The following is a 57,671-nucleotide window of genomic DNA, read 5'->3' as shown; positions in this document are numbered from 1 at the left end:
GCCTGTTGGACGACCTGCGCGCCGAACTGAGCCTTGTCGCCGCCCATTGCCTGCTCCCCGAAAACGCCGCGCTGACGCCTTCCGACGTGCCACTGGCCGGGCTGACTCAGGCCCGGCTGGATGCCTTGCCTTTGGCCGCGCGCGACGTGGAAGACCTGTATCCGCTGTCGCCCCTGCAACAGGGGCTGCTGTTCCATTCCCTGCAAGGCGATGCCGAATCGGCCTACGTCAATCAGATCGACGTGGTGCTTGAAGGACTCGACCCGCAACGCTTCCTGCAGGCCTGGGAAACCACCGTGCAACAGCACGCCACATTGCGCAGCGTGTTTCTCTGGCAGGCTGAACTCAGCGTGCCGCTGCAAGCGGTGCTGCGCCGTGGCCCGGCCGTGGCGCAACTGCATGACGCCCGCGGGCTCAGCCAGCAGGCGCTGGACGAGTGGGCCAACGCCGAACGCGTGCAAGGTTTCGACCTGGCGCGCTTGCCGCTGCAACGGGTGCAACTGTTACGCCTGGATGCCAACCGCTGCCGCATGATCTGGACCTTCCACCACATTCTTCTCGATGGCTGGAGCAGTGCGCGGCTGATCGGCGAGGTGCTGCAACATTACGCGGGCGAACGCCCATTGGCGCCGCGCAGTCAGTATCGCGACTACATCGCCTGGCTGGGTGCCCAGGATGGACTGGCGGCCCAAACCTACTGGCAAGCGCGCCTGGCGACGATGGAGGGCCCGACCCTGCTCGCCGAAAGCCTGCCAGGCCGGGATACCCAAGGGCTTGGCGACGCGATCGGGCATGGCGTGATCCGCAGCGGCCTGTCGGTTGCGGACAGCCAGCGCCTGCGCCAGTTCGCCCGCCGCCAACGCGTGACGCTCAACACCCTGGTGCAAGGCGCCTGGGTCCTGCTGCTGCAAACCTATACCGGGCAATCATCGGTAGCCTTTGGCGCGACAGTCGCGGGGCGCCCCAGCGCGCTGGACGACGCCGAAGCAGTGGTGGGCCTGTTCATCAACACCGTGCCGGTGATCGCCACTGGCGACGCGGGCCAGGTGGTGGGCGACTGGTTGCGTGAACTGCAAACCCAAAGCGCCGAGGCGGGTGAATTCGAACACACGCCGCTGGCCGATATCCAGCGGTGGGCGGGGGTGAGTGGACAAAGCCTGTTCGACAGCCTGCTGGTGTTCGAGAACTATCCGGTCGATCACGCCATGCGCCAGCGCAGCGGCGTACGTATCGAAGCGTCGAGCACGTTGGAAGCGACTCACTACCCGCTGTCGCTGGCAATCTTCGCCGGTGAAACGTTGGACATTACGTTCGGTTACCGCCGAGATGCGTTCGCCACCGCCCGCGTCGAGGCCCTGGCCGGGCATCTCAACAGTCTGTTGCTTGGCCTGATCGCCGATGCTCACCAGCCGTTGGCCGCGCTCAGTCTGCCGACTGCTACCGAACACACTCAACTCATGGCCTGGAGCGCGTCGGACTACGTGCCGCCGGCGTTCGCCAGCGTGCAGCAGCGTATTGCCGCCCACGCGGCGGCAGACCCGCAGCGCGTGGCCCTGATCTGTGCCGGCCAGACCCTCACCCGTGGCGAGCTGGAGCAACAGGCCAACCGCCTGGCCCACCTGTTGATTGCCCGTGGCGTCTGCGCCGAAACGCGCGTCGGCGTGGCCTTGCAACGTTCCAACCGGCTGTTGGTGGCGCTGCTGGCGGTGGCCAAGGCCGGTGCGGCATTCGTGCCATTGGCGTTGGACTACCCCCGCGAACGCCTCGGCTATGTGCTGCAAGACAGCGGCATGCGCCTGCTGATCACCGAGCAGATGGCCCTGGAGCGCCTGCCCGAAGCGCCGGGCCTGGCGTTGCTCGATCTCGACACGCTGGACCTGGACCGCTACAGCGACCAGGCCCCCGACGTCGAGGTGCACGCGCAAAACCTCGCGTACCTGATCTACACCTCAGGCTCCAGCGGCACCCCCAAAGGGGTGGCCGTGGCCCATGGCCCGCTGGCCATGCATTGCGACGCCACCGCGCCGTTGTATGACATGAGCGAGGAATCCCGTGAGTTCCACTTCATTTCCTTTGCCTTCGATGGCGCCCATGAGCGTTGGCTGACGGCGTTGACGTGCGGCGCCAGCCTGGTGCTGCGTGACGAAGAGCTGTGGTCCGCGGGGCGTACCTTGCAGGCATTGGCGGACCATCAGGTCACCAACGCGGGCTTCCCACCGGTCTACCTTGGCCAACTGGCTGTCGAGGCCCAGGCCCAAGGCAGTGCGCCGGCCTTGGATCTGTATTCCTTTGGCGGCGAAGCCATGCCGCAGGCCAGCTTCGAGCGCATCCGCCAGACCCTGGCGCCGCGTACCCTGATCAATGGCTACGGGCCGACTGAAACCGTGGTCACTCCACTGGTATGGAAAGTGCCGGCCAGCCAGGCCTGCCTGTCGGCTTATGCGCCAATCGGCCGTCCTGTTGGCGACCGCCGCGCCTACATACTCGACGCACGCCTGCAGCCGGTGCCGGCCGGGGTGAGCGGTGAGCTGTACCTGGGCGGCACGGGCCTGGCTCGTGAGTACCATGGCCGACCGGGGATGAGTGCCGAGCGTTTTGTGCCCGACCCCTACGGCGTGCCCGGTGCGCGCATGTACCGCACCGGCGACCGTGTGTTGTGGGGCAGCGAAGGGGTCATCGAATACGTCGGTCGCATCGATCAGCAGATCAAGATTCGCGGCTATCGCATCGAGCCCGGTGAGATCGAGGCGCGCATCCAGCAGCACCCTGAAGTCGAGACCTGCGTGGTGCTGGCCTTGCCGTCGCCGACCGGTCCGCGGCTGGTCGCCTATGCGGTGGCGACCCTCTCGGCGGATGAGCCGAGCCTGGAGTCGCGGGTCAAGCAGGCGCTGGCCGGGCAGTTGCCGGACTACATGATTCCGGCGCGGCTGGTGTGGTTGCCACGCTTGCCGGTCACCCCGAACGGCAAGCTCGACCGGGCCGCGCTGCCGACCCCGGACTGGCAGGTCCAGGACGGCGAGTTCATTGCGCCCAGCGGCAAGGTGGAAACCCTGCTGGCCGACCTCTGGCAACAGTTGCTGGGGCATTCGCAGGTCGGCGCGACCGACAACTTCTTCGAGCTGGGCGGCGACTCCATCGTCTCCCTGCAATTGGTAGGGCGTGCGCGTCAGGCCGGCGTGATGCTGACGCCCAAGGATGTATTCGAACAGCAGACGATCCGGGGGCTGGCCCAGGTGGCCAAGGTTCAGGAACATGTCGAGCAGGCACAAGGCCCGGTCACGGGGGCTGCCGCATTGACGCCGATCCAGGCCTGGTTCTTTGAAAGCCCGATCCATGCGCGTCAGCACTGGAACCAGTCGGTACTGTTGCAACCGCGAGAAGCCTTGGATGCGACGCTGCTGAGTCGTGCATTGCAGGCGTTGGTGGCGCATCACGACGCCTTGCGCCTGCGCTTTACCCAGGACGCCGACGGCCGCTGGCAGCAACACCACGTCGAGACGGCGTCGGTGCCGCTGGATCAGGTGCAGGTGACGGACGCGGCACAATTGACCAGTGCCTGTAGCCGCATTCAAGCCGGGCTGAACCTCAGTGAGGGGCCGTTGCTGCGTGGTCTGCTGCTCGAGAGTGCGCAGGGGCCGCGTTTGTTGCTGGCCGCGCATCACCTGGTGGTGGACGGTGTGTCCTGGCGCATTCTGCTGGAAGACCTGCAACGCGCCTATCGCCAGCTGCAGGCGGGCCAGCCACTGGATTTGGGTCACAAAACCACTGCGTTCCAGCGTTGGGGCGAAGTGCTCCAGGCGCAGGCTCCCGCGCGTGAGGTGGAGCTGGACTTCTGGCGTGCCACTCAGGCAACCGGCGTGACCAGCCTGCCCTTGATGGATGAACTGGGCAGCCGTCGCCGCGACCAGGTGCGTGAATGCCAGGTGCGCCTGGACGAGCCACTGACGCGCCAATTGCTGACCCAGGCGCCACAGGCCTATCGCAGCAGAGTCGATGAGCTGCTGCTCACCGCGCTGGCCCGTGTGGTCCTGCGTGCCACCGGTGGCGAAAGCCTGCTGGTCGGCCTGGAGGGCCATGGCCGTGAAGCCCCGGCCGACTTCAGCGATGTTGACCTCAGCCGCAGCGTGGGCTGGTTCACCAGCCTTTACCCGGTGCGCCTGCAAGCCGACCCGTCCGCGCCGGCCGGCGCGGCGATTCGGGGCATCAAGGAGCAACTGCGCCAGGTGCCGGATCAAGGTATGGGGTATGGGATCCTGCGCTACTTCGGTGAACCGCAGGTGCGTGCCGAACTGGCTGCGGGCGCGCAACCGTCGATCACGTTCAACTACCTTGGCCAGACCGACCGTGGCCTGGATGCACAGGGGTTGTTCGGCATCGCACCTGAGCGGGGCGGTGATGACCAGGCGGCCGATGCGCCGCTGGGCAACGAGCTGATCATCAATGCCCAGGTGCGCCAGGGCGAGCTGCACATGAACTGGCAGTACAGCGGCGCGCGGCTGGCGTCGGCCTGGGTCGAACAGTTGGCGCAGGCATGCCGTGCCGAGCTGCAAGGCTTGATCGAACATTGCCTGAGCCCGGACGCGCAACGCTTCACGCCCTCGGACTTTCCGTTGGCAGGGGTGGACCAAGGTACGCTGGAAGGCCTGCTGTTGCCCGCCGACACCGAGTTGCTTTATCCGCTGTCGCCGTTGCAGCAGGGCATGTTATTCCACGCCTTGCAGGCCCCGGACGAAAGCCACTACCTCAACCAGTTGAGCCTGGCCATCGACGGCCTCGATGCTCTGCGTTTCAAGCAGGCGTGGGACACTACCGTGGCGCGGCATGACGTGCTGCGCACCCGCTTCCTTTGGGAAGGGCTGAGCCAGCCGCTGCAAGCCGTGCTTCGCAGCGTGCCGTCGCCGGTGCGCCTGCTCGACTGGCGCGAGCGCGCGGACCGCGAAATCGCCGTCCAGACGCTGGCGGAGCAGGAGCGTAACGAGGGCTTCGACCTAGGCACCGCGCCCTTGCTTCGGGTGCTGTTGGTACGTCTGGGCGAGCAACGCTATCAGCTGATTTTGACCAGCCATCACCTGTTGCTCGACGGCTGGAGCTCGTCGCGACTGATCGCCGAGGTGTTGCAGCACTACCGGGGCACGCCGCCTGCCGAGGTGGCAGGGCGTTTCGTCGATTATGTGCAATGGCTGCAACAGCGTGATCTGGCGCAGCGTCAGGCGTTCTGGCGCGAGCGCCTGGTCGATCTGGATGAACCGACCTTGCTGGTCAACACCGTGACCGGTGTGGGCGAGGGGGTTGGTCACCGCCAGCACCATTGGCAATGCGATGCGGCAATGACCGCGCGGCTGAGCGCCATCGCCCGCCGCGAGCGCGTGACCCTGAACACCTTGGTGCAAGGCGCCTGGAGCCTGTTGTTGCAGCGCTACAGCGGGCAGGCCACGGTGGCCTTCGGCGCTACGGTGGCGGGCCGTCCGGCACAGTTGCCGGACTCCGAACGCACGCTGGGGCTGTTCATCAACACGTTGCCGGTGATTCAGACGCCACCCGCTCAGCAGCCGTTGGGCGAATGGCTGCGTCAGTTGCAAGCGTTCAACAGTGCGCTGCGCGAACATGAACATACGCCGTTGTTCGAGATTCAGGGCTGGGCCGGGCAGGGGGGACAAGCGCTGTTCGACACCTTGCTGGTCTTCGAAAACTACCCGGTGGAGCAGGCCCTTGGTGAAGCCAGTGGCTTGCGTTTCTGGCCCGTGCAGCGCCACGAAACCACGCACTACCCATTGACCCTGGTGATTCATGCCGGCGCGCAGTTGCAGATCGAATTCAGCTACCGCCAGGATGCCTTCGCCGCAGCCGATATAGCCCGTTTCAGCGAACACCTGGCTGGTTTGCTGGAGCAGTTCGAAGACAGCAGTCGTCCGTTGGCGAGCCTGACCTTGTTGAGCCCTGTCGAGGTGCGCCAGATCGATGCCTGGAACGCCACCGAAACCCGCTATGCGCAGTACCCGAGCCTGCCTGCGTTGATCGCCGAACAGGTATGTGCCACACCTGACGCTTTGGCGCTGGTGTACGGCCACACACGCCTGAGCTACGCCGAACTGGACGCCCGCGCCAATCAACTCGCGCGTTGGCTGCAAAGCCAGGGCGTGGGCCCGGATGTGCCGGTGGCGGTTTCGGCCGAGCGTTCGGTGGAACTGGTGGTGGCGTTGCTGGGTGTGATCAAGGCCGGTGGCGCGTATTTGCCGCTGGACCCAGAGCATCCGCGTGAGCGTTTGCAAGGCATGCTCGCCGACAGTGGCAGCCCGTTGCTGTTGACGCAAACCCACCTGCTGGACAAGTGGGCGGGCGATGCCGGCGTGCCGGTGCATGCCCTCGAAAGCTTGCCGCTGGCGACCCAGTTACGGACGGCGCCGAGGGTCGATATCGGCCCGGAAAACCTGGTGTACTGCCTGTACACCTCCGGTTCCACCGGCAAGCCCAAAGCCGTGGGTAACCGTCACGCCGGCTTGCTCAATCGTCTGCAATGGATGCAGGCCGAATATGGCCTGACGGCCAGCGACCGCGTGCTGCAAAAGACCCCGTACAGCTTCGACGTGTCGGTGTGGGAGTTCTTCTGGCCGCTGCTCAGTGGCGCGGCGTTGGTCATGGCACCGCCGGGTGCGCACCGGGATCCGCAGCTGCTGCGCGAGTTGATCGTCGAGCACGGCATCACCACGCTGCACTTCGTGCCGTCGATGCTCCAGGCCTTTGTCTCGGCCGGTGAATTGCCGGTTTGCACCTCGCTCAAACGCATCATTTGCAGCGGCGAAGCCTTGCCCGCCGAGTTGCAGCGCCAGGTCCTGGCGCAGACGGCCAGCGAGTTGCACAACCTCTACGGCCCGACCGAAGCGGCCATCGACGTCACGTCCTGGGCCTGCCGCGAGGATGGCAGCAGCGTGCCGATTGGCCGGCCGATTGCCAACACGCAAATCCATATTCTCGACGCCGACCTCAACCCCGTCCCGGTGGGCGTGGCGGGTGAGTTGTACATCGCCGGGGTCAACCTGGCGCGCGGTTACCAGGCGCGTCCGTCGCTGACCGCCGAACGCTTTGTCGCTAATCCGTACGGTGCGCCGGGTGCGCGCATGTACCGCAGCGGTGACCTGGCGCGCTGGCGTGCCGATGGTGCGATTGACTACCTCGGGCGCCTGGATCACCAGGTCAAGTTGCGCGGCCTGCGTATCGAGCTGGGCGAGATCGAAACCGTACTGGTGAACCATGAGGCGGTTCGCGAAGCGGTCGTGGTTGCCCAGGGCGACAAGCTGATCGGTTACTGGGTCGGTGAGGCCTGTGATGAAGCGGCGCTTAAATTTCACCTCGGCCAGCACGTTCCTGACTATATGGTGCCGTGGCGCCTGGTGCAGCTCGATGGCATGCCGCTGTCGGCCAACGGCAAGCTTGATCGCAAGCAACTGCCGCAACCCGAGGGGCAGGGCGCGCCGAGTGGGCATGTGCCACCGAGCAGCGAGGCTGAACGGGCCCTGGCGGCTATCTGGGCCGAAGTGTTGGGCCTGGATCAGGTTGGGGTCACCGACAGCTTCTTCGAGCTGGGTGGGCACTCGCTGAGCGTCATGCAAGTACGCGCCCAATTGCAGCAACGTCACGGCTGTCACCTGCCGATCAACGCCTTCTTCGATCACGTCACCGTGCAGAAGCTGGCCCAGCAACTGCCGAGCGATTTGTTCGCCGCGGCGGTCGAGCATCGTGAGCGCCTGGATGACATGGCGCGCTGGCTGGATGAATTCGAGGTTTGAGATGAGTATCGATCCGCACCAAATCGCTCGGCGTTTCGCCGAGCTGACACCTGAGCGGCGCCAGGCCTTCCTCGCCAAACTCGAGGAAAACGGTATCCGCTTCACCGATCTGCCCATGGTCGCGTTGCCGCGACCGGACGTTTCGCCGTTGTCCGCCGCCCAGCGCGGCCTGTGGATCGCCTGGCAGCGCGAGCCCGACAGCCCGGCCTACAACCTGGCGGGCGTGCTGCGCCTCGGTGGTGTGTTGGACGTCGACGCCCTGGAGCAGGCTTGCAATGATTTGCTCGCCCGCCACGAAGCGCTGCGCACCTCGTTTATTCAGGACGCCGACGGCGAGCCTCAGCAATACATCAATCCCGTGCGGTTTCAGGCACTGGCGTGCCTCGAACCGGACGAGCAGGCCTCGCAGCAGCGAGCCCGGACGCTGACCTGCGAGCCATTCGACCTGCTGGCCGGACCGGCAGTGCGCCTGGAGTTGCATCGCCTGGGCGCGCAGCAGCATCGGCTGGTTATCGTCCTGCACCACATCCTCGCCGATGGCTGGTCCATCGGCCTGATCATCGAAGACCTGGCCGCGGCCTACGCCGCGCGCTGCCAGGGGCAGGCGGTGCAATGGTCGCCGCTGGCCGTGCAATACGCCGATTACGCCGGTTGGCAGCAACGCTGGCTGGATGCTGGAGAGCAGGCCCGGCAACTCGATTATTGGCGAAAGCAACTCGGCGACGATCACACCCCCCTGGCGCTGCCGCTGGACCGCCCGCGCAGCGCGGTTCGCGACCCGCGTGGGGCGAGCGTGCGCGTGCAATTGTCGGTGGACACCAGCGAGCGCTTGCGCAACCTGGCCAAGGCCAACGGTGCGACCACCTTTATGGCCATGCTGGCGCTGCTCAACCTGTTGCTCGCTCGCCAGAGTGGTGCCGACAGGGTCTGCATCGGCTCGCCGCTGGCCAACCGCACCCGCGCCGAAACCCAGCGCGTGGTGGGCTATTTCACCACCCTGAGCGTGTTGAGCAACCGCATCGACGAGTCAGGCAGTTTTATCGAGCTGCTGAATCAGGTGCGCGGCACCTTGCTCGAGGCTCAGGAACATTCCCAACTGCCGTTCGACCAACTGGTGCAGGCCCTGGCGCCACCCCGTGAGGCGGGTACGCATCCGCTGTTTCAGGTCAAATGCACGGAGCAATCGGCCAGCCGCCCGCAGCGTTTCGCCGACCTGTCCATGAGCCTCGACGGGCTGGCGGCGGGCGAAGTGCATTTCGATCTGAGCGTGGATTTCACTGACCGTGCCGATGGCATCGAAGCACTGATCGCTTACGCCTGTGATCTGTTCGACGACGAGCGCATCGAGGGCCTGGCCGAGCGTCTGTGCGCACTGGCGGATACCGTCAGCCGGGCGCCGGGCCGACCGTTGCTGGAACTGGCCGTCGCACCCATAGACCGCGACGATGCCCCGGCAATCGCCGCCGAAGATGTGCTTGACGCCTGGCAACGCCAGCAGCGTCTCAACCCTGACGCCGCGGCCTTGACCTGCAACGGCGCGACCTTCACTCGCGCACACATCGACCACGCCGCCGATGCCCTTGGCCAACATCTGCTGGCCCGTGGCGTCGGTCCCGGTGCCAGAGTGGCGCTGCTGACCGGACGCACGCCGGAACTGGTGGTCGGCATCCTGGCGGTGCTCAAGTGTGGCGCTGCCTATGTGCCCATCGATTTGCGCTGGCCGGCCGAACGTCGTGCGGCCGTGTTGGCCGACAGCGGTGTGTGCCTGGCCCTGGGTGACAACCCCCAGGTGCCCGGCCTGGACTGGCTGGCGCTGGACCTGAACCTGCCGACGCCTTCGCTGCTGACGGCCTGGCCGGTGCAGGTGCCACAGTTGCCGGCCTATTTGATCTACACCTCGGGTTCCAGCGGCACGCCCAAGGCGGTGGTCGCCAGTCGCGGCAACCTGGCCGCGTATATCGCAGGGCTGGGCCAGCGTCTGCAATTGCCGGCGAACTGCAGTTTTGCCATGGTCTCGACGGTGGCCGCCGACCTCGGTCATACGGTGCTGTTCGCCGCCCTGAGCCAGGGTGGTGTGCTGCACCTGGCCGCCGATGAGCAGGCTTTCGACCCCGACGCCTTTGCCCAGTGGCAAGGCGAGCAGGGCGCCGATGTACTGAAGATCACTCCCAGTCATTTGCAGGCCTTGCTTAACGCCCGCGAACCGGCTCGAGTCCTGCCACGGCACACCTTGATCCTCGGCGGCGAAGCCACTGCCTGGCGGCTGCTTGATGAAATTCGCCAGCTTGCTCCGCACTTGCGCGTGTTCAACCACTACGGCCCCACCGAGACCACGGTGGGCGCGCTGTGCCAGGACGCCGCCAAGGCAGATCGCCTGCGCGCTCGCACGTTGCCCATCGGCACTGCGCTGGCGGGCGGCCAGGCCCGGGTCCTGGATGCTTATCTGAATCCGGCGGACCGCGGCGTAATGGGCGAGTTGTACCTGGGCGGCCCTGGTGTCACCCAAGGGTATTCGGGCCGACCGGGCTTGACCGCCGAACGCTACGTGCCGGACCCGTATGGCGCGCCCGGTGCGCGCCTGTATCGCAGCGGCGATCGCGTGCGCCGCCTCGACGATGGCAGCCTGGAGTATCTGGGCCGCAGCGATGATCAGGTGAAAATTCGTGGCTACCGGGTCGAGCCGGGTGAAGTCAGCACCGCGATTCGCCATCTGGCCGGGGTGCGCGACGCGGCGGTGATCGCCGTGCCCGGTGAAGACGGTGGCGACCAGTTGCAGGCTTATCTGGTGCTGGCGGCCGGGACTACGCTGGACACCGTGCGACAGTCCTTGGCGACCCAATTGCCGGACGCCTTGGTACCGTCCCACTGGACCGTGTTGGAGCAACTGCCCCTGACGGCCAATGGCAAGCTTGACCGTCGCGCCTTGCCGACGACGCCGACCCCCCAGCCTGTGAGGGAGGGCCCGCGCGGTCCGGTGGAACAGGCGCTGGCGCAGTTATGGAGCGACCTGCTGGGGCGTAGCGATATCGCGCGCGACGCATCGTTCGGCGAACTGGGCGGTGACTCGCTGCTCAGCCTCAAACTGCTCGCGCGCATCCGCAAGCAGGGCCTGCAAGGAGAGCGCAAGCTGACCCTCGCCGACTTGCTCAATGCGCCGAGCCTCGCCGCGTTGGCCGAACGCTTGGCTCCGCCGCCGGTGGCCGACCCGGAGGTGGTGTTTTTGTCGCGTTCGGGCGCCGGCGTGCCGCTGTTCTGCCTGCCGGGGCTGATCGTCAACAGCAGCGAATTCAAGCCGCTGGTGGACGCCCTGGGCGGCGAACGGCCGGTGTATGGCTTTGTCAGCCATGTCTATACCGAGCAACGCTGGCGTGGCTATGACTTACCCGCGCTGGCCGGTGAGTACGCTGACTACATTGCCCGCACCGTCAAGGGTGGACGCTGCGCCTTGCTCGGCTGGTCATCCGGGGGTGAGTTGGCCCTGGAGACCGCGCGCTTGCTGCAAGGGCGCGCCCATGTCGATTTCCTTGGCTTGGTGGATGTGTTCGAGTCGGTGCCATTCCATCCACAGCAACCGCTCGACAAGGCCGCGCGCGCCCAGGCGCAACCGCTGCTGGAAAGCTGGTTGGCCCGCTCGGCCATGGCCGCCCAATGGCGGGGGTTGTTCGCGCTGATGGACGACGCTGAGCGCGATGCCCTGGCCGGATATGTGCTGGCGTGCGACGGGCAATTGCCCTGCGACGGGCCGGATTTACTGTCTCGGGAGTTCGAGCAGTGGGCGTTGCTCGACAAGCGATTGAAAGCTGCCCGACAGGTGCATGCGCCACTGGCCATCGATGCGCATGTCTGGCAGGCCGACGACTCCCTGACCCGCAGCGAACGCCTGCGCGACTGGAGTGCCTTGGTCAACGTCGTCGAGCAGCGCTGCGTGGCGAACGCGCACCACCTGGACATTATCCGCCACCCGCAATTCATGGCAGAGCTGGCGCGGGCCTTGGCGGCCCTCGAAGCCGGCAAGCGAGCGGAGGGCGCTGGATTCGCCAAGGCCGCGAGCGTTTTCTGAAAACACCTTATCCGGCGGCCGGTCCTGATGTTCCGGCCCGCTCTCCCACCCTCTCTGGAAGGAATCGGTCACATGACCCAGCACCTCACCCCGACGGCTCCCCACGACCTGATTGGCATTGGCTTCGGCCCTTCCAACCTGGCCCTGGCCATTGCCTTGCAAGAGCGCGCGGAGCAGGGCGGCAAGGCCTTCGATGCGCTCTTCCTGGAGCGCCAGAGCGACTATAACTGGCACGGCAACACCCTGGTCGCCCAAAGCGAACTGCAGATTTCCTTCCTCAAGGACTTGGTGACCCTGCGCAATCCGTCCAGCCGTTTCTCGTTCGTCAACTACCTCAAGGTCCATGGTCGGTTGGTGGACTTCATTAACCTGGGCACGTTCTACCCGTGTCGCATGGAGTACAACGACTACCTGCGTTGGGTCGCTACGCAATTCGCCGAGCAGAGCCGTTATGGCGAGCAAGTGCTGCGCGTCGAGCCCGTGGTCGAAGTGAGCGGTCGGGTGCGGCACCTGAATGTCATCAGCCGGAACCTGCAAGGTCACGAAGTCAGCCGCCAGACCCGCTCGGTGATCGTCAGTACCGGTGGCACACCGAAGGTTCCCCAGGCGTTCGCCGGCTTCAAGGACGACCCACGGGTGTTCCACCATGGCCGTTACTTATCGGCCATGGCCACCCAACCGTGCACCCGTGGCGAGCCGATGCGTATCGCCGTGGTCGGTGCCGGCCAGAGCGCCGCCGAGGCGTTCATCGACCTCAATGACAGCTACCCGAACGTGCAGGTCGATATGATCCTGCGCGCCGGTGTGCTCAAGCCTGCTGACGACAGCCCGTTCGTCAACGAAATCTTTGGCCCCGATTACACCGATCTGGTGTTCAACCAGCCGGAAACCGAGCGCGAGCGGCTGATCCGCGAGTATCACAACACCAACTACTCGGTGGTGGACCTGAACCTGATCCAGCGCATCTACGGCATTCTCTATCGGCAGAAAGTCTCCGGCATCGATCGCCACGGTTTCCTCTGCCGGCGGACCATCGACAGCGCCAGTGAAGTGGATGGTCGCGTGCAATTGCAACTGCGCGAGCTGGACACTGGCGGCACCGAGACGCGGCGCTACGACGCGGTGATCCTGGCTACCGGCTACGAACGTCGTTCGCATCGCGAATTGCTTGCCCCACTCCACGACTATCTGGAAGATTTCCGGGTCGATCGCGATTATCAACTGCTGGCGCGCCCTGCACTGGAAGCACCGGTCTTTATCCAGGGGTTCAGCCAGCAGTCCCACGGCCTGAGCGACACGCTGTTGTCTGTCCTGCCGGCGCGCTCCGGGGAGATCGCCGCTGCCCTGGAAAAGCGACTGGAGGGCATTCAAGCGCCCCAATCGGCCCCTGAAACGCGCCGCGCGGTCGGTCGAAGCGTCTCGGCCTGATGGGCTGAATATTCACAGCCGATCGGGTATGCTGGGTAAATGATGTTGTTTCTCGTTTGTCAATTTCTATGAACAAGGGTGCCAGGGGCTGATGATCGACGTGCTTGCACCATTGTTTCGTGGTGATTTCGAGTCCTACCGTGACGTGTTGGTGCTGGCCGACGATCCTCGTCCGGCCATCCCTTACCAAAGGCTGTTGGCGCCCGACGCTTTTGACGACTTGCAAGGCCGCTTCGGCCAGCGCTACGACGGCAGCGACCGCCGTGCCTTGGTGTCGTTGTGGGCCAAGCACTACATCGTCAAACTGCTGCCACCCGTGATGGGGGCCACGTTGTTGTTGCGCTGGCGTCTGCCGCTGTCCCTGGCCGACACCGCCCTGATGCTGGATGAAGAGTTCCTGCCCCAGGCGTTTCGCCTGATAGGCAAAGGCGAGCCGTTCGCGGCCGAGGTAAGTGATCCGTTCGAGCTGTTCTCGGGCTTGCTGGACGATCACTTGCAGCCGCTGTTCCAGGCCATGGCCAGCCAGGTGAAGCTTTCGCCCAAGGTGCTGTGGAGCAATGCCGGCAACTATTTCGAAAACCTGCTCAACCTGATGGCCAAGGCCGGCATGCCCGCCGAACGCTTGGCGCCAGGCCGCCTTTTGCTGGAAACCAAGACCCGCCCCGACGGGCGCCGGAATCCGCTTTTCCAGCCTGTGCAGTATCTGCCCATCATCGATGAACAGGGTCAAGCCAGCCTGCGCCGCGAGCGCAAGGTCTGCTGCGTACGCTATCTGTTGCCTGAGCTTGAGCTATGCGGCAACTGTCCCCTTAAGGTCAAACCTTCCGGCAAGCTGGCGTGTGCCTGAGGGCTAAAGAGGCCGGACAAACCGCGACCGGGTCGAATCGTCAGTAGTGAAAACTGATCGCCGAGCCATCGCGCGGGTGCGGCATGACGCCCATGCTGATGCCATAGATGGACTCCAGCACTTCACTGTTCATCAAGTCCGCCGGTGGACCCTGGATCAGTAACCGGCCGCTGTGCAACGCCACCAGGTGATCGCAGTAACGTGCAGCCATGTTGATCTCGTGCAGTACCACGACCACGCCCAGGTCCAGCTTGTGGCTCAGCTCGCGGATCAATCCCAGTACCTCGACCTGATGCGCAATGTCCAACGCCGAGGTGGGCTCGTCGAGCAGCAGATAGCGGCTGTTCTGTGCCAGCAGCATGGCCAGCCAGACCCGCTGGCGTTCGCCACCGGAGAGGTTGTCCACCAGGCGGTCGGCATAGGCGGTGGTGTGAGTCAGTTCCAGGGCCTGTTCGACCTGCGCGTGATCCTCCTCGCTCAAACGCCCCAGGGCGCCATGCCACGGGTAGCGGCCAAAGCGCACCAGTTCGCGCACAGTGAGGCTGTCGGCGGCGGGCAGTTGTTGCGGCAAGTAGGCCACCTGCCGTGCGAAGTCGCGGTTTTTCCAGGCCGACAACGGCACGCCATCGAGCGTTACCGTTCCCCGGCTCGCGGCTTGCTGGCGGGCAAGCAACTTGAGGAGGGTCGATTTCCCGGAGCCGTTATGCCCGATCAAGCCGATGATCTGACCATGGGGCAGGGTCAGGTCCAGCGGGTGCAGGAGGGTGCGCTCGGGGATTTCGAAAGAGAGAGCCTGCAACTCGAACATTGGAAGTCCTAGGGTAAAAGACACTAATCTAGATCAAACAAGAAGCATTATCAAAGATTGTGTGGCGCGCGTGGCCGCGGATGGTGTGTCACACCAACCGACCTTTGCCCGTGCAGCGGTTTATGCGTGGGGCCAACGGGTGATATTCGGCGGTCGCCGGTTCGCTGGGCGACACCTATCCCTGCCACCTGCGCAGCTGACTTGCAACGCACCGACCCTCTCAGTCAGCAAAAAAGCTGAGCCACCGAAAGCAGGCAAATCACCTGGGCAAACAGCTGTGCTCGAATTGGATGTTTCATCGACGTGACCTCATTGACAACTGCTGGCTTCAGTGCCTTAGCCAATCTACCTACACGCGCCAGGCCACTCAAAAGTGAGGTGCCGTCCTGGCTCGCCAACAACACACGCAGTTGTTCTAGACAGTATAGGCGCTCAAGTGCATTCGTCATGGATCGCTCTGGCAAGCGCTTCTCAGAGCATCTGTCGACGCTTGCCGCACTTTTTTGCATTTTTTCGCTCTATTTCTGTCCCAGCCCCGCCAATTTCCTGTGTGGGCAGAAGCACAAGATCGGGTGCCGATGGATTGCACGTTTACTGTTTCAAAAAATCGTCGAGGGCAGCGGCCGTTATTGCTGGCTGCGGTGTTCGTGCTCTGCGCCAGCGGCTGCAGCCAGCAGCAGGGCCGGGATATCGCCAAGCAGTTCAGTAACGGCAAACCCGATGAGTTCTTTCAGACCAGCGTCGATCGCATGGCGACCCTGGGCATGCGCGATAATCTGCAAAGCCTGTATATGCTGATGAGCAAGCTCTACTTGCGTAACCCCAGCCAATGGCGGCAGTCCGGTTACCCGGACGCGGTGAGTGCCGAGCGCGAAATTCGCCAGGCCATCGAGCAGCGCCGAGCGCTGCCCGCCCTTGGCGACCGTCGCGACCTGGCGGCCTTGAGTTACTCCTTGAGCCCGGAGTTCAAGGGCGATCGGGTCGGTGCCTTTATCTACGCGATCGGCAGCATGTTGGTGACTGCCCATGGTGGGCGCACCGAGTTCTACATCACCGACTCGATCAACCCGCAGTTCGTCAGCAATGCTGCACGCAATATCGAGAAGGCCACCTGGCTGCTCGGCAAACGCCAGGACGCCAACGGTGTGCTGCTGTTGTTTTCCAATGAAATATCGGAGGAGGGCAGTAACCTCAGCTTTGCGGTGGAGTTCGGCAAGATTGTCGCGCGGCTCGACCTGTTGACGCAGATGCTCGATGAGCGCTATCGGCGTATCGGCCTCAACTATGCGCAGAGTTTGTTGTTGATGAATTTTTTGCCGGTGCAGTGAATGTGGTGTGATTGGTGCGGGGTTTCCCTTTTTATTGTAGGAAGCGGCCTATGTTGCGTTCCGATGCTTGAAACACCCCTGCGTCAGCAATAGCCTCGGACTTTTCCGAAAAAATGAGGCCCGACTTTGGGAAAGCGAAAAACGGTGTGGCCGACGGATCGCGAAATACGCCTGCGCTTTATCCTCTTCGCGGTGATCGACGCCGCAAGTGCCGAAGGCGTTGCTGCCGAATTGTTATTGCCTGCGCAGAAGCTGCTGCGTGATGCGCCAACCCAGGCGCAGTTGCTCGATACCCTTGGGACGATCCTGGCGACCGACGAAATGTACGGTTTCAGGTTCCCGCCGGGATCGGAAGCTGAAGAGCTGATGCAGACGCTGGAGCTGCCTGCCTGCAAAAATAGCTGAGGGTTGCGTGACTGTTCGTCGTCCTGTGCTTAAGTTGAAGGCAGCACGGTCGATGCAGTCAACATAACTCCCAGGGATGCGCATATGTTTAATCGACGCTTGAAGAAGGATCTACAAGACCAGGACGGCGAGCTGTTCCTGTTGCGTCAACTCGTTGCGCAGTGCGATCGCGGCAAGCTGTCGATCTGCCTGGATGCCGATTTTCGGATCACCACGATTAACGAGGCGTTCGCCCGGGTATTGGGGTATTCCCGCGAGCAACTGCAGGGTCGGCTGCTGGGTGAGGTCGTTCCGCCCTACGTCAAGGATTTGCCCTGCTTTCGCAATTTCAACGCGGCGGTCGCCCGGTTCGAGCCGGTGACCGACGACTACCGCTACCTGCGCAGCGACGCCAGCCTCGCCTGGATCAACCTGACCTGGTACCCGATCAAGGGCCGTAATGGCCAGCTCTCGCAGATCCAGGGCTATGGCACCGAAGTCACTCACTCCATCGAAAAAGCCAAGGAAAACGAGGCGTTCATCAACGCCTTGTTACGTTCAACGGCCGTCATTCAATTCAAACTGGACGGCACGGTGGTCAACGCCAATACCCAGTTTCTCAATGCCATGGGCTATACCCTCGAGCAGATCGTCGGTAAAAAACACAGTATGTTTTGCACCCCCCAGGATGTTGCGTTGCCCGCGTATGCCAGTTTCTGGCAAACCCTCAATCGCGGTGAGTTTGTTGCCAGTCGTTTCAAGCGGGTGGACAGCCGTGGCAATGAGGTCTGGCTCGAAGCGACCTACAACCCGGTGCACGACGCCGAAGGCAATCTGTGCAAGGTGGTCAAGTTTGCCAGCGTTGTCACTGACCAGGTACTGCGCGAATCCGAAGTCAAAGAGGCCGCCGGGGTGGCGTACGAGGTGTCGCTGCAAACGGATGTCACCGCTGAGCGCGGTGCAACGGTTGTGCAGAATACTGTGCAGACCATGCAGAATATTGCCGCGCAGATGCAGTCGGCCACCTCCAGCATCGAGGCGCTGGGCAAACAGTCGCTGTTGATCAGCGCCATCGTGCAGACCATCGGCGGCATTGCCGCGCAAACCAACCTGTTGGCCCTCAACGCGGCCATCGAGGCGGCGCGCGCGGGTGAACAGGGGCGCGGCTTTGCGGTGGTGGCCGATGAGGTCAGGCAACTGGCCAGTCGTACCAGTGCGGCGACCGAAGAGATCGTCAGCGTGGTCCAGCAAAACCAACGCCTTGCCGACGAAGCCATTACCGAGATGTTCAGCAGTCGCGAGCAGGCCGAGCAGGGGCTGACACTGGCCAACCAAGCCGGCGCGGTGATCACCGAGATTCAAGGGGGGGCCAAGCAGGTGGTGAGTGCGGTCGGGCGTTTTGCGAACGAGTTGTCATAGGCCTGGCGCTACGCGGCCCAACGTCACCTGCGCAGAGGTGACGTTTGCATCGGACGATGGGGCATCTATTTCGCTTTCGTCCTGAAAGCGATTGCACTTATTCGATTTCGCGCGCTTTAAATAATCCGTTTCCGACACTGTTGTGGGAAGGGTCTGGTCCGTTAATAAGGCGTGACCTGGAGGGCATGCAGGTCTTCCCATGACTGTCAGCGTGAAGGGCCTGGCCTTTCATGCCCCCCGATTCCAAGGACCTGCACCATGTTGTCGCGTCAACCTCCACTGTTTTTCGCTGCCTTGACCCTCAGCTCGCTTGCCAACGCCGACGAACTGCAATTGGCTCCGGTGCAAATCACCACCTCGCAGGCGAGCGCCGCTGAAGTGGCTCAGGCCGAGCTGCGCAGCGTGCCGGGCGCCACCAACTACATCGACATGAATACCGTGCAGCAAGGGCGCGTCAGCACTAACGAAGAGGTGTTCAAGTACCAGCCCGGGGTTTATGCCAAGGCGGCGAACAATGAAGGCGTCAAGTTATCCATCCGCGGTTCGGGGCTTAATCGTGGCCCGGGCGCCCATGCCTCCGGCCTCTACGAAATGTTCGACGGCTTGCCGTTGACCGGTCCGGGTGGTACGCCCTATGAACTCAAGGACCCCTTGTGGCAAAGCCGCGTCGAGGTGCTGCGCGGCGCCAACGGGTTTGATCAGGGGGCGTTGGCGCTGGGCGGCGCGGTCAACTACGTAACCCGCACCGGCTACGACGCGCCCAAGTTGCAAGTGCGCTACGAAGCGGGCAGTCGTGGTTATGCCCAGCGCGAGATCAGCTCGGGGCAGGTGCTGGGGGACGCTGATTACTACCTTAGCCTCACCGACTCCGAATCCGACGGCTATCAGCATCAAAGCGCGGCCAGCGCCAAGGGCGTGGCGGCCAACTTCGGTTATCGCTTCAGCCCGGAGCTGGAAACCCGCTTCTACTTGCGTTACCGCGAAACGGCCAACGACACCCCCGGCAGGCTTACCCGCTACCAGATCAGTCACGACCCACGCGCCGCCAGCAGCCTCAACGTTGCCCGCGATTCCAAGCGGCTGCAGCCGGGGTCGACCTGGCTCGCCAACAAGACCACCTTGCAGCTCGATGACAGCTCCCGTATCGAGATGGGGCTGGCGTACCACGATTACCCCATGGACCTGCGCGAAGGTAACAACCGTCTGAAAGTTGCCTACACCGACATCAGCAGTACCTTCAATTACATTCGCCAGGACAGCCTGTTCGGTCACGCCAGCAAAACCACGCTCGGCCTGCGCACCACCCAGGCGATGCCCAACAACGGCACCTCGGAATACGTACGCACGCCGGCCGGCAATACCGCCGGCTACGCCCCCGGCACCAAGACCCGCGACTACAGCTACCTGGGCTCCGACACCGTGCTGCATGTCGGCAATGACCTGGAACTGGTGCCCGACCTGTGGCTGACCACCGGCCTCGCCGCGATCTACACCCGCCGCGAAACCCAGGTCACCTACCCCGAAGGCCAGGCCCCGCTCAGCCAGCATGATTGGGACTACGCGCCGCGCATCGGCCTGCGCTATGACTTCAACCCGCAACTGCAGGTGTACGGCAACCTGAGCCGCTCGGTCGAGCCACCGCATGCGTGGTCGATGATCTGGGGATCCAACAAGTACTTCCCGGTAGGCAGCGGCCCGGCCACCGGCTTGCAGCGCGAAGGCGTGAGCCTGAAAAACCAGACCGCGACCACCCTGGAAATCGGCGGGCGCGGTGACGCATGGCTTGGCCAATGGGACCTGGCGCTGTACCGCTCCGAAGTGCGCCACGAACTGCTCAGCGTGGAAACCCAGGCCCAGACTGCAACCACCAGTGCGGTCATTGCCGAATCCAACGCCAGCCCCACCGTGCACCAGGGCGTGGAGCTGGGCCTGCTCAGCCCACTGTGGGACGGCGGCGGCACCGGCAGGCTCGACCTGCGCCAGGCCTACACCTTCAGCGACTTCCACTACCGCGACGACGAGCGTTTCGGCGGCAACACCTTGCCAGGCATCCCCAAGCACTACTACCAGGCGCAACTGCGCTACAGCCACCCGACCGGTTTCTACAGCAGCTTCAACACCGAGTATTCCTCACGGGTGGCGGTGGACTACGCCAATTCCTACTATGCCGCGGCCTACACCCTGTTTGGCGCGACCTTCGGTTACGACGCCCCCAAGCAGGACTGGCAAGCCTGGGTCGACCTGCGCAACCTCGGCAATCGCCGCTACGCCAACACCGTCACTGCGGGTTACGACGACAAGGGCCTGGATGTCGCGCGCTCCACGCCCGCTGAGGGGCGGGGTATCTACACCGGCGTGTCGTGGAGCTGGCGCTGATCTGCCGATTCAGCCGTGACCTTGCCGCAACCGCTTGTACAAGGTGTTGCGGCTCACCCCCAGCTCCCGCGCCAGGTGGGAAATATTCCCGCCGGCGGCCTTCAAGCGCTGCGTCAGGTCGATGCTGTCGTCCCATTCCTCAGTGGCAGGCGGTGGCGCCGCCACGTTGAGATCCACAAAAAAATCATCCGGCAGATGCTCGGCGCGAATAGGCTGTTCCTCGGCCATCGCCAGCGCCACCTGCAACACGCTGCTCACCTGCCGCAAATTTCCTGGCCACGGGTGCTGCTCGAACAACGCCAGCACCTCGGCGCTCAGGCCGGCCCATTGAGTCGGTTCGCGGTGTTGCTGCCACAGCTGCTGAAACAGTGCCCGTTTGTCGGTACGCTCGCGCAGTGGTGGCAACTCCAGGGTCAGGCCGCCGATGCGGTAGTACAAGTCTTCACGAAAACGCCCGGCCTGGACCAGCTCGCGTAACGCGCGGTTGGTCGCCGAGATAATGCGCAAATCCACCGCGAACAACTCGCTGCTGCCCACCGGTTGCACGCAACGTTCCTGCAATACGCGCAGCAGGCGCGCCTGGGTCGGCAACGGCATATCGCCGATCTCGTCGAGAAACAGTGTGCCCTTGTCGGCCTTGCGGATCAGGCCGATGCTGCCTTTCTGATTGGCACCGGTGAACGCGCCTTTTTCGTAGCCGAACAGTTCCGATTCCACCAGCTCCGCGGGAATCGCCGCACAGTTCACCGCGATAAACGCCTTCTGGCTGCGGGAGCTGGCTTGGTGCAAGGCTTTGACGAACACTTCCTTGCCTACGCCGGTTTCGCCGTGGATCAGCAGCGGGATGTCTTTTTCCAGCAGGCGCTCGGCCTGACGCACGGCTTTTTCCACGCGAGCATCGCCGAAATGCAGAGTCTTGAGGCCAATCGACACCGGCTTCGGCGCAACAGGCTCACTGAACACACGCGCCTGTACCGGCATCTGTCTGGGACGTTTCAGCAAACACTGGAAGCGGTTGCGTCCTGCCGCCTGCAACGAAAACGGCAAACCTTCCGGTTGGTTGAGCAGCTCCAGCAACGAGACTTTGAACAAACTGTCGATCATCACCCGCGACAGACTGATGCCCAGCAGGTTGTCGGCGCGCCGGTTGGCCGACAACACCTGGCCGCTTTCATCAAAGATCAACAGACCGGCCCATTGGCTGTCGAGGTTGCTCAAGCCGGTGTTGAAGGTCAGTTGGAAATGCTCGCCGCGAAACAGGTTGAGGATCAGCCGGTTTTCCACGGTCTGGCTCATCATCTTGACCATGCCCAGGGTGTGGGAGGGCGGCAGGTAGCTGTCGCTGGACACATCCAGCACCGCGATGATTTCGCGCTGGGCATCAAAGATCGGCGCCGCCGAGCCGGTCATGAAGCGGTTGGCCTTGAGAAAGTGTTCGTCATGTTCGATATGCACCGCCTGGGCACAGGCGAGCGCGGTGCCGATGGCATTGGTGCCGCTGCAGCGCTCCATCCAACTGGCACCGGCGTTGAAACCCCGCGCCAGTTTCGGCTCGATAAAACGTTGGGTGCCCCACGACGTCAACACCTGGCCCTGGTTGTCGGCCAGCATGATCAGGCAATTGGAATTGCTGAGGATGTTCTCGTAATAGGGCAGGACCTCCTGGTGGGTGGTCTGCACCAGGGAATGCTGGCTTTCCAGCAATTGGCTGATGCCCTCGGCCGGCAGCTGGTCGAAGCTGGGCGTGCTCTGGTGGTCCAGGCCGAACGCGCGGCAACGGCGCCAGGAGTCCTGGATGATAGTGTCGTGGGGCAAGGGTTCGGCCATGGTGACCTTCTTTTTATTGTTATGGGGCTTGCACTATTTATCTGATGCAACGGGGACAAAAACTGTGGGAGGGGCAATCCCCTCCCACAGTTGTTCTCCAGTGCCCATAAAGTGTTGTTCAGAACTGTTCATTGTCAACCCCCAACTTGTTCAGTTGTTCAGTCAGATTGTTCACTCCCGAACATCCCCTTTACCCCATTTCCTTGTGAATCAAACACCTGCCGCTCTTGGCACGAAATTCGCTCTGACGACTGGCCAGATTCATTCCAATAATAAAAAAGGTCGTGTCATGTCATTGACCCTGGAACATGTCTCCCGCGTTGTCGAAGGCCAGACCTGGATCGACGACGCCACCCTGCGTTTCGAGCCCGGCTCCTTCAACGTATTGCTTGGCCGCACCCTGTCCGGCAAGACCAGCCTCATGCGCCTGATGGCCGGGCTGGACAAGCCCGACAGCGGCCGCATCCTGATGAACGGCGTCGATGTCACCCACAAACCGGTGCGCCTGCGCAATGTGTCGATGGTGTATCAACAGTTCATCAATTACCCGACCATGACCGTGTTCGAAAACATCGCCTCGCCGTTGCGCCAGGCCGGTGTGTCCAACGAGATCATCCAGAGCAAGGTGCTGGAAACCGCCAGGATGCTGCGCATCGAGAAGTTCCTCCAGCGCCATCCGCTGGAGTTGTCCGGTGGCCAGCAGCAACGCACGGCCATGGCTCGCGCGCTGGTCAAGGATGCCGAACTGATCCTGTTCGACGAGCCGCTGGTGAACCTGGACTACAAACTGCGCGAAGAGCTGCGTCAGGAAATGCGTGAGCTCTTCCAGGCCCGCCACACCATCGCCGTCTACGCCACTACCGAGCCCAACGAGGCCTTGGCGCTGGGTGGCACCACCACCATCCTTCACGAAGGCCGGGTGATCCAGAGCGGCAAGGCCGCCGAGGTGTACCACCAGCCGCAGACGGTGCTGGCCGCCGAGCTGTTTTCCGAGCCGCCGATCAACCTGATGCCGGGGCGCATCAGTGGCAATGAGGTGAGCTTCGCCAACTTCGTGCACTTCCCGCTGAACGTCGACCTGCGCCCCATCGGCGAAGGCGAGTTCCGCTTTGGCGTGCGCCCCAGCCATATCAGCCTGGTGCCGAGCAACGATGATGACCTGGAGCTGGCGGTGACTGTCGAAGTCGCCGAGATCAGCGGTTCGGAAACCTTCCTGCATGTGCGCAGCGAGCACTTCCTGCTGGTGCTGCACTTGCCCGGGGTGCATGAGTACGACGTCGACGCGCCGATCCGCGTGTATATCCCCACCCATAAACTGTTTGTGTTCGATGGTCAGGGCCGTTTGGTCCAGGCCCCCGGACGCCGTGTCGCGAGGGTTGCCTGATGGCCGAGATCCATTTGCAGAACCTGGCGCACAGCTACAGCCCGACGCCGAATGGGCCGGAGGACTACGCCATTCGGGAAATGAACCATGTGTGGGAGCAGGGCGGAGCCTACGCCTTGCTTGGCCCGTCCGGCTGCGGTAAGTCGACCTTGCTCAACATCATCTCCGGCCTGCTCAGCCCGTCCGAGGGCCAGGTGCTGTTTGACACCCAAGTGGTCAACGACCTCACGCCGGAGAAACGCAACATCGCCCAGGTGTTCCAGTTCCCGGTGGTGTACGACACCATGACGGTGTTCGACAACCTGGCCTTCCCGTTGCGTAACCAGGGCATGGCCGAGGCGAAAATCCACAGCAAGGTGCAGGAAATCGCCGAGGTCCTCGACCTGCAAAACCTGCTGACCAAAAAAGCCCGTAACCTCACCGCCGATGAAAAACAAAAAGTCTCCATGGGCCGTGGCCTGGTGCGCGACGACGTCTCGGCGATCCTGTTTGACGAACCGCTGACGGTGATCGACCCGCACCTGAAGTGGAAACTGCGGCGCAAGCTCAAGCAGATTCACGAGCAGTTCAATATCACCATGGTCTACGTCACCCACGACCAGCTTGAGGCCTCCACCTTCGCCGACAAGATCGCGGTGATGTACGGCGGGCAGATCGTGCAGTTCGGCACGCCACGGGAACTGTTCGAGCGACCCAGCCACACCTTTGTCGGCTATTTCATCGGCAGCCCTGGGATGAATCTGATCGAGGTGCAGGCCGAGGCGGGCGGGGTGCGGTTTGCCGGCACCCATCTGCCGTTGCCCGAGGCGTTGCAGCAACGTATTGAAGCGACGGACTACACGAAACTGCAGGTGGGCATTCGCCCGGAGTTTATCCACGTATGGGACGAGCATAACCCCGATGCCATGCAGGCCGATGTCACGCATCTGGAAGACCTCGGCACCTACAAGATCGTGACCCTCGACCTCGACGGCGCGCGGCTCAAAGTGCGCCTGGCCGAAGACAAACCGGTGCCCGAAGGCCGTGCCTCCATCAGCTTTCCCGCGCAGTGGCTGATGGTGTACGCCGACGACTATCTGCTGGAGGTGCAGCCATGAACAAGGTGCAGAACAACAAGGCCTGGTGGCTGGTGTTGCCGGTGTTCCTGCTGGTGGCGTTCAGTGCGGTGATCCCGATGATGACCGTGGTCAACTACTCGGTGCAGGACATCTTCGACCAGTCCAGCCGCTACTTCGTCGGTGCCGACTGGTACAAGCAGGTGCTGCTCGACCCGCGCCTGCATGACTCGCTGCTGCGCCAGTTCATCTATTCGGCCTGCGTGCTGCTGATCGAAATCCCGCTGGGCATCGCCATCGCCCTGACCATGCCCACCAAGGGTCGCTGGTCGTCGCTGGTGCTGATCGTGCTGGCGATTCCGCTGCTGATCCCGTGGAACGTGGTGGGTACCATCTGGCAGATTTTCGGCCGCGCCGACATCGGCCTGCTGGGTTACAGCCTCAACGCCCTGGGCATCAGCTACAACTACGCGGCCAACACGGCGGACGCCTGGGTCACCGTGCTGGTGATGGACGTGTGGCACTGGACCTCGCTGGTGGCGCTGCTGTGTTACTCGGGGCTGCGGGCGATTCCGGACGTCTACTACCAGGCCGCGCGGATTGATCGCGCGTCTGCGTGGGCGGTTTTCCGACATATCCAGTTGCCCAAGATGAAGAGCGTGCTGCTGATCGCGGTGATGCTGCGCTTCATGGACAGCTTCATGATCTACACCGAGCCGTTCGTACTGACGGGCGGCGGACCGGGTAATGCCACCACGTTCCTAAGTCAGACCTTGACCCAGATGGCTGTAGGCCAATTTGATCTGGGCCCAGCGGCGGCGTTTTCCCTGGTGTACTTCCTGATCATCCTGTTGGTGTCCTGGCTGTTCTACACCGCCATGACCCACTCCGACGCCAACCGCTGAGGCCGCCAACATGAGCAAGCGCAAGGTTATTCCGCTGTTGATCTACATCCTGTTCCTGCTGGTGCCGATCTACTGGCTGCTGAACATGTCCTTCAAGAGCAACACCGAAATCCTCGGCGGGCTGACACTGTTTCCGCAGGATTTCACCCTGGCCAACTACAAGGTGATCTTCACCGACCCGAGTTGGTACACCGGTTATCTCAACTCGCTGTATTACGTGAGCCTGAACACGGTGATCTCCCTGAGCGTGGCGCTGCCGGCGGCCTATGCCTTCTCGCGCTACCGCTTCCTGGGCGACAAGCACCTATTCTTCTGGCTGCTGACCAACCGCATGGCGCCGCCGGCGGTGTTTTTGCTGCCGTTCTTCCAGCTGTATTCGTCCATCGGCCTGTTCGATACCCACATCGCCGTGGCCCTGGCTCACTGCCTGTTCAACGTGCCGTTGGCGGTGTGGATTCTGGAAGGCTTCATGTCCGGTGTGCCCAAGGAAATCGACGAAACCGCCTACATTGATGGTTACTCGTTTCCCAAGTTCTTCGTGAAGATTTTCATCCCGTTGATCGGCTCCGGCATCGGTGTCACCGCGTTTTTCTGCTTCATGTTTTCCTGGGTCGAACTGCTGCTGGCGCGCACGCTGACCTCGGTCAACGCCAAGCCCATCGCGGCGGTCATGACGCGTACGGTGTCGGCGTCGGGGATCGATTGGGGCGTGCTGGCGGCGGCGGGGGTGTTGACCATCCTGCCCGGCATGCTGGTGATCTGGTTTGTTCGTAACCACGTGGCCAAGGGCTTTGCCCTGGGCCGGGTCTGAGGAGTCGATGATGGAATGGATGGCCTGGACCACTCCCACTGCACTGTTCTTTGGCGGCATCGCGCTGATCCTGGCGGGCATGACCACCTGGGAACTGCGTTCGCCGAGCATCCCTCGGCGTGGGTTTCTACCGATCAGCACCACCCGTGGAGATCGTTTGTTTATTGGTCTTCTCGGCAGCGCCTACCTGCATTTGCTGGTAATTGGCGTGACCGGCTGGAGCATCTGGGTGGCGTCCGCGCTGTCCCTGGTGTGGCTGTTGAGTGTGATGCGTTGGGGCTAATGCCCTTGTGAATAAACCACCAGGAGGTCTCTATGTTGAATAAAAACAATAAGCTGCGACATAGCATTTCATTGGCCGCCGTACTGGCCCTCAGCGGTTTGAGCGCTACGGCCTGGGCCGATGCGTATGAAGATGCCGCAAAAAAGTGGATCGGCAGCGAGTTCAAACCGTCCACCCTCACCGAAGCCCAACAGCTCGAAGAGTTGAAATGGTTTATCAAGGCGTCGGAACCGTTCCGTGGGATGAAGATCAACGTGGTGTCGGAAACCCTCACCACCCACGAGTACGAATCCAAGGTGCTGGCCAAGGCTTTCACTGAAATCACCGGGATCAAGCTGACCCACGACCTGCTGCAGGAAGGCGACGTGGTGGAGAAGCTGCAAACCCAGATGCAGTCGGACAAGAATATCTATGACGGCTGGGTCAACGACTCGGACCTGATCGGTACGCACTTTCGCTACGGCAAGACCGAATCCATCACCGACCTGATGGCCAACGAAGGCAAGGACTTCACCTCGCCGACCCTCGACCTCAAGGACTTTATCGGCCTGTCGTTCACCACCGCGCCGGACGGCAAACTCTACCAGTTGCCCGACCAGCAGTTCGCCAACCTTTACTGGTTCCGCGCCGACTGGTTCGAGCGCCCGGAGCTCAAAGCCAAGTTCAAGGAAAAATACGGCTACGACCTCGGCGTGCCGGTGAACTGGTCGGCCTATGAAGACATCGCCAAGTTCTTCAGCGAAGACGTCAAGGAAATCGACGGCAAGCGCATCTATGGGCACATGGACTACGGCAAGAAAGACCCGTCCCTGGGCTGGCGCTTCACCGATGCCTGGTTCTCCATGGCCGGGGGCGGCGACAAGGGCCTGCCCAATGGCTTGCCGGTGGACGAGTGGGGCATTCGCGTGGAGGACTGCCACCCAGTGGGTTCCAGCGTCACCCGCGGCGGCGACACCAACGGCCCGGCTGCCGTCTTCGCGACCCAGAAATACGTCGACTGGATGAAAGCCTACGCGCCACCGGAAGCGGCGGGCATGACCTTCTCCGAATCCGGCCCGGTGCCGTCCCAGGGCAACATCGCCCAGCAGATCTTCTGGTACACCGCGTTTACCGCCGACATGACCAAACCGGGCCTGCCGGTGGTGAACGCCGACGGCACGCCGAAATGGCGCATGGCACCGTCGCCCGTCGGACCTTACTGGGAAAAAGGCATGAAGAAGGGCTATCAGGACGTAGGCTCCTGGACCTTCCTCAAGTCGACGCCGGAGAAACAGAAACTCGCGGCCTGGCTGTACGCGCAGTTCGTGACCTCCAAAACCGTGTCGCTGAAGAAGACCATCGTCGGCCTGACGCCGATTCGTGAGTCGGACATCAACTCCCAGGCCATGACCGACATGGCACCGAAACTCGGTGGGCTGGTGGAGTTCTACCGCAGCCCGGCCCGTGTGGAATGGACCCCGACCGGCACCAACGTGCCGGACTACCCGCGCCTGGCGCAACTGTGGTGGAGCAACATCGCCTCGGCCGCCAGCGGCGAAAAAACCCCGCAACAGGCGCTGGACAACCTGGCCAAGGAACAGGACGCGATCATGACGCGTCTGGAGCGCTCCAAGGTGCAACCGGTGTGCGGTCCGAAAATGAACCCCGAGCGTGACGCGCAATACTGGTTCGACCAACCGGGTGCGCCGAAGCCGAAACTGGCGAACGAGAAGCCCAAAGGCGAGACCGTGACCTACAGCGACTTGCTCAAGTCGTGGGAGGCGGCGCGTAAGTAAACGCTTCAGGCAGGGAAGGACAGAACGGCACGCCAGCGTGCCGTTTTTTTGTTTGTGGGTGAGCTAACTGATGCCCCGCGATTTGAATGTGGGAGGGGCGGTGCGACGATTCGACTTGCTCCCGATGGCGGCTAAACCGGCATCCCTGCCGGTTTACCCCCCAAATCAATATCGAATTGCGGCCAGCGTGTTTGACGGGGCGCCTGAGATCAAGATCAAAAGCCAGAGCCAGAGCAACAGCAACAGCCAGAGCAACAGCAAACAGTCCCCTCCGCGTTATACCCATCGACCGCTTATCCCCATCCTCCCAAACCCGATTGAATTTTCCCCACCCCACAATGTTCTTCCCTATAGAAGCGCCGCACAGCGAGCGCTCTTGCGGGGTCTTCATGCAAGAAGGCCAGGTTGTATAGGACATTGCGGGAACTGCCATCATGACGTTACTAACGGCGCTGTCGGGCCAGCCGGCCTCTGTGCATTACTCGGGCTGCGGGGAGTATCAGCGGGTCTATCAACAACTGCATGGCGAAGCGCCGAACGCTTGTGCGCTTGCTCGCGAGTTCCTGCACTCGCAGTTGGCCCTGGTAAAAGACGCTGACAGCGAGCTTTCCGACGAACCGGAACACTTGTATGCCTGGGTCGAGCAGCGTTGCGCCGTCGTGGCCCAGGCCTACGCCGAGTACCTTGAACAACGTCGGCAAGGCCGGCCGCGTCGTTACTTTCGCAACAAGGCCCATGCGCTGTATGTGCTGCAACGCGTGGCCCCGACCAAACAGGTCGATGGCGCCTGGCTCTACGGTTTGCTGCGTTACTGGCAAGACCAGCGTTTCGACGGGCTGCTCACCACTTACCTGGAAGAGCTGGGCGATGGTGATGCCGCGCAGAACCATGTGGTGATCTACCGCAAACTGCTCAGTGACCACGATGCCGACAGCGACGCGGGCCTTGAGGATGAGCACTACCTGCAAGGCGCGCTGCAAATGGCCCTGGGCCTGTGCACGGAAGAATTCCTGCCGGAGGTCATCGGCTACAACCTGGGCTACGAACAGCTGCCGCTGCACCTGTTGATTACCTCCTATGAACTGAGTGAACTGGGCATCGACCCTTACTACTTCACGCTCCACGTGACCATCGACAATGCCAGCAGCGGCCACGCCTGCAAGGCGGCGCAATCGGTGCTCAACCTGTTGCCGCTGGGCGAGGGCAGGGCGCAGTTCTACCGGCGCGTGGCCCAGGGTTATCGCCTTAATGACCTCGGCCCAGGCACGACGGCGGTAATCGATAGCTTCAACCTCCAGGACGAAGTGGTGGCGATGCTCGAACGCAAGCGCACTTTCGGCCAGCACATGCATTCGGACTATTGCCGCTTCGAGGGCAAGACCGTCAACCAGTGGCTGGCCACGCCGGGGCAGATCCCCGATTTTCTCCAGGCCTTGCAGGACAAAGGCTGGATCAAGCTCAACCAGGACCCGGCCAACAGCCGTTTCTGGCAGTTGATCGAGGGGGCTGGGGCAGCGATGTTCGGCGTGTTCAGCGGCTATGAAAAACAGGTCCTGCATGACTGGATTGCCGGTGACTGGAGCCGCGACCAACGCGTGCCGGCCGCACGGCCGGGGCGCGGCAGCCCGTTTGCCCGCGCGCAACAACGCCCGGCAGACCCGGACACCCAGGCGTTGGTGGAATCGCTGAGCAACCTGACCGGCGAACAACAACTCAACGCGCTGATCCCCTGGCTGTCCGCGCGCCGTCATTGCACTCCTGCCGGGCTGTATGCCACTCGGCGTTTTATCCAATTGCGTGCGCGTCTGCGCTAAGGAACGGCCCATGTCTGCACAACAACTCGCCGACCGCGCCTTACTCAACCTGGGCAAGGGCCTGAAGGAGAGCGGCTACCGGTTCATCACGCCCACGCCCTTGACCCACGAACGTGTCTATCGACGCCTGGCGACCCCGCTGGCGATGAACCTGCGTGACGTGTTCGGCTGGTCGATGCCGTTTGACAGCGACCTGCTGCCCGACGCCTTTCGCGATGAGCTGCAGCAAGCGGACGTGATCGAAAAACACGACGCGTTGTGGCGCAGTACCGTGCGCTGGTCGAGCCTGGGGGATCTGCTGTTTGCGCATTCACCGTACCCCACCACCCAGGCGGACGCGGTGTTTTTCGGCCCCGACAGCTACCGTTTCGCGCAGGTGATCGAGGCCCATCTGCAGCAGCGTTTCGAACCGATCAAGTGCGCTGTCGACATCGGCTGCGGCGCGGGTGTCGGCGCGCTGGTCATCGCCCAGGCGCGGCATGACGCACAGGTGCTGGCGGTGGACATCAACCCCCGCGCCCTGCGCATGAGCGCGGTGAACGCCGAGCTGGCGGGGCTGAGCAATGTCAGGGTGTACCAGAGCGACCTGCTGGCGAGCCTGGACGGCACATTCGACTTGATCGTCGCCAACCCGCCGTACATGAACGACGTCCGTCAGCGTGCCTACCGGCATGGCGGCGGTGCATTGGGTGAGCAGCTGTCGGTGCGCATCGTCAGCGAATCCCTCGGGCGCCTGGCCCTGGGCGGCAGCCTGGTGCTGTATACCGGGGTGGCGATGGTCGCCGGCGGCGATCCTTTCCTGGAAGCGGTCGGGCCCTTGCTGGCCAACGATGCCTTCGGCTGGACCTACCGTGAACTGGACCCGGATGTTTTCGGCGAGGAACTCGACAAGCCCGGCTATGAGCGCGTGGAGCGGATCGCCGTGGTCGCGCTCACCGTCACCCGATTGCGCTGACCGCCCATGCTGACCTTCGGCATTGAAGAGGAATACTTCATCACCGACCTGCACAGTCGCCAAATGCTCAGCGAGCCCCCGGCGGCGGTGCTGGCGGCGTGTCGACGAGCGATCGGCGCAGGGTTTGCCTTCGAGATGTTCCAGGGGCAGATCGAAGTGGCATCGCCGGTGTTCAAGGCCAGCCGCGAAGCCGCCGATTACCTGGCCACCGTGCGGCACAACCTGGCTGAATCCCTGGGTGAATTCGGCTTGGGCATTGTCTGCGCCGGCAGCCATCCGCTGGCGGCCTGGCGCGAGCAGAAGCCCACGGTGCAGGCGCATTTCGAGCAACTGTTCGAGGACATGCAACAGGTGGCGCGCCGCAGTCTCTTATGCGGGCTGCATGTGCATGTGCAGGTACCGACAGAGGTGGATCGCATCGCGGTGATGAACGAGGTGTCGCCGTGGCTACCATTGTTGTTGCTGCTCAGTTGCTCATCACCGTTCTGGGAGGGAGCGCCCAGCGGGTTCATGAGCTACCGCCAGGCCGCCTGCGATGAATGGCCGCGCATGGGCGTGCCGGAGCATTTCGAAGACTGGGCGGGCTACCAGCGCTACCTGGCATTGTTGCACCGCGTGGGTGCGATCAAGGCCGATGGCAACGGCTGGTGGGGCATCCGTCCGGCGGCGCGTTACCCGACGCTTGAGTTGCGCATGACGGACGCGTGTCCCCGGCTGGGCGATTCATTGGTCCTCGCCACGCTGTTTCGCGTGATGGTCACCCATGCCTGCGCGCTGGCTCGGCCCGGTGCCAGGTTTACCGCCCAGACGCGCTGGCTGCTCAAGGAAAACCGCTGGCAGGCCAAGCGCTATGGCGCGGCGGGCACGTTTGCACTGGACGACCAGGGCACGATCGGCAGTGCCGAACAGTGGTTGCAGCAGGCCGCGCAACAGTTTCGCGCGACCGCCGAGGCCATGGGCGAGCCCTTGGTGTTCGAGCACGCCCTGGCGCTGTTGCGGCGCGGAAACAGTGCGCTCGATCAACTGGAGTGTTTCGCAGACGCCCTGGCCAAGGGCGCGGATGAGCCCGCCGGGTTACAGGCAGTGGTCGATCGTTTGCTCGCCCAGAGCCGTGGCGACCTTTGATCGGCTGCCCGCGTACGCCAAGGGAACGCCCGCACTGACGGCCGCCCCTAATGACTGACTCTACTCAATAACCGGAGTGCAGCCCATGCGAGCCATGACCTATCAAGGCGCCCATAAGGTGCAGGTGGACACCGTCCCCGATCCCATCATCGAACAACCCGACGACATTATTCTGCGGGTCACCGCCACGGCGATTTGCGGCTCTGACCTGCACCTGTACCGCGGCAAGATCCCGACGGTGGAACATGGCGATATCTTCGGCCATGAGTTCATGGGCATTGTCGAAGAAACCGGCCCCGGCGTGACGGCGGTGCAGCGCGGCGACCGCGTGGTGATCCCGTTCGTGATTGCCTGCGGCGAGTGTTTCTTCTGCCAGCTGCAGCAATTCGCCGCCTGTGAAACCACCAATGACGGCCGCGGCGCGATCCTGAATAAAAAGGCGATCCCGCCGGGTGCTGCGCTGTTCGGCTACAGCCGCCTGTATGGGGGCATTCCCGGTGGCCAGGCCGAACTGGTGCGGGTGCCCAAGGCCAACACCGGGCCATTCAAAGTGCCCGGCGTTCTGGCGGATGAGAAGGTACTGTTTCTCTCCGACATCCTGCCCACTGCGTGGCAGGCGGTGACCAACGCCGGGATTGGCCAGGGCTCCAGCGTAGCGATCTACGGCGCCGGGCCGGTCGGGCTGCTGAGCGCGGCGTGCGCGCGGATGCTCGGCGCCGAGCAGATTTTCATGGTCGACGATCACCCGTATCGACTGGACTATGCGCAGAAGATGTACGGCGTGATCCCGATCAACTTCGAAGACGACGATGACCCCGCCGACACCATCATCCGCCAGACCGCCGGCATGCGCGGGGTTGATGGCGTGGTGGATGCGGTTGGTTTCGAAGCCAAGGGCAGCACCACCGAAACCCTGCTCACCACCCTCAAGATCGAAGGCAGCAGCGGCAAGGCGTTGCGCCAGTGCATCGCTGCGGTGCGCCGCGGCGGGGTGGTCAGCGTCGCGGGGGTGTATGCCGGGTTTATCCATGGCTTCATGTTCGGCGATGCGTTCGATAAAGGTCTGACGTTCAAGATGGGCCAGACCCATGTGCAGCGTTTTCTACCGCAGTTGCTGGAGCATATTGAATTGGGGCAGCTGAACCCGGAGGCGATCATTACTCATCGTCTGTCGCTGGAACAGGCGGCGCGTGGCTATGAGGTCTTTGATAAAGCCGAGGAGGAGTGCCGCAAGGTGATTCTGGTGCCGGGCATTGATGATCGGCCGCTGACCGAACCGCTGGACGACGAACTGACGCCCGCGTTTCGCGTGCAGGGGGCACCGGGCTTCTAGATCGGATGCAGTCTGAACCGGGGAGGACCGTATGTTTCGACGTGCGCCCTCCCAGGGTTGATACACACCAGGGTCAGGCCGACGCTTGCGGCTGAATGTGCAACTCACCGTCTAGGGTCTTGACCAACCCACTGGCCAAGAACAACGGTGCCAGGCGCTTGTGCAGTTGCGGTTCGACGAACTCTTTCACCGTCTCCAGTTCCAGCACGCCACTGAGCGGCAGCTCGGCCTTGGTGTACGACAACCACGCCTTCTTCAACGCCATCAACACATCGCCACCGGCCGTGGACGCAAAGCGGCGGTGGGTGGGTTTGCCATCGAACTCGAAGGTGTGCTGGAACGCATAGCCGGTTTCATCACCGCCGCTGGCCGTGCAGCGGATGCAGGTACACGGGCCGTCGCCGAAGGCACTGCGCAGGTAGGTGTTGAAGTCCACCACCGGCTTGAGTGACAGGCGCTTATCCACCGCGAACAGATCGCCGGTCATTTTTTCGTCAGTGTTCAACGTGCATTTCCTCGCAGGTTGGTGGCAGTTTTTCAAGCGCGGCACAATACCAGCCACGCGCGGGTTTGGGGATTATTTGCAGAACAATCGAGAAGACCGCATTGCCGTGCCCACCCCAGCGCGGGGCAAGCCCGCTGTCACATTTGACCTTCGTTGTTTGAGCACTCAGCGAAAGAACTCCCCCGGCGTTGCATCGAACTGCTGGCGAAACGCGTTGATAAACGCCGAGGTGGACTCATAGCCACAGTTCAGCGCCACATCCGTCACCCGATCGCCTTGCTCCAGGGCGGGCAGGGCGCTGAGCAGGCGCAAGCGCTGGCGCCAGGCGCGGAAGGTCAGGCCGGTGTCTTTCAAAAACAAACGGCTGAGGGTCTTTTCGCTGAGCCCCAGTTTCTCGCTCCATTGGCCCAACGTGGTCTGTTGCTCCGGGCGCAGGCTCAGGCTGCGGTAGATCTGCCGCAAGCGGGCGTCGAGAGGGAGGGGCAGCATCAGGTCCACCTGGGGCGCGGCGGCGAGTTGGTCGAGGATCACCTGGGCCAGACGCCCATCCGGACCATCCTCGGCGTACTCCACCGGCAGCTCGCTGAAACTGCGGATCAGCTCGCGCAACAGGCTGCTCACCTCCAGTACGTGACAATGCCCGGCCGCCCAGGCGGTAACGCGGCAATCCAGATACAGGCTGCGCATCTCGGTGTGGGGCGCGCTGTAGACGCGGTGCGGCATGCCCGCCGGAATCCACACCGCGCGTTGCGGCGGTGCGACGAAGCGCCCGGCGCTGGTCTGGATCTCCAGCACCCCGGAAATCGCGTAGGACAACTGCACCCATGGATGGCTGTGCCGACGTGTCAGCGCGCGGTTGGGCAGCGATTCGGTGCGCCCATACACCGGCCGTGGCAGGCTGGACAGCCCGGGAATGCTGCGGCGTACGGTTTTGTCCTGTCCTTTAGGCGGCATTTACTGGCTCATTGGCGTTAGTCGGTAACAGGCCGTTACGTTAGAGTCGCCACGACGTTCTTGGCAACCCCTGGAAGATGCGCTTATGACTCGCCCTCGTTTCCTGCCCGACAATTTCACCCTGACGCTGATCGCCACGGTGGTCCTTGCCTCCCTGTTGCCTGCCAGCGGCCAGACCGCCGTGGCGTTCGGCTGGGTGACCAACCTGGCCATCGCGCTGCTGTTTTTCCTGCACGGCGCCAAGCTGTCGCGCCAGGCCATCGTCGCCGGGGCCGGCCACTGGCGCCTGCACTTGCTGGTGTTCAGCCTGACCTTCGTGCTGTTCCCGTTGCTGGGGCTGGCGCTCAAGCCGGTGCTGTCGCCGCTGATCGGCAAAGACCTGTACATGGGCATGCTCTACCTCTGCGCCTTGCCGGCCACCGTGCAATCAGCGATTGCCTTCACCTCGCTGGCGCGCGGCAATATCCCGGCGGCGATTTGCAGCGCGGCGGCCTCAAGCCTGTTCGGCATATTCCTCACGCCGTTGCTGGTGACGCTGTTGCTCAACGTGCACGGCGAGGGCAGTTCCACTGTCGATGCGATCCTCAAGATCAGCGTGCAACTGCTGCTGCCGTTCATTGCCGGGCAGATCGCCCGCCGCTGGATCGGCGCGTGGGTGGGGCGCAATAAAACCTGGCTCAAATTCGTCGATCAGGGCTCGATCCTGCTGGTGGTCTACGGCGCGTTCAGCGAAGCGGTCAACGAAGGCATCTGGCATCAGATCCCGCTGTGGGAACTGGGCGGCCTGGTGGTGGCCTGCTGCGTGTTGCTGGCCCTGGTGCTGGTGGTGTCCGCCTTGCTGGGCAAGGCCTTCGGGTTTAGCCAGGAGGACCGAATCACCATCCTGTTCTGCGGCTCGAAGAAGAGTCTCGCAACCGGCGTACCGATGGCTCAGGTGCTGTTCGCCGGTGCCAGCATGGGTGTGTTGATCCTGCCGTTGATGCTGTTTCACCAGATCCAGCTGATGGTGTGTGCGGCGTTGGCGCAGCGCTATGCCAAGCGGCCGGATAGCATTCCTGAGCTGATGGAACAGGCCCAACCCTGATGTAGGGCGATGTACTGAGTTTTGTAGGAAATTTTGCTTTTGCCGACGAACGGCCTTAAGTTTGCGCATCGAGGGTCGACGTTCCTTTTAACTACCTAGAAGGGAGTGTCGACATGAATATCCAACGTTTTTCGGTGGCCGCGGGCCTCTTTATCGTCTTGGCTGGTACCTGTGCCACGGCGGCGGGCCAGGGCACCATTGCGTTTCATGGCAGCATCGTTGAACCCGGCTGTCTGTCCAATGCGCATAACGGTTCGGTGATGGAACTCACCGGATGCCCCAGCGTGAGCCGTGGCGGCAGCATCGATGTGCGCAACGTGACACCGGTCGCCAGCGTCAAGGCCGTGGGCGCTTCATCGGCGCGTGCCGTGCTGTTGACTGATACCGGCAGCAATGGGCGCTATTACGACCAGCGGTATCAACTGGTGGACGGCCTCGGCAAGCCGATCCGCTCCGGTGCCTACGTGGTAACCCTGACGTCGCCCTGAGCAGGCGAACGACGATTTGTCCAGGATCAGCGCCAACAACCGGCCGAGAAACCTATAGAATGCTCGGCGGCGGCGCTTGTCCTGGGCGGTCGCTTGATCATCGTCAGAGTACCTCGCCGTTCCATGAGCCTTTCAGCCGCAACCCCCCAAGCCAACTGGCAACCGGTCATCGCCCTCGCGTTGGCTGCGTTTGTGTTCAACACCACCGAATTCGTCCCGGTCGGCCTGCTCAGCGCCATCGGTGCCAGCTTCGACATGCCCATCGCCAGCGTCGGCCTGATGCTCACCCTCTACGCCTGGATCGTGTCCCTGACGTCGCTGCCGGTGATGCTGCTGACGCGTAACGTCGAACGACGCAAATTGCTGATCGTGCTGTTCGGCCTGTTCATCGCCAGCCATATTCTGTCCAGCATTGCGACCAGCTTCGGCATCCTGATGCTCAGTCGCGTCGGCATTGCGTTGTCCCATGCCTTGTTCTGGTCAATCACCGCGTCCCTTGCCGTACGTTTGGCGCCGGCAGGCAAACAGGTGCAAGCCCTTGGTCTGCTCGCCACCGGCACCTCCCTGGCGATGGTCCTGGGCATCCCCCTCGGTCGCCTGCTCGGCGAGGCCATGGGCTGGCGCACCACGTTCCTGGTGATCGGCGCCTTTGCCGCCGCCCTGGTGTTCTGGCTGGCGCGTACCTTGCCGCTGCTGCCGAGCCAGAACTCCGGCTCCCTGCGCAGCCTGCCATTGCTGTTCAAGCGTCCGGCGCTGGTGGCGCTCTACGTGCTCACTGCCCTGACCGTGACCGCGCAATTCACCGCCTACAGCTACATCGAACCCTTCGTCGAAGGCGTGGCCGGCCTGGGCGGCAGCGCGGTGACCCTGATCCTGCTGGTGTTCGGCGGCGCGGGCATCGTCGGCTCGCTGCTGTTCAGCCTGGTGCACCGCTTCAATCCGCACCTGTTCGTGGTTGGCGCGGTGTTCCTTCTGGTGGCGTGCCTGTGCCTGTTGCTGCCTCTGAGCGGCGCCGAATCCTACCTGGTGATCCTGAGCATCTTCTGGGGCATGGCGATCATGGGTTTCGGCCTGGCCATGCAGTCCAAGGTGCTGGTGCTGGCACCGGACGCCACCGACGTGGCCATGGCGATGTTCTCCGGCATCTACAACATCGGCATCGGCGGCGGCGCCCTGATGGGCAGTTGGGTCGGCGGTCACTTCGGCTTCGCCTGGATCGGCGCGGCGGGTGGGCTGCTGGCGGCGGTGGCGCTGGTGGGGTATTGCCTGGCGATTCGCAGGTTTGGGACCGGGGTGGCTGCGGGCTGATACGCTAGGTATCTGCACAACTTTGGGCGTGGCCCTGAGCCTGTGGCGAGGGAGCTTGCTCCCGTGACGGTTCAGGGGCGGACGGCTATTTAACTGATGCCCCGCGATCTAAATGTGGGAGGGGCGCCTGAGATCTAGATCTAGATCAAGAGCCAGAGCCAGAGCCAGAGCCAGAGCCAGAGCAACGGCAACAGCGCGCAGCCACGGCGGCTTTCAATGCTTTGCGCTCATCTTACAAAGGCTACCCGTCGAACGGTGCGAGTGCATCGCCTCACCAAAACCGGACAAGTCTTATAGGGCCCATCGCCACCCATTGCTACCGTCCTCCAGGACCGCCCACCGTCTGTGGTGACGGCACTTGAACAGCAATGGAGTCGATTGTGCAAAAGCGTCTGAGCGCAGAGTTTCTCGGTACCTTCTGGCTGACCTTCGGCGGGTGTGGCAGCGCCGTCCTGGCTGCCGCCTTTCCGGGGTTGGGTATTGGTTTTGTGGGGGTGTCCCTGGCGTTCGGCCTCACCGTCCTGACCATGGCCTACGCGGTGGGGGGGATCTCCGGCGGGCACTTCAACCCGGCGGTGACCATCGGCCTGTGGGCCGGGCGCCGTGTGCCGACTGTCGATGTGCTGCCGTACGTGGTGGCGCAGGTAGCGGGGGCGGTTGTCGCGGCGGCGGCGTTGTACCTGATTGCCAACGGCCAACCCGGTTTCGCAGCGGGTGGTTTTGCCGCCAACGGCTATGGCCCGCTGAGCCCAGGCCAGTTCGACATGACGGCCGCCTTGCTGGCTGAACTGATCGCCACGTTCTTTTTCGTGCTGATCATCATGCGGGTGACGGCGCCGGGTGCGGTCGCCGGGTTTGCACCGATTGCCATCGGCCTGGCGCTGACCCTGATCCACCTGGTCCTGATTCCCGTGACCAATACTTCGGTCAACCCGGCGCGCAGTACCGGGCCGGCGCTGTTTGCCGGGTGGGAGTACCTGTCGCAGCTCTGGCTGTTCTGGCTGGCGCCGATTGTCGGCGGCGTGCTGGGGGCGTTTGCAGCGCGTGGCTTGGATGAGCGCGACTGACCAGTGTGCTCGATGAGCGTGCCAGGCAAAAAAACGCCCGCGTGATCATCATCGGCGGGCGCTCGGGAGTGACCGGGGCAGCCAGGAGGGCGCCGGCCGATATAGGCGAAACGTGAATCAGGCCACGGGGATCAATGGGTCAGCTGCCGCCAGGGCCGCTGCTCGCTCGGCCGCCGGTGGGTAGATCCATACGCTGTTGATCTGATGTTTGAGGTCCTTGGCTTCCTGGCCCACGAGCTTCAGTTGGCGGTCCCAACCTTCGGTGTACACCGCGCCCCAGGCGCCGAGGTCCAGGCACGTCACGTATTTGGGTTGGCTATAGGTCATCGGCGCCACGCCGATCAGGTCGGCGGCGACGTTGTGGCCGGCGTAGCGGCCGAGGGCGATGGCGTGCTGGCAGGACATCGCGGCGACGTTGCCCAGGTCGTCGGTGGCGGCGTAGGCCACGTCACCGGCGGCGAATACGTCGGTCTGGCCTTTGACCTTCAGGGTGCCGTCCACATGCAACCGGCCCTGTGGGTCGCGGGTGCCGCTGACCTGTTCGGTCAAGGGGTTGGCGCGAAAGCCGATGGTCCAGATCACCGTGCTGGATTCGATCCGCTGCCCATCCGCCAGGGTCACGCCACCGGTATCCACCGAGGCCACCGACGTGTTGAGTATCCATTCAATACCCAGTTCTTTGCTGGCTTCGATGATCGAAGGGCGAATACCATCGCCCATGCTTGCCGCGATCTGCGGGCCGCGGTCGACCACGACCACACGGATGTTGGCGGTGTCGCCCAGCGCTTCACGCAGGCGCGCCGGCATTTCGGTGGCGGTCTCTATGCCGGTAAAACCGCCCCCGGCCACCACCACGGTGTTGCGCGCGGGGCTGTCGGGCAGAGACTTGAGGGCGTGAATATGCGCTTCGAGGCGCGTGGCGTCTTCGATCTGGTCCACATCGAGCACGTGTTCGATGCCTTCCATAGGCGGACGATTCAAACGACTGCCGGCTGCCAGCACCAGGCGATCATACTGGACGTTAGTGGCGTTACCGGCCAGGTCGCGATAGGTCACCTGCCTGGCATTTTCATCGATGCTGTCGGCCGTGCCCTCGATGAAGTTCACGCCAACCGCTGCAAACAAGGGGCTCAGGGGCGCCTGCATGGTATGCACTTGTGCCTCATAGAACCGTGGACGAATACGCAGTTCCGGGCGCGGCGCCAGCACGCTGATTTGCACGTCGTGGCGATCATTTTTATCCAGCAGGCGCGCGGCGCCCAACGCGCTCCAGACACCACCGAACCCGGCGCCGATGATAAGGATGTGCTGTTTCATGAGTTGCTCCAGAGACCCAGTCGAGATGGTTGCTCACGCCGTGAGGCGTTACCGGCTCACTGTAAAAGCACCGCTGTTTGTCTGGTAGGACACTTAACCCTGAATTACTGCCAAGTGGTGGCGATTAACGCGAAAAGCGCTCGCGGTAGTCACGGGGGGAAATCGAAAGGTGGCGATGGAAGGTGTAGCGCATCCGTTCCTCGTCGCCAAAACCACACAGTTGCGCGACTTGGTCGATGTTGCGTTGAGAGTCTTCCAGCAGGCGCCGTGCGGCTTCCATGCGAAACAGTTCGATAGCCTTGGCCGGTGTGCGCCCGGTTTTTTGCTTGTAGACCCGAGCGAAATTGCGTGGGCTCATGCGGCTTTGTTCGGCCAGGCGCTCCACCGTCAGGTCGCTGTCGCTCAGGTTGTCGGCGATCCACAGGTGCAGGGCGTCGAAACCGGCCGTGTCGTCGGTCTGCGCCTGCAGCAGTTGGCTGAACTGGGCCTGACCACCGGGCCGCTTGAGAAACACCACCAGTTCCCGCGCCACTTGCAGGGCGACGTGCCGTCCGCAATCGGCCTCTACCAACGCCAGCGCAAGGTCGATGCCGGCGCTCACGCCCGCCGACGTCCACACGTTGCCCTGCTGGATAAAGATCGCGTCCATGTCCACCTCAATGCTCGGGAACCCGCGCTTGAGCATGTCGCACATCGCCCAGTGCGTGGCGGCGCGTCGGCCTTGGAGCAAGCCGGCCTGGGCGAGCAGGAAGGTGCCGCTGCACACCGAGGCCGTGCGGCGCGCCCGGGTAGAGGCGTGACGCAGCCAGTCGACCAGGTCGGTGTTGGCGGCCATCGCCTCTTGAATGGCGGGCGCGCCGGGCACGATTAAGGTGTCGAGGGTGGCTGGATCAAATGTCGCCAAGGGCACGGTATCGACGCTCAACCCTTCAGCCGTTGGCATCAAGCCGCCCGCCAGGCTGGCGGTATGCACAAAATAGCCCGGCAAGCCGCGTTCGGCCATGGCCTTGGTGGCTGCCCAGAACACGGTCTGGGCGCCAGTCAGGTCGAGCAGGCCCATTTGCGGGTAAGCCAGGAACACCAAAGTGCGCGGTTGGCTTACCGGCTGGTCGGGGCTCATAAAGCAGCCAACACCTTCTCCAATTTCTCCTGATCCCGCGCAAACTGGCGAATGCCTTCGGCCAGTTTCTCAGTGGCCATCGCATCTTCATTCGAGGCCCAGCGGAACTGCGCTTCGCTCAGATGCTGGCGTGCCTCACCTTCGGTACCCGGCGTGAGTTTGCGCGCCAGCGGCCCGTTGTCTTCAGCGAGCTTTTGCAGCAGGTCCGGGCTGATGGTCAGGCGATCGCAACCGGCCAGTTCTTCGATCTGGCTGAGGGTGCGGAAGCTTGCGCCCATGACCACGGTCGCAATGGCGTTGGCCTTGTAGTAGTTGTAGATGCGTGTCACCGACTGCACGCCCGGGTCTTCAACGCCGGTATAGTCCAGGCCGGTGTTCTTGCGATACCAATCGTAGATGCGGCCCACGAACGGCGAGATCAAAAATACCCCCGCATCGGCGCAGGCCTGGGCCTGGGCGAAGGAGAACAGCAAGGTCAGGTTGGTCTGGATGCCTGCCTTTTCCAGGCGCTCGGCGGTGCGGATGCCTTCCCAGGTGGAGGCCAGCTTGATCAGCACGCGGTCGCGGCCGACACCGGCCTGGTCGTACAAGGCGATCAACTGGTTGGCCTTGGCCCACAACGCATCTTCATCAAAAGACAGGCGCGCGTCGACTTCAGTGGAGATACGCCCCGGAATCACCTTGAGGATGCCGCAACCCACCGACACCGCGAAACGGTCGCAGGCCAGGTCGACATCGCCCTTGGACACGCTGACGGCATTGCGCAGCAACTCGGCGTATTCCGGGATGGCCGCGGCCTTGAGCAGCAACGACGGGTTAGTGGTGGCGTCCACCGGGCGCAGGCGGCTGATGGCTTCCAGGTCGCCGGTGTCGCAGACCACGGTGGTGAATTGCTTGAGTTGTTCGAGTTTGGACGTCATGAGCGGCGGTCTCCAAAAAGGGTTATCGGTTGAGGGCCTGCGCGGTGTCGAGGTCGGTCACCAGGATGTCGAGGTAGCCACCCGTGAGTGCGCCACGAATCGCCTGGACCTTGTTCAGCCCGCCGGCCAGGCCGAGCACGCGGTGGATGTCGCGCAACTTGGGCAGCGCCACCGACACCACGAATTCTTCATCTTCCTCCAGCACCGGCTTGCCCTGGGCGTCGAAGTAACGCAGGCAGATATCGCCCACCGCGCCACGCTCGGCCAACAGGCGCAGCATGTCCTCGGTGTAGTAGTTGCCGCTGTTGCGCAGCAGTTGCGAGGGCTCCAGCTCGCCGATGCCGACGATCGCCAGGGTGATGCTGTCAAAGCGTTGCAGCACCTCCTTGACCTCTTCCATCTGCACGATGCGTTGCTTGCTCTGCACCGATTGCTCGATGCTTTGCGACGGCAGCAGATACGCCGGGCAATTGAGCAGGGTGGCCAGGCGCTGGGTGAGCAGGGTGGCTTCAAACGCGCCTTTGTGGCCGACCCCGCCCAACAGTTGTACCACTTCCTCGGCGCCTTGTTTACCCGGTTGGGCGTGCAGATGGCCGACCATCGCGCGGATGGTGCTGCTCCACGACGAAATGCCGATGCGGTCCTGGGGCGACAGGCTGGTCTCCAGGTAATGCGCGGCGGCCGAGCCGATGGCTTGCTTGATGCTTTCATCGTTGCCGGGCTCGGTGGCTTCCACCACGATCACCCGGCGCACGCCGTAGCGGCGTTGCAGTTGGTTTTCCAGCTCCAGGTGCAGGCCTTGCAGGCGCATCACGCTGATCTTCACCACGCCTTCCTGCAGCGCCCGGCGCAGGGCGCGGCTGATAAAGGATTGGGACAGGTCCAGTTGCGTGGAAATTTCGGACTGCTTGAGCCCTTCTTCGTAGTAGAGGCTTGCGATCTTGGTGATCAGGCGCTGTTCTTCGATCTGGCTCATGAAAGCCTCAGTGGTTGACTCAATGGCCGTGAGGATACCAAACCCTCACGACATGATCAGGCCGCCGTCGATATTGATCGCCTGGCCGGTCAGGTAAGCCGCGTCATCGGAGGCCAGGAACGCCACCAACCCCGCGACATCCGAGGGTTTACCGGCGCGGCGCAGGGGGATGTTCCTGACCCATTCGGCCATCAGCTCACCCTTGGCGTAGCGTTTTTCGTCGGTGCTGAGGATCTCGCCCCACACGCGGTCATTGTAGTCCCACATCTCGCTTTCGATGATGCCGGGGCAGAACGCATTGACCGTGATGTTATGCCGCGCCAGCTCCAGGGACAGGCTCTGGGTAATGCCGATCACGCCCATCTTGCTCGCGGCGTAGTGCGGCGTGTAGATAAAGCCCTGGCGGCCCTGGCCGGACGAGGTGTTGATCAAGCGTCCGCTGCCTTGCTTGACCATGTACTTGGCCGCCTCCCGGCAACCCAGCCACACCCCGGTGGTGTTCACTTGCAGCACTTTGTCGAAGTCGGCGCGGGGCATGCTGTCGTAGTGGTCGATGGTGATGATGCCGGCGTTCTGCACCGACACGTCGATACTGCCGAAGCGTGCGTGACCTTCGCGGTAGAGGCGTTCGATGTCACTTTCGCGGGTCACGTCGATGCCGAGGGCGAGAGCGCTGACACCATACTCCCGTGCCAGTTGGTCGGCGGTGAAGGTCACCCGCTCCAGGTCGTTGGAGGCCAGCACCAGGTTGGCGCCTTCCTGGGCGAAGCGCTCGGCGATGCCGGCGCCGATGCCACGGCAGGCGCCGGTGATGACGATGGTTTTAGTGCTGAATCGTTGCGACATGATGGGCTCCTACCAGCAGACAAAACCGCCATCGACCAGCAGGTCGACACCGGTGCAGAAAGACGAGGCCTGGCTGACCAGGAAGATCGCGGGGCCGACCATTTCGTCCACGCTGGCCATGCGGCCCATGGGCGTGGTCTGTTCAAAAATCTTCACCTGGTCGGCGACTTCCGGCCGCGAATTCATCGGCGTGGCGGTGTAGCCGGGGCTGATGCAATTGACGCGCAGGCCCTTGTCCGCCCATTCCATCGCCAGGCTTTTGCTCAGGTGGATCACCCCGGCCTTGGAGGTGTTGTAGTGCGCCTGCAACAGGCCACGGTTGACGATGCTGCCCGACATGGAGGCGATGTTGACGATGGCGCCTTTGCCACGCGGCAACATCACCGCGGCCTGGGCCTGGCAACTGAGGAAGATGCCGGTGAGGTTGATGTCCAGGGTAGTTTGCCAGCGTTGCAGCTCCAGGTCCTCGGCGGCCTGGGCGTTGGCGATGCCGGCGCAGTTGACCGCGACGCTGAGTTCACCCAGTTCGCTTTCGGTACGCGCCACGGCGGCATCCAGCGCGGCGCGCTCGGTGACCGTGCCGCTCAAGGCCAGGGCGCGACGGCCCAGGCTCTGGATGCGTTCGACGGTGCTGGCGATGCCGGGGCTGCCGGGCAGGTCAAAACAGGCGACATCGGCACCGGCTTCGGCGAGGCCGACGGCAATGGCCTGGCCAATGCCGCTGCCTGCGCCGGTTACAAAAGCTACTTGGCCCTGAAGACTAAAAAGCTGCATGAAATTACTCCATTCTTGAATTCACAGCGGACCCCTGTGGGAGGGGGCTTGCTCCCGATGAGGGAGTGTCAGTAGATGCATCTGTAACTGAACCACTGCTATCGGGGGCAAGCCCCTCCCACATTGGGCCTTCAATGTTTGTGAGTCAGGCGGTGGCCATCTCCATCACCGAAACCGGCGTAGCCTCACCCCGTTCCAGAATCCCCATCTGCCGCCCCCGGCTCATCACCATCACCCGATGGGACAACCCCAGCACCTCATCCAGGTCCGAGCTCACCACAATCACCGCCATGCCCTTGGCCGCCAGGTCCGCGATCACCTCATAGATCGCCGCCCGCGCGCCCACGTCAATGCCGCGTGTAGGCTCATCCAGAATGAACACCTTGGGATTGCGCGCCAGCCATTTGGCAATGATCACTTTCTGCTGGTTACCCCCGGACAAGCTGGAGATCCGCGACTGCGGCGCACCTTTCACGCCCAGGCGCGCCACCGCCGTGCGCGCGAATTCGCGCAGCGGGGCAGGCAGCACCCAGCCACGTTTATCCAGCAGATCGGTGTTGCCGTAGATCAGGTTGTCTTCGATGCGATGTTCCACCACCACGCCTTGTTGCTTGCGGTCTTCGGGCACCAGCACCACACCGGCCTGGATCGCCTCGAACGGCGAACGCAACTGGCGCACTTCGCCATCCAGCACCATGTGCCCCTGGATGTCCTGCGCCGCGCCGGCCAGGGTGCGCACCAGTTCGGTCCGCCCGGCGCCGACCACGCCGGCAATGCCGAACACCTCACCGGCACGCACGCTGAAGTCGATGCCGTGCAGGGCAAACTCGCGGCAACGCATGTCCTTGACCTGTAACATGACCTTGTCCTGCGGCGGTTGCAGGGTGGGGAAAATCCGCTCCAGGCTGCGCCCGACCATCTGCTCCACCAGCTCACGCACCGGCACTTGCGCAGTGGCATGCAAGGCGATCTGGCGCCCGTCGCGCAGCACCAATACACGGTCGGCAATGCGCGCGATTTCTTCCAGGCGGTGGCTGATATAGATAAACGACACGCCTTCGGCCTTGAGCCGCTCCACCTGCTGGAACAGCAACTCGGTTTCCTCACCGCCTAAGGCGGCAGTGGGTTCATCGAGGATCAACAAGCGCGCCTTGAGGGTCAGCGCCTTGGCGATTTCCACCAGTTGCTGGGCCGCCACGCTCAGGCCTTCGACCTTGCGCGACGCCGGTACCTTGAGCCCCAGGCGCTCCAGCTGGATCTGCGCCTGGGTCTCGATGTAGGCGCGGTCCACCCGCCCGTGACGCATGGGCAGGCGACCGACGAAGATATTCTCGGCGATCGACAGTTGCGGCAGCAGGCGGATTTCCTGGTGGATCAGGCCGATACCGGCGCCCAGGGCCGCCCCCGGCGAAGCGGGCGCGTAGGGCGCGCCCAGCCAGGTCATGCTGGCGCCGGCCTCGGGTTGCACGAGGCCGGCAATGATCGACGACAAGGTCGACTTGCCCGCACCGTTCTCGCCGAGCAGGGCCAGCACTTCACCGGGGCGAATATCCACGTTCACCTGCGACAACACCTGCACCGGGCCATAGGCCTTGCTGATGTTGCGCAGGCACAGCACCGCATCGGCGGCTGTGTCCAGAGCTGCTGCGTGCATGACGACCTCCCAGGGTTACGGGTGCTGTTGCAGGAACGGCGCGACGTTTTCTTTGGTGGTCAGCACGGTGGGCAGCAGTTGCTCCTTGGGCAGGGTTTTGCCGGCTTTCAAATCGATGGCCGACGCCACTGCCAGGCGCCCCATTTTCTGGGTCTGCTGGGTCATGGTCGCATTGAGTACACCGCTTTCCACCGCCTTGAGCCCGGCGACGTCGCCGTCGAAGCCGACGATCACCACTTTGTGATCGAGGTTACCGACCTTGACCGCTTGTGCGGCGCCCAGCGCCATGGCATCGGCGCGGCCGAAGAACACGGTAATGTTCGGGTCACGCTGGAGCAGGTCCTGGGCTACGGCGAAGCCTTTGTCCTGCGCCCATTCGGCCGGTTGCTGGGCCACGACCTTGAGGTCCGGGAAGGCTTTGAGGCCCTCGGCAAAACCCTTGGCGCGATCGTTCTCGGGAGTGGTGCCGATCTGGCCTTGCAGAATCGCGATGCGGCCTTTGCCGTCGGTGATCTTGCCCACGTATTCAGCCAGGGTCTTGGCGCCGGCCACGCTGTCGCTGGCGATGAAAGTATCGCCCGGTGCGTCGGGGGCGTTGCGGTCCACGGCGATCACCGGGATGCCGGCGGCCTTGGCGGCTTTCACCGGTACACCGGCGGCGGTGGCGCCGGCCGGAATGTAGATCAGCACATCGATCTGGCGGGTGATCAAGTCTTCAATCTGGCTGACCTGGGTGGAGGAGTTGCCCTGGGCGTCCACGGTGATCACCTTGATCCCCTTGGCCTTGCCCTCGGCTTCCACCGATTGCTTGATCTGGTTGAAGAAGTCGGCCTGAAGGTTAGCCACGGCCAGGCCGATGGTCAGGTCCTTGGCCCAGGTGGTGCCGGTGGCGGTGAGGGTGGCGGCAGCCAGGGCGGTAGCGATAAGCAATTTCTTGGGGCTGAACATGTCGGTGACTCCTGGTTTTATTGTTGGAGGGTGTCAACTGTCGAACAGGTCTAACGGGCAGTGCTGGTACGGCGTCGCAAGGTATCGATGGTGACGGCGAGGGCGATGACTACGCCGATCACCACTTGTTGAATAAACGGGGAAACGCCCAGCAGGTTGAGGCCATTGCGCAACACGCCAATGATCAGCACACCCACCAGCGTGCCGCCGATGCTGCCGACGCCGCCGCTGAGGCTGGCGCCGCCGATGACCACGGCGGCGATGGCGTCCAGTTCCAGGCTCAAACCCGCACTCGGTTGCGACGAGTCCAGGCGTGCGGCCAGGGTTACGGCGGCGATCCCGGCGAGGGCGCCGCTAATGGCGTACACCCACAAGGTAATTGCGCGCACCTTGATGCCGGACAGGCGCGCCACTTCCGGGCTGCCGCCCATGGCGTAGAGGTTGCGGCCACCGGCGCGAAAGCGCAGGAACACCCAGGCCACCAGCAGCATCACCAGGAACAGCCCGACGGTGGCCGACAAAAAGCCGAAATGCCGCACCGTGGCCAGGCTGGTGAACCACTCTGGAAATCCGACCACCTGCCGGCCTTCGGTGAGGATGTTCGCCAGGCCGCGGGCCACCGACATCATGGTCAGCGTGGCAATGAACGGCGGCAATTTGGCGTAGGTGATCAACCCGCCGGACACCAGCCCGGCCAGCATGCCGGTGGCAATCGAGATCGGAATCGCAAAGCCCAGCGGCACCGCCTGGTCCTGATAGAGCCAGCCGAGCATCATCATCGAGAAGGCCAGTACCGAGCCGACCGACAGATCAATGCCGCCGATCACGATCACCGCCGTCATGCCAATCGCCAGGATGCCCAGCACCGTGACCTGATCAAGAATGTTCAGGCCATTGCGCAAGGAGAAGAAGAATTCGGAGCTGAAGGAGAAGACCAGCACCAGCAGCACTAGGCCAATCAACGGGCCGCCGATATTGCTCGGCAGCAGTTTCACCAACCGTGGGCGGGGTGGCGGCGTGAGTTCGGCCGGGTGCTGGACAATAGCTTTGGCGTCCACAGTGTTCTCCTGATTTATTTTTTTTGGAGTGCTTTCAGGCGTCGTGAATATTTATGCGTGCCTGACTGTTAATTCAGATTCCAGTGACACCGTGGCAAAGTCAAGCGCTTAATTTTTCAGATAGGCCTTTAAAACGCCGCTTTATCGAGGTGCAAAGCCACGGAGTAGACCGGCTCCTGTGGGGTTTTGTCCGTTTGTCCGAGTGATATTTCTTCGGCTTTTTTCATTTTTACACCGATCGCTCACTTGACCGCGCGGAAGATCGGCGTCTAAATAGAAATATATTGTCACTGCTGAATAAATATTCAAATACAGCTTTCGGCACTTTCAACTCACGTGGTCAGCCCCACAGGAGCCGCTGCATGAATGCCTTCCAGTACGACGTCCACCAGATCAAGGAACAGGCCCGCCTGATCCGCCGCCATGTGATCCGCCTGAACGCCGATTCACCGGCCGGCGGCCATACGGGGGCGGACCTGTCGGAAACCGACATCCTCGCCACCCTGTATTTCCGCATCCTCAACACCGGCCCGGAACGTACCGAAGACCCCGAGCGCGATATCTATATCCAGAGCAAGGGCCACGGCGTCGGTGGTCTGTATTGCTGTCTGGCGCAGGCGGGCTATATCCCCGAGGCGTGGCTGCCGACGTATCAGCACTTCAATTCGCACTTGCCCGGCCACCCGGTGCGCCAGAAAACCCCCGGCATCGAACTCAACACCGGCGCCCTCGGCCACGGCTTGCCGGTGGCGGTAGGGCTGGCCTTGGCGGCGAAGATGTCCGGCAGTAAAAAGCGCATCTATGTGCTGACCGGCGACGGCGAACTAGCCGAAGGCTCCAACTGGGAAGCGGCGATGGCGGCGGCCAAGTACGGGTTGGATAACCTGTTTGTGATCGTCGACAAGAACAAGCTGCAACTGGCCGGCCTGACCGCCGAGATCATGCCCCTCGACCCGTTGGACGTGAAATGGGCGGCCTTCGGCTTCAGCGTCAGCGAGTGCGACGGCAACGACGTGGGCCAGCTGATCCACAGCCTGGAAAACATGCAGACCCAAACCGGCGCGCCCCAGGTGCTGATCGCCCACACCATCAAAGGCAAGGGCGTGTCCTTTATCGAAGCCCGCCCCGAATGGCACCACCGCGTGCCCAAGGGTGATGAAATCAACGCGGCACTGGAGGAGTTGAACCATGGCGAATGAACATTTGGCGAGCGTCATGGTGCAGGCCTTTATTGACGCAGTCGACGCCGGGCTGGATGTGGTGCCCGTGGTCAGCGACTCCACCTCCACGGCCAAGATCGGCCCGTTTGTGCAGCGCTTCCCGGAGCGCTTGATCAACGTCGGCATTGCCGAGCAGTCGCTGGTGAGCGTCGCGGCCGGGCTGGCCCTGGGCGGCAAGATCGCCGCCACCTGCAACGCCGCGCCGTTTTTGATCTCGCGCGCCAATGAGCAGATCAAGGTCGACGTTTGCTACAACCAGGCCAATGTGAAGATGTTCGGCCTCAACGCCGGCACCAGTTATGGCCCGCTCGCCAGCACCCACCACAGCCTCGACGATATTTCGGTGATGCGCGGCTTTGGCAATGTACAGATCTTCGCGCCGGCCGATGCCATCGAGTGCCGGCAGATTGTCGATTACGCGCTGCGTTACCACGGTCCGGTGTATATCCGTCTCGACGGTAAGGCCCTCCCAGATGTGCACGCTGGCGACTACCACTTCCAACCCGGCCAGGTGGATATCCTGCGTCAGGGCGCGGACGTGAGCATCGTCGCCTTGGGCTCGGTGGTGCATGAAGCCGTGGACGCCGCTGCCTTGCTGGCGGAGCAGGGCATCCAGGCGCAGGTGATCAACCTGTCATCGATCCGACCATTGCAGCGCGACGTACTGCTCAGCGCCCTGAGCGGCACTCGCGGGGTGATCAGCGTGGAAGAACACAACATCAACGGCGGCGTCGGCAGCCTGGTCGCCGAAGTGCTGGCCGAGGCCGGGTTGGGCATTGCCCTGATCCGCCTGGGCATCGGCGATGGCGAATACGCCGCTGCCGGCGCGCGTGAACCGACCCGCGCCTTGCATAACATCGACGCGGCTGGGATTGTGGCGGCTGCCACTCGGTTGCGGTGAACCCATGAATAACCACACTCCACTGATCCTTGCGATCGACGAAGGCACCAGCAACGCCAAGGCGGTGCTGGTCAACGAACTGGGGCAGGTGATCGCTCGCGGTTCGCGGCCGCTGAGCGTCAGCCATCCCCAGGCCGGGTTCTCCGAACAGGACCCGCTGTTTATCTGGCACAGCACCCTGGCCGCAATGGAAGAATGCCTGGCCCAGGTGGATCGGCCGATCACCGCATTGGCGATCAGCAACCAGCGTGAATCGGTGGTGGCCTGGGACCGGCGCAGCGGCGAACCGCTGTCGCCGTGCATCAGCTGGCAGTGCCGACGCTCCACGGCATTGTGCGCCGAACTGCACGCGCAAGGGCACGAAGCACTGATCCTGGAAAAAACGGGGCTGGCCCTCGACCCGATGTTTTCCGCCGGTAAGTTCCGCTGGATTCTCGACCACCTGGACAACGGCCATGCTCGCGCCGCTGCCGGTGAGATCTGCCTGGGCACCGTCGACAGTTGGCTGCTGTGGCAACTCAGCGGCGGCCAGGTGTTCGCCACCGACTACTCCAATGCGGCGCGCACGCAACTGTTCAACTTGCACACCTGCGCCTGGGACCTGCAATTGCTGGACCTGTTCGCCATCCCGTTGGCCGCGCTGGCACCGATCCAGGCCAGCGCTGGATGCTTCGCCGAAACCGTTGCGTTGGGTGGCTTGCCCGCCGGCATCCCGATCATGTCGATGATCGGCGACTCCCACGCCGCGCTCTACGGGCAGGGCGGTTTTGCGCCGGGGTTGGTCAAGGCCACCCTCGGCACCGGCTCGTCGTTGATGACGCCCATGAGCGGCGCGATTGCGTCCACCCATGGCCTGTCGACCACCCTGGCCTGGCATGACGGCGTGAAACCCACGTTCGGCATGGAAGGCAACATCGTCCACACCGGCGCCGCCGTGCAATGGGCCTCGCGACTGGTGGCCGGGGAATCCCTGGATGCCCTGACCGAGCAAGCGGCGCAACTTCCGGACAACGGCGGCGTGTACTTCGTGCCGGCCCTCTCGGGTCTGGGCGCACCGCATTGGAAAGCCGATGCACGTGGGTTGATCTGCGGGCTGACGGAAGCCACCTCGGGCGCGCATATCCTGCGTGCGTCGCTGGAGTCCATCGGTTATCAGATTCGTGATGTGTTTGAAGCGATGCAGCAGGACATCGGCAGCCCCTTGAAGGAGCTGTGGGTCGACGGCGGCGCCACACGCAACCGCTGGCTGATGCAGTTTCTGGCCAACCTGCTGCAACGCCCGGTGGTGCGCAGCCTGTCGCCGGAAGTGTCGGCGCTGGGCGCGGCGCATCTGGCCGGGCGGGCGTTGGGAGTGTGGGCGAGTGATGACGCACTGGAGCAGTTGGAGCGCCAGCGCGAGCGCTTCGAGCCGCAGGAAGACCCGGCGATGGCAGGGCGCTATTTAGCATGGAAAAAGGCCCTGGCCCGCACACTTCTCTAACGCCATATGCAAATCCAATGTGGGAGGGGGCAAGCCTCCTCCCACATGGTCTTAACCGTGTTCAGTCTCAAGGCCTCCACGTCTGCACATCTTTCGCATCCACCGCCCTGGGCAACAACCCCGCCCTGAAGAACGCATCGGCAATCTTCTGCTGCTCCCCCAACTGGTCCACCGTCACCGGTTGCACCTGATAGCTGCGGTGCGCATTCGCCGCTTCCACCGTGGCCACATCCAGGTTGCCCCACAACGGCCCCAGCACTTTTGCCGCCTCCTGCGGGTGGTTTTTCACCCATTGTCCGGCCTGTTCCAACTGCGCATACACCACCTTCAACACCTGCGGATGCGCCTTGGCGTAAGGCGTACCAGTCAGGTAATAGCGCTTGTAACTCGCCAGCCCCGCGCCATCGGCCAGGGTGCGTGTCGGCAGTTGTCGCTGCACGCTGGTGAGGAAGGGTTCCCAGGTGACCCAGGCGTCGACCTTGTTGTTCTCGAACGCTGCGCGACCGTCGGCGGGTGACAGGTAGGCAGGTTCAATATCCGCGAAGGCCAACCCGGCTTTATTCAGCGCGGCGATGAGCAGGTAGTGGGTGCCGGCCGCCTTGGTCACGGCGATTTTCTTGCCTTTCAAATCCGCCAGTTGCTGGATCGGCGAGTCCTTGCGCACCACGATGGCCTGGGCCGAAGGCGAGGGCGCTTCCTGGGCGAAGTAGGTGAGTTTGGCCTGGGCGGCCTGGGCGAAGATCGGCACGGTGTCGGCGACGTCGGCGCTGATGTCCACATTGCCCACATTCAGTGCTTCGAGCAGCGGCAGGCCGCTGGGGAACTCGTGCCAGCTCACGTCAATGTCGTCGACCTTGAGGGCTTTTTCCAGGGTGCCCTGGGTTTTGAGCAGGGTAATCAAGGTAGAGGATTTTTGGTAACCGATGCGCAGGGTTTCCTGGGCTTGCACGCTCACGCTGAGAGACAAGGCCAACAACCCGAAGACAGCAGCGAGGGGACGACGTAGGGACATGGCACGCTCGATGTTCAACGAAATTGGACCAAGCATAAAGTTCTAAAAACCATTCGATAAATAATCTTTAGGCCTGAGCTTAGGTCGCTTTTTGCGCACTTCGATGAATTCAGTGGGCGTCTTTCAGCGCAATGGTTTGACTGGTTGCGCTGAGCACCCCGGCACGGTCCGCCAAGTAACGCGCCGGCGGCTGGCCCACCGCCTTGCGGAACATGGTGATGAAGCCGCTGGCGTTTTCATAACCCAGATCCAGCGCCACCCGCTGCACACTTCACCCTTGGCCAACCGTTGCAGGGACAGGATCACATGCAACTGCCGGCGCCAGCGGCCGAAGCTCAGGCCCAGTTCCTCCAGTAACAGGCGGGTCATGCTGCGTTCGCTCATGCCGATGCGCACCGCCCACTGGCCCAGGGTGGCTTTATCGGCCGGGTCGGCCAGCAGGCTATTGGCCAGGCGGCGCAAGCGTGCGTCCTGAGGCATGGGCAGGTGCAGGGCTTCGACCGGCGCGGCGGCCAGTTCATCCAGTAACGTGTTGATCAAGCGCCCCTGGGGGCCGGCCTCGTCATATAACTGCGGGAAACTCACGGCCTTGCTGATCAATTCATGCAGCAGGCCCGACACCGCCAGGGTGCAGCAGCGTGGCGCCAGTGCGCGGGCGGCATCAGGCTCGATCAGCAAGCAATACACTTGCGCCGCGCCTGAGCCGCGTGCCGAATGCGGCGTGCCGCCGGGAATCCACAGTGCGCACTGGGGCGGCACGATCCAGATCCCCGCTTCGATTTCGCAGTGGATGACCCCACGCAGGGTGTACATCAACTGGCCCTTGCGGTGGGTGTGCTGGGCATGTTCCCAGGCGTCCGAGGTGCTGCTGGCACCCACGGCCACCACGGCGCGGGGAACCACATCGGCATCCTTGGCCGTGAGCGGGTCGAGCAGATCAAGGCGGTGGTGCTTCATGGCGGTGATCGCAGGTTGGCCGGGTTGCGAAACAGTCTGGCTATTCTGTGCAATGCCGTCCAGTGGTTCGAGCTTTATATTGAGATTCACTCTCATTAAGGAGCTTTGCCATGCAACTCGACAGTACAACATTCCCTGTGGTCAAAATCGTCTTCGATGCCCCGAACCAGGGCGGGACGGAGGACGCCTTCCGGGTCTTTGAAGACCTGTTGGCACGGCAGCAATCCTTCCTGCTGTTGCACGAAAAAGCCGTGGACGAAAACAATCACGAACATTCCCATGAGCAGCGCAAGCAAGCCTCGATCTGGATGAAGAAACACCGACAGGCGCTGCGCACGTTCGTCAAAGGCATGATCCAGGTAGAACCCAGCGCTGCTAAACGCTTGGCACTCAGACCGTTTGCGGCGATGTTCGGCAAGGCCTGGGGCTATCCGTTGCTGGTGGTGGAGTCCAAAGACCAGGCATGGGCGCTGGCGCGGGATGTGCTGGATGAGCGAGTGTCGGATGTGGCGTATTTTTGATGGGGCAACACCGATCTGTCGCGAGGGGCAGGCCATTCTCGCCGGTCGGCGAGCGGTGCGGGGGCAATTGAACTACTTTGACTGACGAGCGATCCCTACCCGGTAATGACCTATGCGCACGTTATGGACGCGATATTTAGCGTTGCTGGAAAACGACCTGAGTACGCAGGTCTTCGACAATGTGAAAAACCTGCTGGTGTGTGCGTTGCTGTTTGCGGCGGGCACCAACGCAGTCGTCGGCCAACAGCACCTGTTTATCGGCGTGTTTGCGTCCGATGTGGCGGGGTGGGGGTTGGTCATCCTGTCCACGGTGTTGATGTTCTTGAACGTCAGCGATGGTATTCGCCGGTTGGCCAAGTTGCGTTATCACCTGGCCTTGCAGCTGTTGCTGATCCTGGTTTATCTGGTGGTGGCCGAGCGGGTGGTAGAGATTGTGTGGGGCTTCCGCGCGCATTGAAGTATCCTGCGCGCCCCGCCAACCATTGATCCAAACCAAGATGACCGGACAAGACATGCAGGCGCTGCTGGAGTCGATCCTCGACGAAGTGCGCCCACTGATCGGCCTCGGCAAAGTTGCCGATTACATTCCCGCGCTGGCCGATGTACCGGCCAACCAACTGGGTATCGCCGTGTACGGCAACGACGGCTCGGCCTACCGCGCCGGCGACGCCGATACGCTGTTCTCGGTGCAGAGCATTTCCAAGGTGTTCAGCCTGGTGCAGGCCATCGACCACGGCGGCGAAAGCATCTGGGAGCGCCTGGGCCATGAGCCTTCGGGGCAACCGTTCAACTCCCTGGTGCAGCTGGAATTCGAACGCGGCCGGCCACGCAATCCGTTCATCAACGCTGGCGCACTGGTGATCTGCGACATCAACCAATCGCGCTTCGCCGTGCCGATTCTGTCGATGCGCGATTTTGTGCGGCGCCTGTCGGGCAACCCGCAGATCCTGGTCAACAGCGTCGTCGCCGACTCCGAAGCCCAACACGGCGCACGCAACGCGGCCATGGCTTACCTGATGAAATCCTTCGGCAACTTCCACAACGACGTCGACGCGGTGCTGCACAGCTACTTCAACTACTGCGCCTTGCAGATGAGCTGCCTGGACCTGGCCAAGGCGTTCAGCTTCCTCGCCAACGAAGGCACCAGCGCGCACAGCGGTGAGCAGATCCTGAGCGCGCGCCAGACCAAGCAAGTCAACTCGATCATGGCCACCAGCGGGCTGTATGACGAGGCGGGCAACTTCGCCTATCGCGTTGGGTTGCCGGGCAAGAGCGGAGTAGGCGGGGGGATTGTCGCGGTGGTGCCGGGGCAGTTCACGGTGTGCGTGTGGTCGCCGGAGCTGAACGCGGCGGGGAACTCGCTGGCGGGGATCAGGGCGTTGGAGTTGTTGAGCGAGCGGATTGGGTGGTCGGTGTTTTGAGTGCGAAGCCGCTTAGAGGATGTTGGGCAGCCCACAGCAGGACATGGGACACACATTGAGGTAAAGTCGAGCCAGTGTTCGACGCCTGAGGTGATCTATGCTCATTGCCATTGATCAGCCCTTGTCCTGAGCCGGAGACCAACATGTCACGTAAAAAAGTTAAGCCCCAAATTACCGAAGCACAGATTCTTGCCCAGGAATCGAGCATTCCCTCCATTGCGGCCAAAGCATTCAGGGATGCCTACGAGGTTGCCCTTTCCAAGGGTGAGTCCGTGCTTGTGGTTCGTGCTGGCCAGCTGGTTAAAGTTTCCAATACGGAGACTTTGGTTATCCGTCCTGTGGAAACCTACGGCACTCTCAAGGCTGGCACTCGCTTGAAAACCAAAAAATCCTTGTTGGATCGTCGCTCCGCTCAGGCGCAGATTCAGGTTTGAGTACCACCCCCCGTGTCCGTATGTTCGCCGGCCCGAACGGGAGTGGAAAGAGCACATTCAACTCGAAAGTCCCGGCCCACCTGCTGGTCAACTACATCAATCCCGATGCGATTGAGTTGGGCATTCGTGAAACGGGTGTTTTTGACTTTGCTGTCTTCGGGTTATACCGCTACGCTGAACGCGCCATTGCGTTCTTGCGCAGTCATTCACTGCTTTCAAAGTTTCCCGATTCCCTCGCCAAACTGGACGATCTGGTCGCCAAGGGTGAGCGAATCATTTTTGCTTCGCGCGACATCGACTCTTATATAGCTTCTGCTCTTTCTGACTTCATCCGGGTGTCTCTGATTGATGAGCGCGTGAGTTTTACATTCGAGACAGTCATGTCGGACGGCAGCAAGATTGAGCTGTTAAGGCAGGCGAAAGCTGCTGGCTATCGGGTATACGTTTACTATGTTGCTACCGCAGATGCTGATATTAACGTTGCCCGAGTTGCCTACCGGGCCTCTACAGGTGGGCATGATGTACCACCGGACAAGATTCGATCTCGTTATAAGCGCTCTTTGGAAAACTTGTCAGAGGCGATTCTCTTATCCAATCGAGCCTATATCTTTGACAATTCGCAAGACGGCGAGCCCAGCTTTGCGCAACTTGCCGAGATTACAGAAGGCGAGGATATCGATATTGTGGCGGACACTCAGCCAGCTTGGTTTCAGCAGTATGTTATCGATAAGTTGACGTAGACGTTGAAGGGCAAAAAACGCTGAAGGAAGTATTAGGCTGCTTTAGCAGTTCAAGAATCTTTCCCTTTTCTCTGATGGACATTTTTATGGCCTATGAACTCCATATCGCCCGTGCCGAAAGCAATGCAATAGAACCTGAAGAATGGCGTGCCTTGTGTGCCAGTGACCCAACCATCGTGTTGCAGGACGAAGTGACTGCCGTTAATCCCACGACAGGAGCGACGATCTCCATCAGCGGTAACCAAACGGCTTACTGGACTTCTCC

At 62.7% G+C, this 57,671-nt stretch carries 45 protein-coding genes and 2 pseudogenes (2 of these 47 only partly in view); 32 read left to right on the top strand and 15 right to left on the bottom strand.

Annotated features, from left to right (window positions below; genetic code table 11):
- The 4 genes from PSH66_RS17780 to fhuF all read left to right on the top strand — a co-directional run.
- A protein-coding gene (locus PSH66_RS17780; protein WP_305427344.1) for a non-ribosomal peptide synthetase crosses the window boundary here: on the top strand, positions 1 to 7,784 show its 3' portion. Its footprint begins 4,534 nt before the window's first position; only the last 7,784 of its 12,318 coding nucleotides appear in the window; its start codon lies off the left edge, out of view; it ends in the stop codon at positions 7,782 to 7,784.
- 1 nt (position 7,785) lies between these two features.
- Positions 7,786 to 11,844 carry an amino acid adenylation domain-containing protein gene (locus PSH66_RS17775; RefSeq protein ID WP_305427343.1) on the top strand — a complete coding sequence of 1,353 codons (4,059 nt, stop codon included), beginning with the start codon at positions 7,786 to 7,788 and terminating at the stop codon, positions 11,842 to 11,844.
- Between the two features lie 72 nt (positions 11,845 to 11,916).
- A complete protein-coding gene (locus tag PSH66_RS17770; RefSeq protein ID WP_003174648.1) occupies positions 11,917 to 13,272 on the top strand; it encodes a lysine N(6)-hydroxylase/L-ornithine N(5)-oxygenase family protein in 1,356 nt (451 codons plus the stop codon).
- Between the two features lie 91 nt (positions 13,273 to 13,363).
- Entirely contained in the window at positions 13,364 to 14,119 is a 756-nt protein-coding gene (gene fhuF / locus PSH66_RS17765; RefSeq protein ID WP_305427342.1) for a siderophore-iron reductase FhuF, read from the top strand.
- Between the two features lie 40 nt (positions 14,120 to 14,159).
- Here fhuF and PSH66_RS17760 read toward each other — a convergent pair whose 3' ends face one another.
- The gene (locus PSH66_RS17760) at positions 14,160 to 14,927 is read right to left on the bottom strand and encodes an ATP-binding cassette domain-containing protein (protein WP_078825086.1); all 768 of its coding nucleotides are present in this window, start codon (positions 14,925 to 14,927) and stop codon (positions 14,160 to 14,162) included.
- A gap of 578 nt (positions 14,928 to 15,505) precedes the next feature.
- Here PSH66_RS17760 and PSH66_RS17755 point away from each other — a divergent pair.
- The 5 genes and pseudogenes from PSH66_RS17755 to PSH66_RS17740 all read left to right on the top strand — a co-directional run bounded on the left by PSH66_RS17755 (position 15,506) and on the right by PSH66_RS17740 (position 20,434).
- Positions 15,506 to 16,255: a hypothetical protein gene (locus tag PSH66_RS17755; protein WP_078825084.1), complete on the top strand. Its 750-nt coding sequence runs from the start codon at positions 15,506 to 15,508 to the stop codon at positions 16,253 to 16,255.
- 126 nt (positions 16,256 to 16,381) lie between these two features.
- The gene (locus PSH66_RS17750; RefSeq protein WP_078825083.1) at positions 16,382 to 16,660 is read left to right on the top strand and encodes a hypothetical protein; all 279 of its coding nucleotides are present in this window, start codon (positions 16,382 to 16,384) and stop codon (positions 16,658 to 16,660) included.
- A gap of 84 nt (positions 16,661 to 16,744) precedes the next feature.
- Positions 16,745 to 17,461 (top strand): annotated as a pseudogene (locus PSH66_RS30215) (PAS domain-containing protein); the annotation flags it as partial.
- Positions 17,453 to 18,058, top strand: coding sequence for a methyl-accepting chemotaxis protein (locus PSH66_RS30210; RefSeq protein WP_370694857.1), 606 nt, complete (start codon positions 17,453 to 17,455; stop codon positions 18,056 to 18,058). The pseudogene PSH66_RS30215 and the gene PSH66_RS30210, both read left to right, overlap by 9 nt.
- A gap of 258 nt (positions 18,059 to 18,316) precedes the next feature.
- Positions 18,317 to 20,434 (top strand): TonB-dependent receptor domain-containing protein, encoded by a 2,118-nt coding sequence (locus PSH66_RS17740; protein WP_305427340.1) that lies wholly within the window; start codon positions 18,317 to 18,319, stop codon positions 20,432 to 20,434.
- A gap of 9 nt (positions 20,435 to 20,443) precedes the next feature.
- Here the strand turns inward: PSH66_RS17740 and PSH66_RS17735 are convergent, their stop codons facing one another.
- A complete protein-coding gene (locus PSH66_RS17735) occupies positions 20,444 to 22,261 on the bottom strand; it encodes a sigma-54-dependent Fis family transcriptional regulator (protein WP_305427339.1) in 1,818 nt (605 codons plus the stop codon).
- Positions 22,262 to 22,550: 289 nt separating this feature from the next.
- On the opposite strand from PSH66_RS17735, the gene PSH66_RS17730 reads away from it, so the two are divergent.
- The 10 genes from PSH66_RS17730 (at position 22,551) to PSH66_RS17685 (ending at position 33,701) form a co-directional block, all read left to right on the top strand.
- A complete protein-coding gene (locus tag PSH66_RS17730) occupies positions 22,551 to 23,645 on the top strand; it encodes an ABC transporter ATP-binding protein (RefSeq protein ID WP_078825079.1) in 1,095 nt (364 codons plus the stop codon).
- Positions 23,645 to 24,742 (top strand): ABC transporter ATP-binding protein, encoded by a 1,098-nt coding sequence (locus tag PSH66_RS17725; RefSeq protein WP_003174636.1) that lies wholly within the window; start codon positions 23,645 to 23,647, stop codon positions 24,740 to 24,742. Before PSH66_RS17730 ends, PSH66_RS17725 begins: the two co-directional genes overlap by 1 nt.
- The gene (locus PSH66_RS17720) at positions 24,739 to 25,605 is read left to right on the top strand and encodes a carbohydrate ABC transporter permease (protein WP_003174635.1); all 867 of its coding nucleotides are present in this window, start codon (positions 24,739 to 24,741) and stop codon (positions 25,603 to 25,605) included. The genes PSH66_RS17725 and PSH66_RS17720 overlap by 4 nt, the downstream gene beginning before the upstream one ends.
- Positions 25,606 to 25,615: 10 nt before the next feature.
- A complete protein-coding gene (locus PSH66_RS17715) occupies positions 25,616 to 26,416 on the top strand; it encodes a carbohydrate ABC transporter permease (protein ID WP_003174634.1) in 801 nt (266 codons plus the stop codon).
- Positions 26,417 to 26,426: 10 nt separating this feature from the next.
- Entirely contained in the window at positions 26,427 to 26,699 is a 273-nt protein-coding gene (locus PSH66_RS17710) for a DUF2160 domain-containing protein (RefSeq protein WP_003174633.1), read from the top strand.
- Positions 26,700 to 26,731: 32 nt separating this feature from the next.
- On the top strand, positions 26,732 to 28,474 hold the full coding sequence (locus tag PSH66_RS17705; RefSeq protein ID WP_003174632.1) for an ABC transporter substrate-binding protein: 1,743 nt from the start codon (positions 26,732 to 26,734) through the stop codon (positions 28,472 to 28,474).
- A 434-nt stretch (positions 28,475 to 28,908) separates the two neighbouring features.
- Positions 28,909 to 30,288 (top strand): iron-containing redox enzyme family protein, encoded by a 1,380-nt coding sequence (locus tag PSH66_RS17700; RefSeq protein WP_305427338.1) that lies wholly within the window; start codon positions 28,909 to 28,911, stop codon positions 30,286 to 30,288.
- 10 nt (positions 30,289 to 30,298) lie between these two features.
- A complete protein-coding gene (locus PSH66_RS17695) occupies positions 30,299 to 31,243 on the top strand; it encodes a class I SAM-dependent methyltransferase (RefSeq protein WP_305427337.1) in 945 nt (314 codons plus the stop codon).
- A gap of 6 nt (positions 31,244 to 31,249) precedes the next feature.
- Positions 31,250 to 32,368: a carboxylate-amine ligase gene (locus PSH66_RS17690; protein ID WP_003174629.1), complete on the top strand. Its 1,119-nt coding sequence runs from the start codon at positions 31,250 to 31,252 to the stop codon at positions 32,366 to 32,368.
- An 85-nt stretch (positions 32,369 to 32,453) separates the two neighbouring features.
- Positions 32,454 to 33,701 carry a zinc-dependent alcohol dehydrogenase gene (locus tag PSH66_RS17685; RefSeq protein ID WP_003174628.1) on the top strand — a complete coding sequence of 416 codons (1,248 nt, stop codon included), beginning with the start codon at positions 32,454 to 32,456 and terminating at the stop codon, positions 33,699 to 33,701.
- Between the two features lie 73 nt (positions 33,702 to 33,774).
- On the opposite strand, the gene PSH66_RS17680 is transcribed toward PSH66_RS17685, so the two are convergent.
- Both PSH66_RS17680 and PSH66_RS17675 read right to left on the bottom strand, forming a co-directional pair.
- Positions 33,775 to 34,206, bottom strand: coding sequence for a hypothetical protein (locus tag PSH66_RS17680; protein WP_003174627.1), 432 nt, complete (start codon positions 34,204 to 34,206; stop codon positions 33,775 to 33,777).
- A 165-nt stretch (positions 34,207 to 34,371) separates the two neighbouring features.
- On the bottom strand, positions 34,372 to 35,160 hold the full coding sequence (locus PSH66_RS17675; protein ID WP_141064762.1) for a helix-turn-helix domain-containing protein: 789 nt from the start codon (positions 35,158 to 35,160) through the stop codon (positions 34,372 to 34,374).
- Positions 35,161 to 35,245: 85 nt separating this feature from the next.
- Here PSH66_RS17675 and PSH66_RS17670 point away from each other — a divergent pair, with 85 nt between their 5' ends.
- The 4 genes from PSH66_RS17670 (at position 35,246) to aqpZ (ending at position 39,107) form a co-directional block, all read left to right on the top strand.
- Complete coding sequence (locus PSH66_RS17670) at positions 35,246 to 36,244, top strand: bile acid:sodium symporter family protein (RefSeq protein ID WP_003174625.1); 999 nt, start codon at positions 35,246 to 35,248, stop codon at positions 36,242 to 36,244.
- Between the two features lie 113 nt (positions 36,245 to 36,357).
- Positions 36,358 to 36,732: a hypothetical protein gene (locus PSH66_RS17665; RefSeq protein WP_003174624.1), complete on the top strand. Its 375-nt coding sequence runs from the start codon at positions 36,358 to 36,360 to the stop codon at positions 36,730 to 36,732.
- 123 nt (positions 36,733 to 36,855) lie between these two features.
- Entirely contained in the window at positions 36,856 to 38,040 is a 1,185-nt protein-coding gene (locus PSH66_RS17660; RefSeq protein ID WP_141064761.1) for a sugar transporter, read from the top strand.
- A gap of 368 nt (positions 38,041 to 38,408) precedes the next feature.
- Positions 38,409 to 39,107 (top strand): aquaporin Z, encoded by a 699-nt coding sequence (gene aqpZ / locus PSH66_RS17655; RefSeq protein ID WP_042944873.1) that lies wholly within the window; start codon positions 38,409 to 38,411, stop codon positions 39,105 to 39,107.
- A 117-nt stretch (positions 39,108 to 39,224) separates the two neighbouring features.
- Here the strand turns inward: aqpZ and PSH66_RS17650 are convergent, their stop codons facing one another.
- The 9 genes from PSH66_RS17650 to PSH66_RS17610 all read right to left on the bottom strand — a co-directional run bounded on the left by PSH66_RS17650 (position 39,225) and on the right by PSH66_RS17610 (position 48,720).
- On the bottom strand, positions 39,225 to 40,424 hold the full coding sequence (locus PSH66_RS17650; protein WP_003174523.1) for an NAD(P)/FAD-dependent oxidoreductase: 1,200 nt from the start codon (positions 40,422 to 40,424) through the stop codon (positions 39,225 to 39,227).
- A 124-nt stretch (positions 40,425 to 40,548) separates the two neighbouring features.
- Positions 40,549 to 41,544: a GlxA family transcriptional regulator gene (locus PSH66_RS17645; protein ID WP_003174522.1), complete on the bottom strand. Its 996-nt coding sequence runs from the start codon at positions 41,542 to 41,544 to the stop codon at positions 40,549 to 40,551.
- A complete protein-coding gene (gene tal, locus PSH66_RS17640) occupies positions 41,541 to 42,464 on the bottom strand; it encodes a transaldolase (RefSeq protein WP_078825064.1) in 924 nt (307 codons plus the stop codon). Before tal ends, PSH66_RS17645 begins: the two co-directional genes overlap by 4 nt.
- A gap of 22 nt (positions 42,465 to 42,486) precedes the next feature.
- Positions 42,487 to 43,440, bottom strand: coding sequence for a sugar-binding transcriptional regulator (locus PSH66_RS17635; RefSeq protein WP_003174520.1), 954 nt, complete (start codon positions 43,438 to 43,440; stop codon positions 42,487 to 42,489).
- A gap of 45 nt (positions 43,441 to 43,485) precedes the next feature.
- Positions 43,486 to 44,286, bottom strand: coding sequence for an SDR family oxidoreductase (locus PSH66_RS17630; RefSeq protein WP_305427336.1), 801 nt, complete (start codon positions 44,284 to 44,286; stop codon positions 43,486 to 43,488).
- Positions 44,287 to 44,295: 9 nt separating this feature from the next.
- Complete coding sequence (locus tag PSH66_RS17625) at positions 44,296 to 45,060, bottom strand: SDR family oxidoreductase (RefSeq protein WP_003174518.1); 765 nt, start codon at positions 45,058 to 45,060, stop codon at positions 44,296 to 44,298.
- A gap of 145 nt (positions 45,061 to 45,205) precedes the next feature.
- Positions 45,206 to 46,714, bottom strand: a complete 1,509-nt coding sequence (locus PSH66_RS17620; protein WP_003174517.1) for a sugar ABC transporter ATP-binding protein — start codon at positions 46,712 to 46,714, stop codon at positions 45,206 to 45,208.
- A gap of 15 nt (positions 46,715 to 46,729) precedes the next feature.
- A complete protein-coding gene (locus tag PSH66_RS17615) occupies positions 46,730 to 47,662 on the bottom strand; it encodes a sugar ABC transporter substrate-binding protein (protein WP_141064757.1) in 933 nt (310 codons plus the stop codon).
- 50 nt (positions 47,663 to 47,712) lie between these two features.
- The gene (locus tag PSH66_RS17610) at positions 47,713 to 48,720 is read right to left on the bottom strand and encodes an ABC transporter permease (RefSeq protein ID WP_003174515.1); all 1,008 of its coding nucleotides are present in this window, start codon (positions 48,718 to 48,720) and stop codon (positions 47,713 to 47,715) included.
- 362 nt (positions 48,721 to 49,082) lie between these two features.
- Here PSH66_RS17610 and PSH66_RS17605 point away from each other — a divergent pair, with 362 nt between their 5' ends.
- Genes PSH66_RS17605 through PSH66_RS17595 form a run of 3 tightly spaced genes read left to right on the top strand, consistent with a single transcriptional unit; the run spans position 49,083 to position 52,321 of the window.
- Positions 49,083 to 49,919 carry a transketolase gene (locus PSH66_RS17605; protein WP_305427335.1) on the top strand — a complete coding sequence of 279 codons (837 nt, stop codon included), beginning with the start codon at positions 49,083 to 49,085 and terminating at the stop codon, positions 49,917 to 49,919.
- The gene (locus PSH66_RS17600) at positions 49,909 to 50,841 is read left to right on the top strand and encodes a transketolase family protein (protein WP_003174513.1); all 933 of its coding nucleotides are present in this window, start codon (positions 49,909 to 49,911) and stop codon (positions 50,839 to 50,841) included. Before PSH66_RS17605 ends, PSH66_RS17600 begins: the two co-directional genes overlap by 11 nt.
- A 4-nt stretch (positions 50,842 to 50,845) precedes the next feature.
- The gene (locus tag PSH66_RS17595; RefSeq protein ID WP_305427334.1) at positions 50,846 to 52,321 is read left to right on the top strand and encodes an FGGY family carbohydrate kinase; all 1,476 of its coding nucleotides are present in this window, start codon (positions 50,846 to 50,848) and stop codon (positions 52,319 to 52,321) included.
- Positions 52,322 to 52,388: 67 nt separating this feature from the next.
- On the opposite strand, the gene PSH66_RS17590 is transcribed toward PSH66_RS17595, so the two are convergent.
- Together PSH66_RS17590 and PSH66_RS17585 are read right to left on the bottom strand one after the other, a co-directional pair.
- Positions 52,389 to 53,333 carry an aliphatic sulfonate ABC transporter substrate-binding protein gene (locus tag PSH66_RS17590; protein WP_305427333.1) on the bottom strand — a complete coding sequence of 315 codons (945 nt, stop codon included), beginning with the start codon at positions 53,331 to 53,333 and terminating at the stop codon, positions 52,389 to 52,391.
- A gap of 109 nt (positions 53,334 to 53,442) precedes the next feature.
- A pseudogene (locus PSH66_RS17585) lies at positions 53,443 to 54,290 on the bottom strand (helix-turn-helix transcriptional regulator).
- A 110-nt stretch (positions 54,291 to 54,400) separates the two neighbouring features.
- Between PSH66_RS17585 and PSH66_RS17580 the strand changes: the two are divergent.
- The 6 genes from PSH66_RS17580 to PSH66_RS17555 form a co-directional block, all read left to right on the top strand.
- Entirely contained in the window at positions 54,401 to 54,811 is a 411-nt protein-coding gene (locus PSH66_RS17580; protein WP_305427332.1) for a hypothetical protein, read from the top strand.
- A gap of 112 nt (positions 54,812 to 54,923) precedes the next feature.
- On the top strand, positions 54,924 to 55,268 hold the full coding sequence (locus PSH66_RS17575) for a hypothetical protein (RefSeq protein ID WP_003174508.1): 345 nt from the start codon (positions 54,924 to 54,926) through the stop codon (positions 55,266 to 55,268).
- A gap of 55 nt (positions 55,269 to 55,323) precedes the next feature.
- Positions 55,324 to 56,232, top strand: a complete 909-nt coding sequence (gene glsB, locus PSH66_RS17570) for a glutaminase B (RefSeq protein ID WP_078733597.1) — start codon at positions 55,324 to 55,326, stop codon at positions 56,230 to 56,232.
- Between the two features lie 143 nt (positions 56,233 to 56,375).
- The gene (locus tag PSH66_RS17565) at positions 56,376 to 56,666 is read left to right on the top strand and encodes a hypothetical protein (RefSeq protein ID WP_003174505.1); all 291 of its coding nucleotides are present in this window, start codon (positions 56,376 to 56,378) and stop codon (positions 56,664 to 56,666) included.
- Positions 56,663 to 57,406: a zeta toxin family protein gene (locus PSH66_RS17560; RefSeq protein ID WP_258317860.1), complete on the top strand. Its 744-nt coding sequence runs from the start codon at positions 56,663 to 56,665 to the stop codon at positions 57,404 to 57,406. The genes PSH66_RS17565 and PSH66_RS17560 overlap by 4 nt, the downstream gene beginning before the upstream one ends.
- 86 nt (positions 57,407 to 57,492) lie before the next feature.
- Positions 57,493 to 57,671: the 5' portion of a hypothetical protein gene (locus tag PSH66_RS17555; protein WP_042945808.1), read on the top strand. 142 nt of this gene lie beyond the right edge of the window; 179 of the gene's 321 nt are visible here — the first part of the coding sequence; it begins with the start codon at positions 57,493 to 57,495; the stop codon falls past the right edge of the window.

Source organism: Pseudomonas sp. FP597, assembly GCF_030687435.1.
In the GTDB taxonomy this organism is placed as follows: domain Bacteria; phylum Pseudomonadota; class Gammaproteobacteria; order Pseudomonadales; family Pseudomonadaceae; genus Aquipseudomonas; species Aquipseudomonas lactucae.
The sequence above is the reverse complement of the archived record's forward strand: the minus strand, read 5'-3'. Positions and strand labels throughout refer to the sequence as shown.

What these genes read in the sequence shown, in the direction of transcription:
- PSH66_RS17775 (WP_305427343.1), top strand. Translation starts at nt 7,786, where the DNA reads ATGAGTATCGATCCGCACCAAATCGCTCGGCGTTTCGCCGAGCTGACA.
- PSH66_RS17770 (WP_003174648.1), top strand. Translation starts at nt 11,917, where the DNA reads ATGACCCAGCACCTCACCCCGACGGCTCCCCACGACCTGATTGGCATT.
- fhuF (WP_305427342.1), top strand. Translation starts at nt 13,364, where the DNA reads ATGATCGACGTGCTTGCACCATTGTTTCGTGGTGATTTCGAGTCCTAC.
- PSH66_RS17760 (WP_078825086.1), bottom strand. Translation starts at nt 14,927, where the DNA reads ATGTTCGAGTTGCAGGCTCTCTCTTTCGAAATCCCCGAGCGCACCCTC.
- PSH66_RS17755 (WP_078825084.1), top strand. Translation starts at nt 15,506, where the DNA reads ATGGATTGCACGTTTACTGTTTCAAAAAATCGTCGAGGGCAGCGGCCG.
- PSH66_RS17740 (WP_305427340.1), top strand. Translation starts at nt 18,317, where the DNA reads ATGTTGTCGCGTCAACCTCCACTGTTTTTCGCTGCCTTGACCCTCAGC.
- PSH66_RS17735 (WP_305427339.1), bottom strand. Translation starts at nt 22,261, where the DNA reads ATGGCCGAACCCTTGCCCCACGACACTATCATCCAGGACTCCTGGCGC.
- PSH66_RS17730 (WP_078825079.1), top strand. Translation starts at nt 22,551, where the DNA reads ATGTCATTGACCCTGGAACATGTCTCCCGCGTTGTCGAAGGCCAGACC.
- PSH66_RS17725 (WP_003174636.1), top strand. Translation starts at nt 23,645, where the DNA reads ATGGCCGAGATCCATTTGCAGAACCTGGCGCACAGCTACAGCCCGACG.
- PSH66_RS17720 (WP_003174635.1), top strand. Translation starts at nt 24,739, where the DNA reads ATGAACAAGGTGCAGAACAACAAGGCCTGGTGGCTGGTGTTGCCGGTG.
- PSH66_RS17715 (WP_003174634.1), top strand. Translation starts at nt 25,616, where the DNA reads ATGAGCAAGCGCAAGGTTATTCCGCTGTTGATCTACATCCTGTTCCTG.
- PSH66_RS17710 (WP_003174633.1), top strand. Translation starts at nt 26,427, where the DNA reads ATGGAATGGATGGCCTGGACCACTCCCACTGCACTGTTCTTTGGCGGC.
- PSH66_RS17705 (WP_003174632.1), top strand. Translation starts at nt 26,732, where the DNA reads ATGTTGAATAAAAACAATAAGCTGCGACATAGCATTTCATTGGCCGCC.
- PSH66_RS17700 (WP_305427338.1), top strand. Translation starts at nt 28,909, where the DNA reads ATGACGTTACTAACGGCGCTGTCGGGCCAGCCGGCCTCTGTGCATTAC.
- PSH66_RS17695 (WP_305427337.1), top strand. Translation starts at nt 30,299, where the DNA reads ATGTCTGCACAACAACTCGCCGACCGCGCCTTACTCAACCTGGGCAAG.
- PSH66_RS17690 (WP_003174629.1), top strand. Translation starts at nt 31,250, where the DNA reads ATGCTGACCTTCGGCATTGAAGAGGAATACTTCATCACCGACCTGCAC.
- PSH66_RS17685 (WP_003174628.1), top strand. Translation starts at nt 32,454, where the DNA reads ATGCGAGCCATGACCTATCAAGGCGCCCATAAGGTGCAGGTGGACACC.
- PSH66_RS17675 (WP_141064762.1), bottom strand. Translation starts at nt 35,160, where the DNA reads ATGCCGCCTAAAGGACAGGACAAAACCGTACGCCGCAGCATTCCCGGG.
- PSH66_RS17670 (WP_003174625.1), top strand. Translation starts at nt 35,246, where the DNA reads ATGACTCGCCCTCGTTTCCTGCCCGACAATTTCACCCTGACGCTGATC.
- PSH66_RS17665 (WP_003174624.1), top strand. Translation starts at nt 36,358, where the DNA reads ATGAATATCCAACGTTTTTCGGTGGCCGCGGGCCTCTTTATCGTCTTG.
- PSH66_RS17660 (WP_141064761.1), top strand. Translation starts at nt 36,856, where the DNA reads ATGAGCCTTTCAGCCGCAACCCCCCAAGCCAACTGGCAACCGGTCATC.
- aqpZ (WP_042944873.1), top strand. Translation starts at nt 38,409, where the DNA reads ATGGAGTCGATTGTGCAAAAGCGTCTGAGCGCAGAGTTTCTCGGTACC.
- PSH66_RS17650 (WP_003174523.1), bottom strand. Translation starts at nt 40,424, where the DNA reads ATGAAACAGCACATCCTTATCATCGGCGCCGGGTTCGGTGGTGTCTGG.
- PSH66_RS17645 (WP_003174522.1), bottom strand. Translation starts at nt 41,544, where the DNA reads ATGAGCCCCGACCAGCCGGTAAGCCAACCGCGCACTTTGGTGTTCCTG.
- tal (WP_078825064.1), bottom strand. Translation starts at nt 42,464, where the DNA reads ATGACGTCCAAACTCGAACAACTCAAGCAATTCACCACCGTGGTCTGC.
- PSH66_RS17635 (WP_003174520.1), bottom strand. Translation starts at nt 43,440, where the DNA reads ATGAGCCAGATCGAAGAACAGCGCCTGATCACCAAGATCGCAAGCCTC.
- PSH66_RS17630 (WP_305427336.1), bottom strand. Translation starts at nt 44,286, where the DNA reads ATGTCGCAACGATTCAGCACTAAAACCATCGTCATCACCGGCGCCTGC.
- PSH66_RS17625 (WP_003174518.1), bottom strand. Translation starts at nt 45,060, where the DNA reads ATGCAGCTTTTTAGTCTTCAGGGCCAAGTAGCTTTTGTAACCGGCGCA.
- PSH66_RS17620 (WP_003174517.1), bottom strand. Translation starts at nt 46,714, where the DNA reads ATGCACGCAGCAGCTCTGGACACAGCCGCCGATGCGGTGCTGTGCCTG.
- PSH66_RS17615 (WP_141064757.1), bottom strand. Translation starts at nt 47,662, where the DNA reads ATGTTCAGCCCCAAGAAATTGCTTATCGCTACCGCCCTGGCTGCCGCC.
- PSH66_RS17605 (WP_305427335.1), top strand. Translation starts at nt 49,083, where the DNA reads ATGAATGCCTTCCAGTACGACGTCCACCAGATCAAGGAACAGGCCCGC.
- PSH66_RS17600 (WP_003174513.1), top strand. Translation starts at nt 49,909, where the DNA reads ATGGCGAATGAACATTTGGCGAGCGTCATGGTGCAGGCCTTTATTGAC.
- PSH66_RS17595 (WP_305427334.1), top strand. Translation starts at nt 50,846, where the DNA reads ATGAATAACCACACTCCACTGATCCTTGCGATCGACGAAGGCACCAGC.
- PSH66_RS17590 (WP_305427333.1), bottom strand. Translation starts at nt 53,333, where the DNA reads ATGTCCCTACGTCGTCCCCTCGCTGCTGTCTTCGGGTTGTTGGCCTTG.
- PSH66_RS17580 (WP_305427332.1), top strand. Translation starts at nt 54,401, where the DNA reads ATGCAACTCGACAGTACAACATTCCCTGTGGTCAAAATCGTCTTCGAT.
- PSH66_RS17575 (WP_003174508.1), top strand. Translation starts at nt 54,924, where the DNA reads ATGCGCACGTTATGGACGCGATATTTAGCGTTGCTGGAAAACGACCTG.
- glsB (WP_078733597.1), top strand. Translation starts at nt 55,324, where the DNA reads ATGCAGGCGCTGCTGGAGTCGATCCTCGACGAAGTGCGCCCACTGATC.
- PSH66_RS17565 (WP_003174505.1), top strand. Translation starts at nt 56,376, where the DNA reads ATGTCACGTAAAAAAGTTAAGCCCCAAATTACCGAAGCACAGATTCTT.